Here is a 57,671-nt window from a genome sequence, read left to right as displayed (position 1 = left end):
ACGGCGTTCTCGAAGCACTTGACCGTGCAGTTCAGCTCGCCGTGGTCGTAGAGGCTCTCCTGATGGGGCTTGCCGAATCCTTCGAGTCGGACGTCGTCGACCGCCCGCTCGATCTCCCCGTCGGCGTAGCGGTCGGCGACGTCGTCGCGGAGATACACCACCTGCCAGTCGTCGGCGGTGTAGTGGACGACGCTCCGGAGGTGGTCGCCGACGCGCTCGCGCAGGAACTCGGTCAGCGATTCGGCGGCGGCTACTGACATGGTTCGGGCTGAATTGACGCTAAACGGACATTAATGTTGCCTCGGTCATCACCGAGCACAACGGCCCGGGCTACCCGAGGCGGCGACCGACTCGCTCGGCGAGTTCCTCGCGGTAGCGGTGGCTCTCGGCGGCCTCGGTCACGACTTCGATCACCTGAGTCCCGTCGCGGTCGACCGAGTCGGCGAACGCAGACCGGAACGACCCGAGGTCGGCGACCCGCTCGAACTCCAGCCCGTAGAGGTCGCCGGTCGCCTCGAAGTCGAGCCCGTGAGGGGTCTTGAACTGGTCGGTGAACGGCGGGTCGAACCCCTCGATCGGGAGCATGTGGAAGATGCCCCCGCCGTCGTTGTTGATCTCGACGACGGTGGCGTCGACGCCACACCGCCTGACCGCGAGCAGACCGTTCATGTCGTGGTAGTACGCGAGGTCGCCGGTGACGACGACGAGGGGGTCGTCGGTCGCGCTCCCCGCGCCCAGCCCGGTCGACGCGATGCCGTCGATGCCGCTCGCGCCCCGGTTGCCCAGTACCGTCAGCGCCGCCGCCCGGGGCTCGCCGAAGCGGTCGAGGTCTCGGACCGGCATGCTGTTCGAGACCATCACGGTCGCCGGGTCGGGCGCGTCGGCGGCCACCGCCGAGAGCACCCCGCCCTCGAACAGGCGGTCCTCGCGGGCCGATTCGACGGTCTCCCAGTACTCGCGCTCGGCGTCGACGAACCGCCGGCGCCACGCACGCCCCGATTCGCCGGCCTCGTCGGCGTCGAGCGCCGAGGCGAGTCGCTCGGCGAGCAGGGTCGGATCGGCCGCCAGCAGGTCGGTCGCGGCGAACGTCGCCTCGCGCCACTCGCCCGCCGGGTCGACGAGGAACTGGCGGGCGCCGCTGGCACCGAGATACTGCCGGAGCACCTTCGAAGTGGGCGAGGCGCCGAACCGGACGACCACCTCCGGGTCGGGCCACGAATCGGCGACGGCGTCGAGGTAACCGTCGTAGCCGCCGGCGACCAGCGGGCCGCCGTCGTCGGGCGCCGCGTGCCCGAAGCGGTGGCCCGAGAGAGGGTCTGCGAGCACCGGAAAGCCGGTCGCCACCGCGAGGTCGGCGAGCGCCGCCCGGTCGGGCGTCGGCGCGTCGGCGGGGCCGACCACGACCAGCCCGCGGTCGGCGTCGGCGACTGCGTCCCGGACAACCCGGAGGTCGGTCTCGTCGAGGCCCGGGCGCCCGCCGGCGGTCCGGACGAACGGCCCATCCCGACCGTCGGCCGCGAGCGGGTGGTCGTCGGGGAAGCCCTCGGGCACGTCGCCGGGCACCTCGATCGGTTCGAGGGGCTTGCGGAACGGGACGTTGAGGTGGACCGGCCCCGGTGGCGTGCCGGTCGACTCCGCGACGGCGCGGCCCGCGGTCGTCCGGACCGACCGGAGTTTGCGGTCGTCGGCCTCGGGCTCGGGGAGCTCGGTGTACCACCGGACCGCGTCGCCGTAGAGCTTCTGTTGGTCGACGGTCTGGTTCGCGCCGGAGTCTCTGAGCTCGGGCGGCCGGTCGGCGGTGAGCACGACCATCGGGACCCGGGCCTGATTCGCCTCGATGATCGCGGGGTGGAAGTTGGCGGCCGCGGTGCCCGAGGTACAGACCAGCGGCGTCGGGCGCCCGGTGCGCTTGGCCCGCCCGAGCGCGAAGAAGGCCGCCGACCGCTCGTCGAGGTGCGAGAACACGGTGAGGTCGCTGTCGGCGAACGCCACGGTGAGCGGCGTCGACCGGCTCCCGGGCGCGATACACACCGCCTCGATCCCGGCGGCCTCGAACTCGGCGACGAGGGCCTGGGCCCACAGCGTGTTGCGGTTCGGCGCCGGGGCGTCCGAGCGGTCGGTCATCGCTGGAGTTCGTCGAGGATCGGCCGGTACTTCAGCTGGACCTCCTCGTACTCGGTCTCGGGGTCGCTGTCGGCGACGATGCCGTTGCCGGCGAACAGCGTCACCCGCCGGTCGGTCGCGACCCCCGACCGGAGGCCGACCGCGAATGTGCCGTCGCCGTCGGCGTCGAACCAGCCGACGGGCGCGGCGTACCACCCGCGGTCGAAGCTCTCGACCGCCCGGATGGTCGCCAGCGCCTCCTCGAGCGGGAGCCCGCCGACCGCGGGCGTCGGGTGGAGCGCCTCGGCCACCGAGAGGACGTGGCCGGCGTCGTCGGGGAACTCGGCCTCGACCGGGGTCCAGAGGTGCTGGATGTTCGCGAGCTTCCGGACCTGCCGGTCGCCGACCCTGACCGAGCCGGCGAGGGGGCCGAGCTGGTCGCGGATCGTCTCGACGACCAGCTCGTGCTCGTGGCGCATCTTCTCGCTGTCCCGGAGGTCGGCTTCGAGTCGCTCGTCTTCGGCGTCGGTCTCGCCCCGACCGACCGACCCCGCGAGCGCGTCGGTCTCGACCGTCCGGCCCCGGAGAGTCGCGAGCCGCTCGGGCGTCGCGCCGAAAAAGCCCGCCTCGGCGGTCGGCTCGAAGAGGAACCGGAAGCAGTCGGGGTACGACTCGCCGAGGCGTTCGAGGACGTCCGGAATCGGGACGGGGCCGTCGAGGTCGGCCGAAAGCGCCTGCGCGAGGGTGACCTTCCGGAGGTCGCCGCGCTCGATGCGCTCGACCGCGCCCCGGACCTGCGCGGCCCACTCCTCGCGGGTCGCTGTCGGCTCCGTGGCGACGACCGACGGGAGGCGGCTCTCGGGCGCGTCGTCGACGAGACGCTCGCGGACCGATTCGAGCTCCTCGTCGACGGTCTCGGGCGCGCTTTCGGGCACCGAGACGGTCACCCACGTCTCGCCGTCGGCGCGGGTCAGGAGGGTGCGCGGGAGCACGAAGTGGGCCGGCGGGAACCCCCGCCACGGCGCGAGCGCTTCGTGATCGTCGTGAAACGAGAACCCGCCGAACAGCCGCGGACGGGCGACCCCGGGCCCGTCGTACTCGACCCCGTCGAAGAGGTCGGCCGCGTCCTCGCGGACGGACTCGAAGCGGTTCGGGTCGGTCGCGATGATCCGGGCCGCGCTCCCGCCGCCCGAGAACTCCGGCCCGTACGGGCTGGTCCAGTAGACGCGAGGGGCGTCGCGCCCGGCGAGAAACGACCGGGCGGCGCAGTCGGGTAGCTGGCAGGCCCGGCTCGCGACCGCGGAGCCGGTCGGTTCGGCCGACACCTGTCCGTCGCGGGGCGATGACTCCATTCAGTCGGACTCAGGGTCGGGAACCCTTCAGTCTAACTGTATCGCTGTTCGCGCCACGGGTTCGCGGTGTCGGAGTAGCCCCGCTTCTCCCAGTAGCCCCGCTCGGGTTCGGTTAGGAACTCGACGCCGTCGACCCACTTCGCGCCCTTGTAGGCGTACTTGTGCGGCGTCACTACCCGGAGCGGGCCGCCGTGTTCGCGCGCGAGCGGCTCGCCGTCGTACTCGTAGACGAACAGCACTTCCTCGCGCATGCACTCTTCGAGGGTCAGATCGGTCGTATAGCCGTCGAGGGCGGAGAACATGACGTGGACCGCCTCGTCGTCGACGCCCGCCCGCTCGGCGAGCGTCGCGAACGGGACGCCAGTGAACTCGCAGTCGAACTTGCTCCAGCCGGTCACGCAGTGAAAGTCCTGACGCTGGGTCTCGGTCGGGAGGTCTCTGAACGCCTCCCACGAGAACGCCAGCTCGTCGTCGACGGCGCCCGAGACGGTGAACTCCCACGTCTCGGGGTCCCAGTCGGGGGTCCCGCCCTTCGAGAGGACCGGAAACTTGCTGGTCTCCCGCTGGCCCGGCGGGAGGCGGTCGCCGTCGAACTCCTCGTGGAGGTCGGTCACGTCCGTGAGGCTCATGTCCCGTGGTCGGGCTGGGAGACAAGTAGGTCTATCGACTCGGGGCGATTCGGCTCGCGACCGACCGCGAAAACCGCGTGTTTCGCGGTCGTAACCCGATGTTTCCCGAGAGAAACGCTGGGTACTCGCGGGCATCGACTCAATAACAAAGGACGCGTGGCCAAAGATTCGGGTTGCATGGCGATGCAAAAACAAACCCAAGACAGTGGTAGCGGAGCGGCGATGGAGGCCGCCGAGGACTCGACGACCGACATCGCGGTTCTCGCGTCGGTAGCGTCCGTCGCGCTCTCGTGGTATCAGTTCTTCGTGCGGGGCGACCGCGAGATGGGGCTGTTCGTCGGCCTGTGGGCGCCCACGATCATCGGGTTCGCCAGCTACTTCAATCAGAAGCGGATGGAGCAAAAGCTCGCGTCGCTGGGTCCGAGCCGGATCAAAGACTCGATCGAGCAGATGCTGAGCGGCCGATAACCGCCGTCCGAACCCCTTTATTTGATCGTCCGAGCGCTGTCCGGCGGTCGGTCCCGCGAATTCCGACTGAGTGAGTCTGAGTTACGACTCTCCGAACAGAATTTTCGGTAGCAGATAAAACCTTTAGGAACACTCGAACTCTCCCCGTCAGACTTAAGAACACCCCTCCCGAAGCCACCAATGTTCCAATGCCGAAGGTAGAGATAACTATCCCGGAGCACCTCGAAATGCAGATCGCCCAGATGGTCGAACAGGGCGAGTTCGTCAACCGCGAGGAAGCGATCGAGGACCTCCTCTCGACCGGCCTGAAAGCCTACAAGACGAGCGGCCCCATGGACGACGACGACCGCGAGCCCGGCCTCGAAGACGAAGGCATGATGGGTCACGAAGACGAGTACGTCTTCTAGCTCTCCCTTTCTCTCGTGGGACCCGTTCTCAGAAACCCTTAAACCGAACAGTTCCCTACCCACGTCCATGCACAAAGACGAGCTTCTCGAACTCCACGAGGAGATGGTCCTCATCATGGAGTACTTTCAGGACCGCGAGAGCGTCGCCGACGGGCTGTTCGACCCCTACGAGGAACTGGACGTCGACCCCTCGCACGTCCACAAGTCCAAGAGCGAGCACAAACACGCCGTATTCGTCCTCGGCAACGCGCTCGCGACCGCGATGAGCGACGACGAGTTCAGCGAGGCCGGCCGCATCGGCAAGCGCATGCAGGAACTCGCCGACGACGCCGAGTCTAAGATCTAAAACGACCTTTTGCTGCGCTCGCGCCCCGAGCGGCGCTCGCTTGCAAAAGCTCGATCAAAAACACGGCGTCACCGCCTCAGTCACACCCTCGCTTCGCTCGGGTGTTCCTTCGACGGTTCCTTGGTCCGCTCGCTCCCTTCGGTCGCTCGCGGCGGATTGTGGTGTGGGTCCGTGGAACGTGTCCCCGAGCCACGCACTGTTTTGTGACCTTCGTGACTCCCATCGTCCACGGGAGGCGAGCAATTGTACCGAGAGCGAGGGCGAAGCCCGAGCGAGCGGACCAAGGAACCCCCGAAGGGGGTGACGCAGGATTTTGATCGAGCTTTTGCAAGGGCGCGCCGCTCGGGGCGCGCCCGCAGCAAAAGGTCGCGGGCCGCAAGATATTTAGAAGGGCTTTGGCTTGACCGTAACATGGAAACGCGCACGGTCGAGCAGGTCGAAGGCTGGAACTCCCGTCCGTTCTCGGGCGGGTACGCCGGCCTGCGCGAACTCTCCGACGGGGAGTTCTCGGGGGCGGTACGAACGGGTGGGGCGTGGCTGTTCATGCTCAACGGGCGGGCAATCGGCGTCCACGAGGGCGATCTGGACGACTTCGAGGACGCCGACGGAACCGCGTACGCCGCGCCACACCCCTCGCTCCCGCTGCTCTTCAGCATGCAAGAGACCGGCGGCGACACGCGAGCCAAGTACTACACCAACGACACGCCGCTGACGGAGGTCGATTCGACGCTCAGCGACGGCGGGTTCACTGGTTTCATCGAACTCAGCGAGAACGTCCTGAGCGGGGACTACTACGTCGCCTACTACGGCGGGCGCTCGATGAGCGTGGCGTTCGTCGGCGCGAGCGAACAGGTCGTCTCCGGCGATGAGGCGTTCGAACGGGCGGCCGACGAGGTGGGCATCTACAAAGTCACCGACGTCGACATCGACGTGATCGACCTCCCCGAACCCGAGGAGCCCGACGACCCCGCCCCGGATGCTCCGAGCGCCGGCGGCGCTGACGGCGGGACGGCCCCGGACTCGACGCCCGCCACCGGACGCGACCAGCGCCGAGGGCCGTCCGAGGGGGCCGACGCCTCGCCGGCGACCGACGCGACCGAGACCGACCCCTCCCGAGGCGGCGATCCGTCCGGAGCCCGAGACGCGTCCGGGACGGAGACCGAGAGACGAACCGCGTCCGGGACGGGCAGTCGGTCCGAGCGCGCGGACGCGCGAGATAACGCCGCGCAAAGTGCTCGGGAGCGTGGCGACCAGTCGGCGCTCGGTGGCGGACCGACCGCCGAGGCGTCGACCGACGCCGGCGACGCCCCGGCCGAACGCTCTCCCGATACCTCATCGGCCGAGTCCGCCCCGACCGAGGCGACCACCGGAGCCGAGGTCGCCGATACCGACTCCGCGGAGCCGGCCGGTGGCGCCGCGAGCGCCGAGGTGCAATCCGAGCCGACGCCGAGCGCGGCGGCGGACGAATCGCCGGCCGACGCCGGCGAAGACGAGCCGACCACGCCGACCGGTTCGGGCGAATCGTCGGACGAACGTCAGAGCGACGACGGCGAGATGTTCGAAGGCGAGGCCGAGTGGCGCGAGACCACCACGATTCCCTCGCTCGACCCCGACCGGACAGCCGACGACGCGGGTCCCGAGCGGACCGGCGAGCGCGCCGCGGCGGGGTCGACCCCCTCGCCGTCCTCGTCGGGGTCGGCGACCGAGAGTCGCGGCGGTTCCGAGCCCTCGAGCGGGTCGGCGGGCCGACGCTCCGGAGCGGCGGACCGTTCGCGGACCGACGACCCGCGGGCGAGCGGCGAGTCGAGCCGAGCGTCGAAGGCCCGCGAGCCGTCTTCGGGCGAGCCGACGGGCGACGCCGACGAGCGCGTCGCGGAGGTCCGGTCGGAGCTCCGCCAGCGCACCAAGGAGATCGAGAAACTCAAGCGTCGGCTCTCGTCGATCAAGTCCGAGCGCGACGAGTTGGCGCGCGAGCGCGACGCGCTCCGCCAGGAGGTCGACCGCCTCGAATCCGAACTCGACGCGGCCGAATCGGGCGGCTCGGTCGACGCGAGTTCGCGCCTCGGCGCGGGCGAGGCCTTCGAGGGGACGAACCTCTTCGTTCGCTACCGCTCGAAGGGCGACGCGACCCTCGAACAGGCGGCCGCGGGGGACGCAGAGCCCGACGAGGTGAACGCGAACCTCCAGCTCGAACACCACACCCAGTTCGAGGCGGCCGACGTCGCGGTCGACGGCGCGCCGTTCGAGGAGTTTCTCACCGACTCCTTCGAGTACCGGTTCGCCTCGTGGGTCGTCGAACAGCTCCTCTACGAGATCCGAGAGACGGGCTACGAGAGCCGCCTCCGGGGGCTCTACGATGCGATCTCTAAGATCGACCGGGTCGACTTCCACGGGTCGGTCGGCGCGGGCACCGACGGCGACGACACCCGCCAGGAGACGTTCGACGTCATCATGCGCGACCGGATGGGAAACCCCCTGATCGTCGCGGACCTAAACGATTCGCGTGACCCCACGACAGGGGAGATGATGGGATCGCTCGTCGACGCCGCGACCGGCGTCGCGCAGGCTCACGGAGAACTCGTCGGCGCGTTCCAGGTGACCGAGAGCTTCTTCGAGCCCGCGGCCCTGGAGACGACGGAAACGGCGACCAGCGGCGGCCTTCTGAGCCGCGAGAAGAGAGCGAGTTTCGTCAAGCTCTCGCGGAAACGCGGGTTCCACCTCTGTTTAGTCGAGTCCCGAAGCGGCGGCTTCCACCTGAACGTCCCGGAGCTTTAGTTCTCGGCTTCGGGCGTCTCGCTGATCTTCATCTCCTCGAGTTTCGCGGTCGTCTCGTCGATCTTACCGTCGAGTTCGGAGACGAACTCCTCGGTGCGCTCGGTCGTGATCGCACCCTGGCTCGAGGGTTCGATAAGGTTCTCCTCTTCGAGAACCCGGAGGGAGTACCGAACCTTGTGGTGGGGGTAGCCGGTCTCGTTCGACATCTTCACGATGCCGATCGGTTCGCTCTCGATGACCATCTTCAGCACCTGAAGATGTCGTTCCAGCATATCGACTTCCTTCTCCAGTCTATCTATCATGGCATGTGTTAACTTGTCTTAGAGGGTTTTAAAAGTTATTGTCCCGGACCGCGGTGTTCCGGATCAGATCGATGCTTGTCGGTGCGAACAGTTAACGGTTCTGGTCAGGCCGTCCGGTGTCGGCGATCCGGTGTATCCTCGATAGTGCGCTTTTCTCACACCGGTCGCGAAGTAGTATCCACGGACGTGCATTTTCGGGGCGTAACGATCGAAATCGGTTTAGGGAATCGGCGAGAATCACTCCGCGTAATGACCGTAACTATCGTCGGATCGCAACTCGGAGACGAGGGCAAGGGCGGGGTCGTCGACCTCTTCGGCGACGCCGCCGACGTCGTCGCTCGCTATCAGGGCGGGGACAACGCGGGCCACACCGTCGTCGAGGGCGGGACGGAGTACAAACTCTCGCTCGTCCCAAGCGGCGCGGTGCGGGACAAGGTCGGCGTGCTCGGCAACGGCTGTGTGGTCAACCCCGCGACGCTGTTCGAGGAGATCGACGACCTCCGCGACCGGGGGCTGGCTCCCGACGTGCGGGTCGCCGAGCGCGCGCACGTCATCCTCCCGTATCACCGCGTGCTCGACGGCATCGAAGAGGAGGCCAAAAGCGACTCGGACATGAAAGTCGGCACGACGGGCCGCGGGATCGGGCCGACCTACGAGGACAAGGTCGGCCGGCGCGGGCTCCGGATCGCCGACCTGCTCGACCCGGAGGGCCTCCGCGAGAAACTCGAGTACGTGGTGGCCCAGAAGCGCGCGCTCGCCGAGGACGTGTTCGGCGTGGACGTCGACGGCCCCGACGCCGACGAGGAGATCGGATCGGCGTTCGACGTCGACGCGATCCACGAGGAGTACAGCGAGTACGGACGCCGGCTTCGCGAGGAGGACATGACCGTCAACGCCGGGGCCTTCCTCGCCGATCGCATCGAGCGCGGCGAGGAGGTCATGTTCGAGGGTGCACAAGGCACCTCGATCGACATCGACCACGGCAACTACCCCTACGTCACCTCCTCGAACCCCACCGCGGGCTACGCCGCGACCGGGACGGGCGTCGGCCCGACGACGGTCGGGCGGGGCGAGGTCGTCGGGATCGTGAAGGCGTACCTCTCGCGGGTCGGCTCGGGCCCACTCCCGACCGAACTGAAAGGCGACGACGAAAGCGAGGAGCTCGCCGAGTACATCCGCGAGGAGGGCGGCGAGTACGGCACCGTCACGGGCCGGCCCCGCCGGGTTGGGTGGCTCGACATCCCGATGTTGCGCCACGCCGCGCGCGCGAACGGCTTTACGGGCCTCGCGATTAACCACATCGACGTGCTGGCGGGTCTCGACGAGGTGAAGGTGGGCCACAGCTACGACCTCGACGGCGAGGAAGTGTTCACCCTGCCGGCCACCACCGAGCAGTGGGCCGACTGCGAGCCGAACCTCCGGCGGTTCGACGGCTGGTCGGACGTCGACTGGGCGGCGGTCGCCGAGGAGGGGTACGACGCGGTCCCGGAGAACGCCCGAGCGTACCTCGAGTACGTCAGCGACGAACTCGACACCGACATCTACGCGGTCGGCGTCGGCCCCGGTCGCGAGGAGACGGTCGTGCTCGAAGACCCCTTCGAGTGACCCCGAGGTGAGCGGACGGCCCGGAATTCGGCCGGACGACCTATATAGGGCGGCGACGATTTAAGGAGACGCGGACTCTCTAGTTCTGCGCGGCGCGTCGGGGCGGCGCCGTCGACGCCACGACCACTGGACGGTGGACCGACCGCCGCGCGAGGAGAATGCAAAAAGTCGAGCTCATCTACGTGCACGCGCTGCTCGCGGCTGTTCACGAGTACCTCGCGGACCGTCACGATCTGCCCGAGTCGTTCCCGAAGTACGACGCCGAGGTAGGACCCTATCAGATCCAACACCGGAAGGCCGACCACGAGGCGGCGGCCCGCACGCTGGCCGCCCACATCGCCGACGAGCTCTCGACCGACGAGCCCGAGCCGGAACTGTCGGAGCCGTGACGGTCACCTCGGAGCCGGCCGTCGAACCGAACCGAGCGACGCCATCGAGCGGGGGTTCGCCCACCCGAAACCCGTCACGCTTTTGGCCCGTCCCCACACAGTCCAACCCATGAAGGAGTCGCTGATGGACATCATCTGTTGTCCGCTGGACAAGCAGGAGCTCGAACTCGACGCGACCGAGACCGACGACGAGGAGGTCCTCGCGGGCACGCTGACCTGCACCGAGTGCGGTGAGACCTACCCGATCGAAGACGGCATCCCGAACCTGCTACCTCCCGACATGCGGGACGTCGAGGCCTGAACTTTTTTCTACCCGGGCGCGAAGGTGTGAACCGAGTGTCAGAGAACCTCACCGTCCACCTGAACGACGACCGGCTCCACGACATCCGGACAGCGACCGCGTTCGAGGCGACCGGCTCGTTCGCCGTCGTGCTGAACAACGGCGACGCGCCGGTCCACGTCCACCTCCGGCTCGACGACGAGCTCTCGTCGGTGGCGTCGATCCGGGCGAACAACCACTTCGTGGGCGCCGACACCGCCCGGCAGGTGAACGTCGAGGTCGAGGACGGCCCCCGACCGGTCGACGGCCAGCTCAAGATCGTCACCGGTCACGGCGCCGAGACCGACTACGTCAGCGTCTCGATCGTCGACCCCGAGGAGAGCGAGGAGACCGTCGCGGTCGACGAGGCGCTCGCCGCACCCGCCCCGGACCGCGACCGCGACGACGACGCCGACGGTGGACTCGGCGGCGTCGACCCGGACCTCGGCGCGAACGCGCCGCTTGCGGCGCTCGGGCTGTTCGCGGTCGCGGTCGCCGCGAGCACCGCACTGCTGGCCGACAGCGCGGTCGTCCTCGTCGGCGTCGGGGCCGTGATCGCCAGCCTCGCGGCCGCCGGCTACCTTCTCGTCCGGTGACGCCCCGGTTCGTTCGGTCCGACAGCACCCAACCGTTTTACCCGTCGGCTCCGAGCCCACACCCATGTCACTCGCCGAAGACGCGCGCGCCGCGGTCCGTGATCGCCCCGTCCTGCTGGCCGCCCTGCGCGCGGGCGTCGTCAACTACACCGCCGCGGCGCGAGCGCTGGCCGACGACGTCGACGGCGACACCGAGTCGGTCGCGACCGCGCTCCGGAGGTTCGCCGAGACGCTCTCGGAACGTACGGTCGATTCGCGCGACGTCCGGGTCACCATGACCAGCGGCGTCGGGATCGCGAGCGAGGGGGCCGACGACCCGGTGCTCGCGGTCGGCGGGATCGCGCTCGCGCCCGGCGCGGGGTCGCTCACCGCCGTCCTCGCGACCGGCGAGGTCGACGCCGCGGCGCTGGCACACGTTCTGGGACGACTGGACGCCGAGGGCGCGGACGTCCGGGCCGCGGGCCTCGCGGGCGAGGCGCTCGCGGTCGCGGTCGAGCGCCGCGACGGCCCCGACGCGCTCCGGATCGCCGAGGACGCGCTGGCGTCGGTCCCGACTCGCGACGGGACGGACGCCGACGGGTAGCGCCCCGACGGGCCCGTCGGCGCGTACTGTCCCTTTCGAATGTTTCAAACGGGCCGTGGGGCTACTAGTCGCCAATGACGCTCCAAGTGACGAACACGCTCTCGGGCGACCGGGAACCGTTCGAGCCCCAGGACCCGGACTCGGTGTTGCTCTACTACTGCGGGCTGACGGTCTCGGATTTCGCCCACCTCGGCCACGCCCGGTCGTGGGTCCACGTCGACGTGATGCACCGGTGGCTCGAACACGTCGGATACGACGTGCGCCACGTCGAGAACTTCACCGACGTGAACGAGAAGATCGTCGCGCGGACGGGCGAAGACGACCTCGGCGACACCGAGAGCGAGGTCGCCCGGACGTTCATCGGGGAGGTCATCGAGGACATGCGCTCGCTCAACCTCAAGCGCGCGGAGGTGTACCCGCGGGTGAGCGAGCACGTCCCCGAGATCGTCGACCTCGTCGAGACGCTGATCGAGAAGGGCTACGCCTACGAGTCGAACGGCTCGGTGTACTTCGACGTGACCGAGTTCGAGGAGTACGGCAAGCTCTCGAACCAGCGGGTCGAGGAGATGGAAGCCCAGGGCGAAGAGAGCGAGCGCGCCGAGAAACGAAACCCCGCGGACTTCGCGCTCTGGAAGGCCGGCGAGGCCCACCCGGACAACGCGGGGCCGGGCGGCCAGACGTGGGACTCCCCGTGGGGCGAGGGCCGGCCCGGCTGGCACATCGAATGCTCGGCGATGAGCATGACTCACCTCGGCGAGACGCTCGACGTCCACGTCGGCGGGCAGGACCTCGTGTTCCCCCATCACGAGAACGAGATCGCCCAGAGCGAGGCCGCGACCGGCGAGCAGTTCGCGAAGTACTGGCTCCACGTCAGCCTGCTTGAGACCGGCGGCGAGAAGATGTCCTCGTCGCTGGAGAACTACTTCACGGTCCGGAACGCGGTCTCGGAGTTCGGGTCGAACGCGGTCCGGATGTTCCTGCTGTCGACGGCGTACAACAGTCGCCAGACCTACAGCGAGGAGACCCTGAGCGAGGCGGTCGAGCGCTGGGAGCGCCTCGAACGGGGCTACGACCGGGCGGTCGAGGCGGTCGACGGCGTCGACGCCCGGACGAAAGTCGAGGACGGCGACCTCCGGGCGGCGGTCGCCGACGCCCGCGAGTCGTTCGCCGGTGCGATGAACGACGACTTCAACACTCGCGAGGCCATCGCGGCGCTACTCGAACTCGTCTCGGCGGTCAACAGGCACGTCGACGACCGCGAGACCTACGACTACCGGGCGCTCCGGGACGCCGTCGAGGCGTTCGAGGAACTGGGCGGTGAGGTGCTCGGGTTCGCGCTCGCCGACGACGCCGAGGGCGACGTCCGACTGCTCGACGAGCTGGTCGAGCTCGTGCTCGACGTCCGCGAGCGCGAGCGCGAGTCGGGCAACTACGAGCGAGCCGACGACCTGCGCGACGAGCTCGCGGCGCTCGGCGTCGAGGTTCAGGACACCGACGACGGCGCCACGTTCCGGATCGAGTAGCCCGTCGGCTCCCGAGCGGCGAGACCGGCGGTCCCTCGTCGATCCTTTCGGTCGGCCTCGGTGGCCGTCGCCGGCCACGAGATTGATAAGGGCCCTCTGATTACCGGGCGAGTAGCATGAGGAAACCCGTAGCTACTGGCACGCTACTCGCCCTGCTGGTCGTCACCAGCGGGTGCGTCGGCGTTCTCTCTGGACCGGTCACGTTCGCCGCCACGGAGGCGACGGTGAGCGAGGCCGCGCTCGAATCGACCGGATACGAACACAACCGCACCGAGGAGATGGTGGTCAACCGCACCTTCTCGGCGGCGGGCCAGAGCAAGGACGTGGAGGTGACAAACTGGATCTCCGAGTACCACCAGAGCGTCGGCATCGAGGGGCTGGCCGAACAGCGCGTCGCGGTGTTCGCGACCTTCGCGAGCCCGACGGTCGAGGTGGTGGGCCAGTCGTTCAACCCGCTCGACGACTACGACAACCGCGAGCTCGCCGAGCAGTTCACCGCCCAGCTCGCGAGCGTCGGCGACGTCCGCAGGGTCGGCAGTCGGACGATCACGATGCTCGGTAGCGACGCGAACGTCACGAAGTTCGAGGCGACCGTGACCACCAGTACCGGACTCGAGTTCGACGCCTACCTCCACGTCACGAAGGTCGAACACGGCGACGACTTCGTGGGGGCGATCGCAGTGTATCCCAAACAGCTCCCCGACCAGCAGGCCGCGATCAACGAACTGATCCGCGGCGTCGAACACGAGGCGTAGCGCCAAACCCTTTTCTCGTTCGCGCGCGAGCCGCGAGTATGAACGGTGCGTTCGCCGCCGGAGCCGGGCTCACACTGCTCGGCCTCGTCGGCTATCTCGCGGGGCTCGTTGCCGCCTATCCCGGCCGGGCGTTCTCGGTGTCGGGCGTGATGGTCGGCATCACACTGCTCGCGATCGGTGCCGACACGACCGGCGCCGCGGGGGCCGACTCGTGACCGTCCGCTCGGTGGTGTACTCCGCCGACGGGACGACCGACTACACCGATCTGGCCGAGGCCCGAGGCGCCGATGGGACGACGTGGGTTCGGGTGTCGGACGGCACGCCGGCCGAACTGGACCGGGTGGCCGAGACGTTCGGTATTCACCCGCTGTCGGTCGAGGACGTGCGAAACGACGTGCGCCCGAAGACCGAGGAGTTCGACGACCACACCTTCGTCCTGCTGAAGACCGCCTCACTGCGCCGGGGCGAGACGACGTTCGACGAGGAGATCCGAACCCGAAACGTCGGGCTGTTCGTGGGCGACGACTGGATCGTGTCCCTATCGACCCACGACCTCTCGGCGGTCGAGCGCGTCTGGGGGATGGTCGAGTCCGAGGAGGGCCGGCTCCTCCGACAGGGCGCGGACTTCGCGGTCTATCGGATCGTCGACGCGGTCGTCGACGACTACTTCGAGGTGCTCGACCAGATCGAAGACCAGATCGAGGCCGTCGAGGACGACGTGACCACGGCGGCCGACATCGACACGCTGGAGGTCATCAACAACGTCCGCCGGGAACTGCTCTCGTTTCGGAAACTGCTGTGGCCGACTCGCGAGGCCGCCGGCTCGCTCGCCCGCGGCGACCCCGACCAGATTCAGGAGTCGACCGAGAAGTACTTCCGGGACGTGTACGACCACCTCGTCCAGTTGGTCGATCTGACCGAGACCTATCGGGACCTCGCGAGCGGCGCGCGCGACATCTACCTCAACTCGCTGTCGCTGTCGACCAACGAGGTGATGAAGCGACTGACCGTCGTCGCGACCGTGGTCCTCCCGCTGACGTTCGTCGTCGGAGTCTACGGGATGAACTTCGAGGGGAGCCCGTACAACATGCCCGAGCTCGGCTGGACGTACGGCTATCCCGCCGTGATGGTCGGGATGCTCGGCGTGACGGTGGTGCTGGTGGCGTACTTCAGGCGGTCGGGGTACGTCTGAGCAGGCGAGCCGTCCGAAACCGGTTCGACTAAACCGCCGCCGTCCGACACCGTCAACGATGAGCACGCTCTCGCGGCTCGAAGCGCGGACCCCACCGATGGCGGGGCTCGCGGTCGCGATCGTCGCGGTCAGCACCAGCGCCATCCTGATCCGATACAGCGAGGCCCCGAGCATCGTCAAGGCGCTCTACCGCGTGGTGTTTACCACGCTCATGCTCGCGCCGGTGGCGGTCACGCGCTACCGGGAGGACCTCCGGCGGCTCTCGGGGCGGGACGCGGCGATCGCGATCGTCACCGGGGTCGCGCTCGCGGCTCACTTTGCGACGTGGTTCGAGAGTCTGGAGTGGACGACCGTCGCGGCGAGCGTCACGCTGGTCCAGTCCCAGCCGCTGTTCGTCGCGGTCGGCGCGGCCCTCCTGCTCGAGGAGACCGTCACCCGCCGGATGGCGGCCGGAATCCTGATCGCGGTCGCCGGGGTCGCGGTGATGTCGCTCGGGGGGCTGTTGTCGGGGGCGGCGCTCGCCGGCGCCCGACCATTGTTCGGCAACGGGCTGGCGCTGGTCGGCGCCGTGATGGCGGCCGGCTACGTCCTCGCGGGGCGGTCGCTCCGCCAACGAGTCGCGCTCGTCCCGTACGTCACGGTGGTGTACGCCGTCTGTGCGCTCGCGCTGTTGGCGGTCGCGGTCGGTCAGGGCGCGACCGTGGCGCTGACCGCCTACGAGCCCACCGAGTGGCTCCTCTTTCTCGGGATGGCGATCGGGCCGGGGATCTTCGGTCACACGGTCATCAACTGGGCGCTGAAGTACGTCGAGTCGAGCGTGGTCAGCGTCACCCTGCTCGGCGAACCGGTGGGGTCGACCCTGCTCGCGCTCGTCCTGCTCGGGGAGGTCCCCGACGCGTTCACCGTCGCCGGCGGCGCGGTCGTGCTCGCTGGCATCTACGTCACCGCGCGAAGCCGTCCGTAGGCGACGCCGAGTTCTCGGTCGGATTTCTGAACGCTCGACAGGCACGGCCTACGGCCGTATAGCCGACGGTTTGTGAACGGTCAGGCGCGTTCTGTTCGGGCGACAGCCGGTGGATAACAAAGGGCGGGTACGCCGGAAGTTGTCGGGTAACGATGTCGTGACGACCGATTCGACGGTTAAGACCGACGAAACGTCTCGAAACGCGCAATTTCCGACGAATCCCGACTCAGAATGCCCGAACGCCATCCCCGCCGCAGACGCCTCGAACGGCCTCGAAAGCGGCGGTACACCCACGCTAGCATCGATAAGCCGACCGAACCCGGACCGCCGACCCGCCAGAGACGTCCCGGAGGTGGGCGGGCGTGAGCCGCCGAGCCCAGGCCCGGGCGGTCCTGCTCGCCGGACTGCTCGTCGTCTCGTCGCTCTCGGTGGCCGGCGTCGGTGGCGCCGCGCCGTCGGGCGCGGCGACCACGTTCCACGTCTCGCAGGGCGAGGAGTGTTACGAGGTGTCGCCGATCGGTTCCGGTGAGCAGACGATCGAAGAGTTCTACGACTACCGCTCGGGACCCGGAACCCTCTACGGCTCCTACGGCGAGGAGTCACAGGCGATCCAGGAGAATCAGGTCAGCCACCTTTTCGTCTACCGTGGCTCGGAGGGGCTCAGCCTCGTGATGCTCCACGACGCTCTCAACGGCTCTGAGGGCGGTGCGGTAACGTTCGACATCGAGGGGCTCCCCGAGAACCGCGAGTGGACCGTCGAGGACGACAGCTACGAGAACCCCGACGACAACTTCGACCACGACGGCACGAAGTCGACCATCGACTGGATGTGGGCCGACGACCGCACCGACGGTGCGGCCGTGCGCGGTCTGAGCGGGGAGTTCGACGCCATCACCATCGACTCGGCTTTCGGCGAGAATTCGTGGGCGTACCAAGAGCGTAGCGATCAGTGGGGTCCCGCAACTGACGACATCACCGACTGGGAGGTCGAATCCGGCGACGGAAACAGCTACTCGCTGACGAAAGGCGAGACGGTGACGATCAAGAAGGGGAGTTGCCCCGACACCACCGACCCCGAGGCCTCGCTGACGGCCACGCCGAACCCCGTCGCGAACGATCAGGCGGTCACGCTCGACGCCAGCGGCTCCTCGGGCACCGGTAGCGACGTCGCCGAGTACCGCTGGGACTTCGAAAACGACGGCGAGATCGACCGGACGACCTCCGAACCGACGGTCTCCCGGACGTACGACACCCCCGGGACCTACACCGCGGCGGTGACGGTCGTCGACGGGGGCGACAACACCGCCACTACGACGACGGAGATCGAGGTCACAGCGTCCGATAGCGGGGACGGGACCGGCCTCGTAGCCGCCTTCTCCGCCGATCCGAACCCCGCCGGAAACGACGAGGCGATCACGTTCGACGCCGGCGATTCGTCCGGCGACGTCACCAGCTACGAGTGGGACTTCGGCGACGGGTCGAGCGCCACCGGCGAAACCGCCACGCACAGCTACGACGGCTACGGCGAGTACGAGGTCTCGCTCACGGTGACCGACGGCGAGGGCGACACCGCCACCGCGAGCGAGACCGTCACCGTCGAGGAGCGTGACCCCATCGAGTACCTCAACGAGAGCGCGGTCCGGATCAACGGCGACTTCGAGACGGTGTACGTCCACGCGCCGTTCTACGCCACCGACGGGGCCGGAGCCGACGACCTCGACCTCGGCCCGGTCAGCGGTACTACCGTGCTCGAAGCCCCCGACAGCGGTCAGTGGGGGCCCGTGATCCGTGAGGTCTCCGTCTACGACGGCGATCGGACCGGCGACGCCGTCGCGACCAGACAGAACCCCGACTACGAGTCCCAACTCGCGGCGGTCCGCCCCGAGCGTCCGAGCACCTTCGTCGAGAGCGCGACCCGGGTCGGCGACGGCACCTACGAGGTGACGTTCGGCTACGAGAACCCGAACGACGCCGAGATGTCGCCCGCGGTCAACGAGTTCGGAGCCGGCAACGTCGACGCGGAACCGCCGTCGGTCTTCGAGCCCGGGCGCAACACCTTCACGGTGACGTGGACGCCCGAGACCGACGACTCGAACCTCGTCTGGCAGACCGACTTCGGGAACTTCGACCTCGGCGCGGCCACCGCGACGAGCCCGACGGCCGCCCAGATCGAGGCCGACGCCGAACCACCGAGCGCGCACATCGACGCGCCCGAGACGGCCACCGTCGGCGAGACGATCAGCCTCGATGGCTCCGGATCGACCGACGACGCCGGCGTCGTGGGCTACCACTGGCAGTTTGGCGACGGGACGACCGCGATGGGCGAGACGGTGACTCGCACCTACGACGAGCCCGGCGAGTACGAGGTCTCGCTCACGGTGAACGACGCCGCGGGCAACACCGACACCGCGACCCACCTGCTCACGGTCGAGAAACCCGACTCGGCGCCGCCCAAAGACGACGATCCGAAAGACGACGACGGTCCGACCGCGAAGCTCACCCTCTCGACCGACACCGCAGACTTCGGTGAGAAGGTCGGCTTCGACGCGAGCGACTCGAAAAGCGACGCCGACATCGAGGAGTACCGGTGGAACTTCGACGGCGACGACGAGATCGACCGCCGGACCAACACGAAAGACAACAGCACCGTCTACCACCGAGTCCACAAGATCTACGACGAGCCCGGGACCTACACCGCCTCGGTGACCGTCGTGGACGCGAACGGCGACAAAGACATCGCCGGCGCCCAGATCACCATCGAGCGGAACGACCACACGAAACCCGGCGCGACGCTCCACGTTCCTGAGACCGCCGAGGTCGGCCAGAAAGTCCACCTGAAGGCGACCGACCTCACCGGCGTCGAGTCCGGGGTCTCACACATCTGTTGGGTCGTCGTCGACGGCGACGAGCACAACCACGACAAGCCCGAGGGCGAGACCGCGACCCACGTCTTCGACTCGCCCGGCGACAAGACGGTGAAGCTCCACATCGTGGACAAAGCCGGCAACAAGAACATGATCGAGCGGACGATCACCGTCGAGGAGGCCGACGGTGGGAGCGATTCCGGCGACGCGAACGACGGTGACGACGGCGACAAAGAGCCCGTCGTCGACGATCCCGACGACGGGGCCACCGGCGGCGGGATCGGAACCGCCAGCCCGAACCGCGGATCGAGCTCGAACGACGATTCGAACGAGCGCAACGACCGCACGATCGCCTCGCTCGGCGACGACGCCGGCGAAGTCGTCGTCGAGTCGAGCGGCGCGAGCCTGACGGTCAACGAGACCGCGCCCGCGGACGTGCGGGCGCCGACCGCCGCGGCCGACGGCTTCGAGGCCCTGTCGTACGTCACCGTCGCGGACGCCGACGGCGCGAACGCGACGTTCACCGTCTCGAACGACCGGCTGGCGGCGGCCGACGCCGCCCCCGAGCACGTCTCGCTGTTCCGATACGAGAACGACTCGTGGACCCCGGTCGACGTCGAGCGCCTGAACGAGACCGACGACGCCCAGCGGTTCGGCGCGAACGCCACCGACGGCGCCTACGCGGTCGGCGTCGAACGGCCCGCGACCGCGATCGCCGGCCTGTCGGTGCCGGGCGACCGCGTCGCGCCCGGCGACCGGGCGACCGTCACCGCGACGGTTGCCAACGACGGCCTCGCGGAGGGCACCCACGAGGTCGAACTCACCGTCGACGGCGAGGTGGTGGCGACCGAGTCGGTCACCGTCCCGGCCGACTCGACCCGCGAGGTCGAGTTCGCTCGGCAGTTCGACGACCCCGGCGTCTATCAGGTGAGCGTCGACGACGAGCGCGCCGAGATCGTCGTCGAGGGCATCGAGACCGCCGAGGCGACGACCGAGGCGGGTCCCGCGACGTCCGAGTCGACCGAGACGACGGCCGAGAGCACCACCGACGGCGGCGTGCCCGGCTTCGGCGTCGGCGCGGCGCTGGTCGCGGTGCTCGCGGCCGCGCTCATCGCCCGTCGGCGGTCCTGACGGCGCGATCGCATTCGCGGTTCTTTTTAAGCCGGCGCTGTCGGCGGTTAGGCTTCGAGGACGCCGCGACGCCGACTCGGCCTAGGTTCGGACAGCCGACGTATAACAAAGACCGACTCGCCGCAAAGCCGGGGTGACTCGGCGCCCAGAGCCGCGACTCGACCGCGCGGACGGGTCGACCGCCCGGCTCTGTGCGGCGCTGGCCCCCACAATGACTCAGATACGCTCTTACGCCGCGGTCGTGGTCGTCGCGCTCCTCGTCGTCGCGCCGGTGGCGCCCCACGCGGTCGACACCGCGAGCGCCGCCGAGAACGCGTTCGTCGTCGAGCAGGGCGACCGGTGTTTCGAGGTGTCGCCGCTGGAGGGCGGCGAGGATGTCGTCGACTTCTACGATTACCGCAGTCCGATCGACGACGAGGAGTACACGTACAGCACCTACATGCCGTCGACCCTCCCCCGAGAGGACACCAGCCGGTTGTTCCTCTACGACGGGCCCGAGGGCGTGAGCCTCGTGATCGTCCACAACGAGCGCGGCGCGAGCGGCGGCGGGAGCGCCGCGACGTTCCGGTTCTCGGGACTGCCCGGCGACGGCGAGTGGGCGCTCGTCGACGACAACTACGACGACCGGGACGACCGGATCTCCCGGGACCGGATCGACTGGACGTGGTACGGCGACCGCACCGACGGCGGGATCTTCCGAGGCATCGACGCCGCCGACACCCGGATCACGATCGACCCCGCGTTCGACGAGCGGGCGGCCCTCTACGACGACCTCGATCGGACCGGCGAGGTCCGGGCGTGGCAGTTCCTCTCGGGGAGCGTCGACGATCCCGCGACGACCGACCTCCGGATGAGCCGACCGATCACGATCCGAGCCGGGAGCTGTACCGACTCGTCGGCGCCCGACGCCGCGCTCGTCGCGGGCGACGGCGTGGCCGGAGTTCCGGTCTCGCTCGACGCGAGCGGCGCGAGCGACGACCGGGGCGTCGCCGAGTACCGGTGGGACGTCGACGGCGACGGCGAGGTCGAGCGGACCACGTCGACGCCGTCGATCGATCACGTCTACGACGACCCCGGCGAGTACCGGGCTCGGGTGACCGTCGCCGACGCCGCGGGCAACACCGACGCCGCGGCCGCGAACGTCACCGTCGAGGCGGACGCGCCCCCGGAGGCGGCCGTCACTGTCGCGACCGACGCGCCGACCGAGGGGTTCCGGACCGTCCTCGACGCGACCGCCACCGTCGACGACGTGGGGGTCGCGAGCTACCGGTGGGACCTCGACGGCGACGGCGAGATCGAGCGAACGACCGACGGGCCCCGGACGGGGTACGTCTACAACGAGAGCGGGACCTACGAGGCGAGCGTGACCGCCGTCGACCGCGGCGGCTCCGAGGACACCGCGACCGTTTCGGTGTCGGTCGGGGCCGACGAGCCGCCCGCGCCGACGATCGAGGTGGCGGCGCCGGCCGACCCCGTCCGGGGCGAGCAGTTCGTCTTCGACGCCGGAAACACCACCGACGACACCGGGATCGACACCTATCGGTGGGCGTTCGGCGACAACGCGACCGCGACCGGCGAGACGGTGACCCACCGGTTCGACGCCGCGGGGAGCTACGAGGTCGCGCTCGAAGCGACCGACGAGGGGGGCAACGCGGCGACCGCGACGGTCGACGTCGAGGTGCTGGCGCCCGACGAGACCCCGCCGACGGCCGCGGCCAGCGTCGACCCATCGACCGTCGAAGCCGGCGCGAGCGTCACCCTCGACGCCGCCGACGCGACCGACGACCGCCGGATCGCGAGCTATCGGTGGGCGTTCGGCGACGGGTCGACCGGCTCGGGCGAGACCGCGAGCCACATCTACGACGAGCCGGGGACCTACACCGCGACCGTGACCGTCACCGACGCCGCCGGCAACGCCGCCACCGCCAACGCGACCGTCGAGGTCGTCCGCGCTCGGCCGCCGAACGTGAGCGCCACGGTCCCCGACGCGGTCGGAGTCGACGCGACGCTCGACGTCGAGGGATCGGCCGCCGATCGGAGCCGGATCGCGGGCTACCGGTGGGCGTTCGGTGACGGGGCGACCGCCCGGGGGCCGACCGCGAACCACAGCTACGACGACCCGGGCAACTACACGGTGACCCTGACCGCGACCGACCGGGCGGGCAACGCCAACCGGACCGCCGCCAGAGTGCGGGTGTTGGGACCGGACCGAACGACGCCGACCGCCGCCCTCTCGGTCGAGGACGAGCAGGCGAGCGTCGGCGACGACGTGACCTTCGACGCGACGAACAGCAGCGACGACCGTGGCGTCGCCGAGTACCGGTGGACGTTCGGCGACGGGGAGACCCGAACCACGGACGCGGCGCGCGTCGACCACGCCTACGGCGAACCGGGGTCGTACAACGCGACGGTCACCGTCGTCGACGGCGCGGGCAACGACGACACCGCGGCGGCCGTCGGCGTCCGAGTCACCGAGGAGCAGGCGATAGGAGACAGTGGCGGCGGCGGAAGCGGCGGTGGTGGCGGAAGCGGCGGCGATAGCGGTGGAAGCGCCGACGGAAGTGGCGGCGGGGGCGGCGGAGGCGGAAGCGCCGGAGGCGGCGGCTCTGTGTCCGTCCTCACCGAGACCGAGGCTCGCGGCCCGAACGCGACCGCCGTCGACGTGCGCAACGCGCGGGGCGACGAGACCGTCACGGCTGACCTGCCCGCGACCGACGCCGCCGACCAGACCGCCCTTCGGTTCCGGGCGGTCGAGATCGACCTCGCGACCGACGACCCGCACTTCGTGGTCGAGACCGCCCGCGGCGCCGACGGTGGGGCCGAACTGCCGGCCGACGAAGCGTTCGGGAGCCTCGCCGTCGGCGCGAAGTACCTCGACGCCGCGTCGGTCGAGCGCGTCGTCTACGTCGCGACGGTCGCGCGCGACCGCCTCGACGCCGCCGGGGTGGGCCCCGACGACCTCGCGGCGTACCAGCGCCGCGACGGCGAGTGGTCGGCCCTCGACGCGACCGTCACCGACCGGGGCGAGCGCGTCCGGGTCCGAGCCACGGCCGACGCGATCGGTGCCCTCGCTGTCGGGGCCGACAGACCGTACGCCGTGACCGGGGCCACGCTCGCGGCCGAGTCGGTCGCGGCCAGCGATTCGATCGCGGTGAACGCGACGGTCCGCAACGACAGAGCCGATTCCCGGACGTTCGCGGTCGACCTGACCGCGGACGGCGAGCCGGTCGCCACCGAAACGGTCGAGGTGCCGGGCGGGGAGACCGCCGCGGTCGCGTTCGAGCGCTCGCTCGCGCCGGGCATCCACGAGGTCGCCGTGGCCGGCGAGCCCGTCGGGACGGTGTCGGTCGCCGACCCGGTCGCGGACATCGCGGTCGCCGACCTGTCGGCGAACGCCTCCCGGATCGACGCCGGCGACCGGGTCGCGATCACCGCGAGCGTCGAGAACCGCGGCGCGAAAGACGGCCAGCGCGAACTCGCGCTCGGACTGTTCGGCGAGGCGGTCGCGACCGAGACCGTCGCCGTGCCCGCCGGCGAGCGCCGGTCGGTCACGTTCGTCCGGGAGATCGGCGCGGCGGGCGACTACACCGCGAGCGCGGGCGGGGAGACCGTCGAGATCGCGGTCGTCGAAACCGCCCCCGACGCAACCGACTCGTCGGCGCCCGACGCGTCGATCCTGGGCTTGGGCGCGAGCGGGGCGCTGATCGCTCTCGTCGGGGCACTGCTGGTCGCGGCGCGCCGGGGGCGGGCGGGCGACCGCTAGTCGGCGTACTCGGGGCGCCGTTCGTACTCGATCGGGTCCCGGACGCCGACGTTCTGGAAGGCCTTGAGCCGGAACGCGCAGGCGTCGCAGGTGCCACACGCCGGCGACTCGGCCCGGTAACAGCTCCAGGTGTCCTCGTAGGGGACCCCGAGTTCGACGCCGCGCTCGGCGATGTCGGTCTTCGACAGCTCGGCGAACGGCGCCCGGATCTCGACGTGGGTGTCGTCTCTCGTTCCGGCGTCGACGACCCCCTGAAACGCGTCGAAGAACGCCGGCCGGCAGTCCGGATACCCCGAGAAGTCCTCGGTGTGGGCGCCGATGAAGACGGCCTCGCAGTCGTTGGCCTCGGCGTACGACACCGCCATCGCGAGCAGGTTCGCGTTCCGGAACGGGACGTAAGACGTCGGGACCGACTCGGAGTCGAGGTCGGCGTCCGCGATGTCCATCTCGTCGTCGGTCAGGCTCGACCCGCCGATCGCCGCGAGGTGGTCGGTCTCGATCCGGAGGAAGTCCGCGGCGTCGACTTCCTCGGCCAGTCGCTCGGCGCACTCGTACTCTTTGTCCTCGGTTTCCTGTCCGTAGGAGGTGTGCAACAGGTAGAGGTCGTAGCCCTCGGCCTGGGCCTCGTAGGCGGCGGTGGCGCTGTCCATCCCGCCGGAGACCAGGACGACGGCCCGCTTCGATGTGCTCTCGGTCATACTCGACCACTCGCACGCGAATACTATCAACGATGCGGTCGCGCGGCCGAAACCGACAGCGATAATACACGAACGGCTGACGTGTCCGTATGGGTGCAATTTCGTCGCTCTCCACGACGGGCCGGACGCTCGCGCGAAATAGCAGTCTGTTCGGCGCGGCGTTCGTCGTCACGCTGGTCTCTTTCCTCCCGACGGGACTGTCGGTCCTCCTCCCGCCGCCGACCGCCGGGGTGGTGATGGTTCCGCTGTCGGGGCTCTCGCTGTTGGTCGTACCGTTCCTGACGGGCGGACTGCTCTCGATGGCCCGAGAGGGACTCGACGGGACCGCCAGCTTCGAGACGTTCCTCGCGGGCGGCCGGAAACACTATCTGCGACTGCTGGCCGCGATCGTCCTGTTCGTGGTGCTGTTCGGCGCCATCGGCGCCGTGCTGGGGATCGCGGCGATCGCCGCGTTCGCGGTGGGCGTCGGCGCCGGGTCGGCGGCGATCACAGAGGCCAGTCTGGTCGCGCTGGCGATTCTGGGCGTGCTCGGGGTCCTCGCGGTGGGGCTACCCGTGTTCTTCCTGCAGTTTTACGCCGCGGCGGTGGTCGTCTCGGACCTCGGGGTCGCGGCGTCGTTCAAGCGGAGCGCCGGCCTCGTCCGCCGGAACCTCGTCTCCGCGCTCGGGTACTCCGCCGTCTCGCTCGCGATCGGCGCGGTCGGCGGGCTCTTGGGCGTTTTCTTCACGCTGTTCGGCGGCGCCGGCGTCGAGTCCCCGGCCCCGGGCGCTGGCGCCGGCGCCGGCCCGGGTGTGGGCACGGGAGTGCCGGAGGTGGCTCCGGGCGTCCTCGTCGCGGTCGGCGCGGCGATGGTCGTCCTCACGGCCCTGCTCTCGGCGTTCGGGGTGACCTATCAGGTCGCGTTCTACGACGACTGTCTCGACTCGCTCGCCTAGGTCTCGGGCGCGTCGTTCCAGAGGTTGACGTGGAGCCGCGGGGTGTACCGGAAGCCGTACTCACGGGCGAGTTCGGCGGCGACGGGTCGGGTCTCCTCGATCCGATCGCGGGTCGCGCCCTCCGGCATCAAAAGCACGTCGGCGTCCCGAATCCGAACGTCGACCGCCTCGCGGAGCCGCGCCACCAGATCGGTGATCTCGTCCATCTCCCCGCGGTCGCTCACCACGAACTTGAGTTGGACGTCGTAGGCCTCGACCAGCGCCCCGAGTGCGTCGCGGTCGATGCGGCGGGCGTCGTGGCGCTCGGCCCACTCGCCGTCGCCCTTCGGATCGCGTTCTGGCGTGGGGGTGCTCGACGCCAGCTTCGGGCTGACGCTGGCGAGGTCGATGGGAGCGTCCCGGAAGACGGTGCCGTTGGTCTCGACTGTGGTGTGGTACCCCCGATCGTCGAGGGCGTCGAGGAGGTCGACCGCCGAGTCGTGGATCAGCGGCTCGCCGCCCGTGAGCACGACGTGGTCGGCGTCGTACGACGCCACCTCCGCGAGGATCTCGTCGACGCTCATCGTCGCGTGGGTCGGCTCCCACGAGGTGTGATACGAGTCGCAGAACCAACACCGGAGGTTACAGCCGGAGGTCCGGACGAACACGCTCGGGACGCCCGCGAGCCGCCCCTCTCCCTGAAGCGATTCGAACAGTTCGTTGATCGGGAGGCCGTCGGCGTCCGACTCCCCGGGCGCCTCGTCGAGGTCGCTGGAGACCGGCACGGTCAGAACTCCGCGCCGCCACAGAGCTCGGCGGTCTCGCTGACCTGCACGCTGACCGCCGAGACGGTCTCGGGGAGCGTCGCTTCGAGCCGGCGTTCGAGCACCGCGCTCATCACTTCGGCGGTCGGCGGGTCGTCGAGGACGACGACGGCGTCGCCGTCGCCGCTCGCCTCGAACGCCTCGACGAGGGGATCGTCGGCCTCAAGGAGGAAGCGGTGGTCCCACTCGGAGACGACAGCGGTGACCGACCCCTTGTCGACGACCCACCCTTCCTCGCGGAGTTCGCCGACGATCTTCACCGCGATCTCGTAGTTGTGGCCGTGCGGGCGACTGCATTTGCCGTCGTGGTGGCGGATGCGGTGGCCGGCGCTGATCCGAATCGGTCGGTCGCGGCCGACGTAGAGGGTCCGTTCGTCGGCGCCGGGCGAGGCCGGCTCTGATACTCTTCGAGTCATATTCGGAGATCACTCGGCGCACACTTAAGCGTGCGTAAACGGACCGAGTCGTGGAGCGATTCACGACCCGCGGGCGGCCCGACTCTGGTCCGGACGCCGTCGACTCAGGCGTCCTCGTCCGACTCGTCGGGCGGGCGCTCGGCGAGTCGGTCGAATCGGTCTTGGGCCTCGGCGAGCCGGCGCTCGGACGCCTCGGGGTCGGGTCGCGCCGAGACGAGGTGGCCGTTCCGGACCGTTACCCGGAAGACGGCGTTCTGGCGGCTGTCGGCCGGTAGCCGACGCGTCCGGACGGCGAACTCGTCGAGGACCGTCCCGCCGTCCTCGACGAGCAAGACCGCCCGCTCGCCCTCGAATCGGTCGAGCACCGCGGCGTAGCGCCCGTCAGGAAGCATACGCCTCCTCCGTCACGAGTTCGCCTTCGGGCGTCCGGACGAAAACGGTGTCGCCGCCGTTGTTCCAGACGGCGGTGTCGGCGCCCCAGTAGTAGTGACCGTCGGCGTCCGTCCCGGAGCCGGTGTGGAGCGTGAGCGTCTCGCCCGGCCCGAGTTCGGTGTCGGCCGGGAACGCGTATGCGTGGTCGGCCTCGTCGCCGACCGTCCACCCCGAGAGGTCGAGGGTGCGGTCGCCGGCGTTCCGGAAGACGACGTACTCGTCGTCGAGGTTTTCGTGATCGTTGCCCCGCGCGTCGGCGTGGATCTCCGCGACTTCGAGCGCGCCGGCGGTCTCGCCCCCGTCGGCGACCACCGTCGCGTCGGGCGTCCTCGTCGGACCGGACGTGCTCGCGGGCGCTTCGCCGCGAGCCCGGAACGTGGCCCGGAGATCGAGTCGGCCCTCCGAACCCGGGCTCACCCCGGGCGCCGTCCGGAGTTCGCGCGGGTCGGTCGGGGCCCCGCGTCGAGTCAGGACCGCGACGCGCTCCCCGTCGGTCTCGAACGCCACGGTGCCGTGGACGCCGGTCCAGTAGGTCGGGACCCCGCGGTCGGCCAGACGCCCCAGCACCTCCCGATGAGGGTGGCCGTACGGCGAGTCGTAGGCGCTCTGGACGACCGCCACCCGGGGCGCGCTCGCGGCGAGCAGGCCCGGCCCGGTGCTGGAGTTGCTTCCGTGATGGCCGGCCGCGAGGATCGTCGCGTTCAGCCCGTCGGCGTAGCGCTCCCGGAGGTAGCGTTCGGCGGTCGACCCGCCGTCGCCGGTCAGCAGGAGGCTGACGTTCCCCCGGGCGACCCGGAGCGCGAGGCTGTTCTCGTTGCGGTCCTCGCCCGCGAAGCCCTCCGCGGGCGGGGCGAGCACCCGAGCGCTCGCGCCCGAGAGCGCGATTGCGTCGCCGGCCGCGGCCCGGTAGAGGGTCACGTCGTGGGCCTCGACCGCGTCGAGGTACCGCTCGTAGGTCCGGGTCGCGGCCGCCACGCCGGGGTCGTAGACCGCCCCGACGCCGTCGGCCTCGGTCTCGAAGTACTCGATGACCGCGGCGTGGCCCCCGATGTGGTCGGCGTCGGCGTGGGAGGTCACGAGGTAGTCGATCCGGGTCACGTTGCGCGCCCGGAGATAGTCGAGGACGTGCTCGCCGTCGTCCTCCCAGTCGCCCGTGTCGTACAACAGCGTCTCTCCGGTCGGCCCGACCACGAGGACGCTCGCGCCCTGTCCGACGTGAATAAAGTGGATCGAGAGATTGCCGGCGGAGTCGTCGCCGACCGCGTCGGCGCCGGTCGGCGACGCGGGGGAGGCGGTCCCGGAGCCCCCGTCTCCGAAGCCGCCCGAGCCGCCGAGACAGCCCGCGAGACCCGCGACGACGAGAAGCGCGACCGCCGCGAGGGCGAGCGACCGAGCGCGACGACGCGGGAGTTCCATTACGCTCACCCACGGTCGGGCGAGTCAACACTCCTTCCCAAAATATCGCGCAGAAATGCCCGCAAAGAACAGCATCGGGTTCGGCGACGCGCAAACCGAGACGAGTGAGCCTCGTCGAAGACGCGATCGCTTCCGAAAGACCGGTGGGCGTCGGATCGCCGGGCCGGATCAGTCGTCGGCGTCGGCGCGGCTCGCGGCCCGGCTCCGGAGCGACTCGGGCATCGCGGGAACGTCGGTCGGTTCGACCTCGCCGTCGATCTCCGAGAGCGGTTTGGGGTAGGTCCGGAGGTCCTTGTGGATCGCGAGCCCCGCCTTCGCGCCCTGGCCCATCGCGACCGGGATCTGGTTGTGGCCGGGCGTGAGGTCGCCGACCGCGTACACGCCGTCGCGGCTCGTCCGACCGTGGTCGTCGACCACGACCGCCCCGTCGTCGTCGATCTCGACGCCGAGGCTCGCGGCGAGGTCGTTGTTGTAGTCGGCGCCGTACATCGCGAACCCGCCGGCGTACTCGCGCTCGGTGCCGTCGGCGAACGCGAGGCTCTCTAACCACCCGTCCTCGCCGTTGGTGACCCCGACCACGTCCGACTCGACGATATCGACCGGATGGGCCCGGAGCTGGCGGTCGGTCTCCCCGCTCCACTCGGGATCGTCACCCCGCAACAGCAGGTCGACGTCGTCGGTGAAGTTGAGCATGATCATCGCGACGCGGGCGGCCGACTCGCCGGCCCCCATGACGTACACCGGCTCGTCGACGAACATGTACGCATCACAGTGCAGACAGTAGTGGAGACCCCGACCCGTGCGGGCAAGCGGCGGGTCGGGCCGTCCGTCGCCGAGCCCGGTCGCGAGCACGATCCGGTCGGCGAACGCCGTCCCGTCGGTCGTTTCGAGCTCGAACCGTCGCGACGAGTCGGCCTCGTCGATCCCGGTGACGAAGGCCCGCTCGTAGCTCGCGCCGTAGCCTTCGAGTTGGTCGATCGCGGTCCGGAGGAACTCGTTGCCCGAGACCGACTCGGGGACGCCGACGACGTTGTGGGTGTCTCGCATCATCGCGGCTCGGCCGCCGCCGCGGTCGAACACCGCTGTCTCGTGGCCGAGTCGCGTCGCGTACAGCGCCGTCGTGAGTCCCGCGGGCCCGCCGCCGACGACGGCGACGTCGTACGCCGCTCGGTCCGCGTCGTCCGAACTCGTGGTCATCTTTTGAGTCACCTTCTGTAACCTACTTACTCACAGTTACTCATAAGTGCTCGCTAACCACACAGTTAGGCGGTTACCGGACGGAAACCGCGCGGTGGCGCCGGTCGTCTCGGCGACTAGACGGCCCCGAAGGCCTATGCGTCGTTGCGGCGTACGGAGGACCAATGTGGCCATGGGGACATCTTGCGACGGGGTATCTGGCGTACTCGCTGCTCGTTCGGGTCTCGGGCGAACGACTCAGGGACTATCCGACGCTCGCGCTGGCCGTCGGCACCCAGTTTCCGGACCTCGTCGACAAACCCCTCGCGTGGACGTTCGGCGTCATCCCGAACGGCCGGTCGCTGGCCCACTCGATCTTCACGGCGGTCGTGCTCGTCCTCGCGATCCGGTTCGTCCTGCGTCGGTACGGCCACGCCCGAGTCTCGACGGCGTTCGGGGTCGGCTATCTGGTTCACCTGTTCGGCGACGCGATCGGTCCGTTTCTCGCGGGCGAGTACTACTACGTCACCTTCCTCGGGTGGCCCGTGTTGCCCGCGATCGACTACGGCGAGAAGAGTTTCGCGGCCCAACTGGCGACGCTCGAACTCTCGGCCTTCACCGCGATCGAGTTCGGGCTCGGCGCGCTCATGATCGGGCTGTGGATCGCCGACGGCCGCCCCGGACTGCGAGCGGTGCTCGAAGCGCCCCGGCTGGCGTATCGCCGGCTGTCGGCCAACTGAGGGCCGCTACCGCGACGGCAGGCCCGCGGACGCGGTGGCGTCGCTCTCGGCGGGCGCGGTGACGTTCAGCCAGAGGTGGGTCTCGTGGGAGGCGGTCTCGATCGAGGCGTTCTCGGGCGGATCGTCGGGATAGAGCAAGAATCGCAAGCGCATGTCAGAGCCCCGCATCTCCGGAGAGACGTTGAGTCGCTCGACGGTGCCGGCGTCGGCCGCCAGCGGGACTCGATCGACGGTGACGGTCTCCTCTTCGAGCACCTCCGGCGTCTCGTTGGCGGTGTACATCCGCTGGAGTTTCACGACGACCGAGTAGGTCGTCGGCTCGCTCCGGTGGTTCTCGACCCCGACGTGGAACTCGTTTGGCCGTTCGGACTGGATTGACGCCGGATACCCCTGGGCGACCAGTTCGCCCGACTCGTTTTCGGCCAGCAGGTAGAACTCGGTGTACTCGTGGGTGCCTTCCGAGACCGCGGCGGTGTAGCCGACGCCGGCGATCCCGGCGATCGCGACCACGAGGACGAGCGCGTTCACCGCGGCGCTGTGTCGGCCGTTTATGTCGAACGCGCTGGCGACCCACGCCGCGACTCTGTCGAGGACCATCTTCTCGGTCTCTGACGAGACACGCCCTAATAAGGCTCCTGCCCGCCGCGTCGGGACGCCGCCGGATCGCGGCCGGAACCGGCGGTCACGCCGACGGTCGCGATCGTTTCACCGGCGTCGTCGTCCCGGCCGACGGTTCGGTCGCTGATAGGTGTCCGACCGCGAGCGGCAGGCCGACTCCACGACCTATTTATTTGGGACCGGACAGGTGTAATTCGGCGTTTCCGCCGACATAATTACACACAGAATAGTACAGTAAACTGGACGTTCGGGTAGCTGGTTCATAACAAAGGCCGTCGGCGGGAAAATTCCTTGCGAGAATTGATGGAAACTGTCAGTGAGTACGAGGAGTCGGCCCTGGATCACCCGGCGATCGGGGTCATCGCGACGGGAGACAACACTGACGCCATCGTCCGGGTCGCCGCCCTCGCCAGAGAACACGGTCACGCCGTGTTCGTCGGGTACGACGGCCGAGACGAGCCCGAATCGGCACGTCTGGCTCGCCAGCTCGGCGCGGAGACGGTCGCGACCGACGACGGATCGGGCGACGAGGACGTCCTCCGGAACGTGGTGGCGACGATGGCTCGCGCGCGCGGATTCCCCGGCCTCCTGTTTCACGACTCGCCCGAAGAGTGCATCAACTACGAGCGGAGCCGCGAGGCGTTCCGGTCGAGCGCCGCGTTCACCGTGCCGGCCCCGACCCGCGACTCGGCGAGCGAGACCGACGCCGACGTTCTGGTCGCCATCCCGGCGTACAACGAGGCGGGCTCGATCGGGGAGGTCGTCCGGTCGGTCCGCCGGAACGCCGACACGGTGCTGGTCGTCGACGACGGGAGCGCCGACGACACCGCGGCCGTCGCCGAGGCCGCCGGCGCCGAGGTCGTCCAGCACGAGACCAACGGGGGGTACGGCGCCGCGCTGAAGACGGCGTTCGTCGAGGCCCACGACCGGGGGGTCGAACACCTCGTGACCATCGACGGCGACGGCCAGCACAACGCCGACGACATCGCTCGACTGATCGAGTGCCAGGACGAGACCGGCGCGGAGGTCCTCATCGGGAGTCGGTTCGTCGGCGACGCCCGGACGGACATCCCGCTGTATCGGCGCTTCGGGCTCTCGGTGGTGAACGTCCTCACGAATCTGAGCCTCGGGGTGGTGAAGGCCGAGTCCCGAGTCAGCGACACCCAGAGCGGGTTCCGGGCGTACGACGAGCGCGCGATCGAGAGCCTCGCTCAGGACCGCACGCTCGGCGACCACATGAGCATCAGCACCGACATCCTCTACCACGCCCAACAGCGGGGCTACCGGATCGAGGAGGTCGGCACGGTCATCGACTACGACGTCGAGGGCGCGAGCAGTCACAACCCGGTGTCCCACGGCTACGTCCTCGTGATGAACCTGCTCAACACGATCGAGCGCACGCGGCCGCTCACCGCCCTCGCGCTCCCGGGGTCGGTACTCACCTTCATCGGTGTCGGGTTCGGCTACTGGGGGTTTCTCCACTACATTCAGGCGAGCTACTTCCCCGTGAGCCGGGCGGTTCTGGCCGCGTTTTTCATCTTCGTCGGACTACTCGTCTGTCTGGTCGGGATCATCCTCCACAGCCTCAACAAGTACTTCGACAAGGTCCCCGCGGTCGAGACCGACCCCGTTCGGTGAGGTCGTCGGCCACTATCGCTCTTTTCGTACCGCGCCCGTCGCGAACGCGCCGCGTCGGTCACGGGACCGCGGTCGTGTTCGAGTCCATGATCCGGGCCGACTCGCTCGCGTACACCACGTTTCGGGGGCCCGAGAGGTTCCCGACGGTGCTCCCCGAGAGCATCGACGGCGGGAGGTCGGCCGACCGCGCGTCGGGGTCGACGCTCCGCTGGCGAACGAAGACGTACCCCTCCTCGACCTCCGCGGGGAACACCGTCGGCCGCCACTGACTCTTTAGATACCGGATTTCGACGTTGGTGTACCCCGGGAGGGCGACCGCTCGGAACAGCTGGTAGCTCCTCGGCTCGGTGTAGATCGGGAGCGTCGCCGCGCCGTCGTCGGCGCCCAGCCGGTCGTAGCGTTCGATGGCGGTGGCGTTGTCGACCAGCCAGTCGGCGGCCTCGCGCTCTGGTCCGTTGAACGTCAGGTCGTTGGTCTCGGCGTTGAACCCGGACGCGTCGGCGGTCCCGACGAGCGCGAACGCCAGTCCCGAGTTGAGCGCGAGCACCGCGGCCAGCACGACCGCCAGCAGGGTCCAGTGGGCGCCTCCGAGCCGTCGCCGGACGCCGCCGTCGCTCGCGGCTCGGCTCGTCCGGCCGAGCGCCGCGCTCGCACGGTCGAGGACGGCGCCGGCGCCGCCGAACACGGTGGCGACCCCGACCGCCGCGTACGGCGCGAGGATCGTCAGCACGAGCTGGTACACCCGGTCGGCCCAGAGGTTGGCGATGACGAAGTACGACGAGCCGAGAAACGCGAACAGCGGGACCGCCAGCGCGGCGTACTCGACGTACCCGGGGTCGGCGCCGGTCCGGATTCGGTCGAGTCGCCCGAGGACGTCCCGGGCCAGCCCGAGCCCGATCAGCCCCGTTAGCAGGAGGTACAGGTACAGCCGGAGCGAGTCGAGGAGCCCGGTCTCGCCCGAGACGTAGCTGGCCCCCGAGCCCGGAACGGCGCCGGTGATCGCGAGCGTCACGAGCTGGTCGACGATCCCGAACGGGAGCGCCCCGAGCCGATCGACCAGATCGGGCGCGCTGTACGCGTAGAAGGCGGTCGCGGCCCCGAGCAGGACGACCGGCTGCCAGATCGAGAGGTCGTGGTCGAAGTCCCCGCCTAGCCGCCGGACGATTCCGAGCCCGGCGACCGCCGCGAGTAGCGACAGACCGATCGCGTAGGTCATCCCGTAGTGAGCCGAGATCAGCGTCGCCGCGAAGATCCCCAGCGCGGCCTTCAGTCCGACGGTGTCGACGCCCTCGTAGACGACCAACAGGAGCATCGCGACGACCACAAGCTCGGACATGAGCTGTTTGCCGGGCGTGAAGTAAAACGAGCCGTGGTAGAAGACGAAAAACAGGCTCCCGAACAGCGCGATCCGGTCGTCGAACACCCGGCTGTTGACGTAGAAGAGCCCGACTGGTACCAGCGAGAACAGGAACACGTAGACGACCTTGTACGTGGTGGCGAGGTCGAGGCCGGTCAGCATCGTGATCGACGCCGGAACCGAGGTGACCACCGAGAGGCTCATCATCGACCCGCCCATGTCGGGCGCCCAGTAGTGGGTGTCCAACAGGAGGTCCGACAGGAAGTACGACGCCTGAATGTCGGCGCCGACGACGTGGTCGGTCAGGAGGTTTCGGTGCAACAGGACCGACAGCGAGACGCTGAACACCGCCAGCGGCGCGAGCGACCCCGGGACCAGCCGCGTCGCCGCCAGTAGCGTGACCGCGATCACCCCGCCGAGGAGCGCGAACATCCCGAGGTTGGTGCCGAACTGGTCGACGCCGATCACGGCCGCGGCCGCGAGTCCGGGGAGCGCGACCAGCCCGAGAACGACCGCCGGCGAGCCGCGGAGTCGAATCGGAGGGATCGACATCGAGGTCCCGGTGACGTGGATGGCCGCCAACAGCGCCGCGAGGACGGCCGACAGCACGCCCGCAAGCGGCAGGAACGAGAGGGGCTCGGCGACGCCCAGCGGCGCCAACACGAAGCTGACGAAGAGGTTCAGCAGGGTCAGGACGCCGAAACTGAGGGTGATCGCGAACAGCGCGAACACGCCGAATCGGTCGGGCCGGATGCCGACCAGTCGCGCCAGCAACGCCCCGGGAGCGAACAGTATCAGGAAGAGCCCCGCGAACGCCCGGACGGCCGGGACGAGCGCCCCGACATCCTGTAACGCAGGGGTCGCCCAAAACACCGCCAGTAGTCCGAGCACGACCCCACCGAACGCGACGACGCCGCTGTCCACCGAACGTGCCATCCTCTCGACAGTAGCTCTCATGTATCAGGTTCCTCACTCGAAGATATCCGCGACCGCCCGATCGGGTCCGGCCGACCGAGAGAAAGTGTATCGATCAAACGGTAGGGGTGAATATATATGTTGTTGCCACGAGGGTCGGGCGCACCGGGTCGGCTCAGAATCGCCGGCCCTCCCCGTCGGCCCCGACCCCGAGCTGGGCGCCGAGCACCCGGAGCCCCGGCCGAAGGATGCGTCGGCGCACGTCCGGGATCGCGAGCGAGACCGCGAGATAGATCACGACGCCGAGCCCGACCTCCGCCACGAGCGTGATCACGCCGGTGACGGGCACGAGGTGTCTAATCCCGAGCAACAGCCCGCCCATCACACACGAGGCGAGGCCGTACCAGCCGACCAGCCGGAACGGAACGTCGACCGAGATGAACCGCGTGAGATACCGGTAATGTAACGCGGTGTTGAGGAGGCCGGTGACGGCGGTCGCGATCGCGGCGCCCACCAGCCCGACCCACAGGATCAGGACCGGGTTCAGGACGAGGTTGAGCCCGACCGAGATCACGGTCGCCTTCGCGGCGAGCTCCGGCCGGTCGATCGCCCGGACCGACGCCTCGACGATGTCGTTGAACGACTGGATGAGCTTCTCGACCATCAGGACGACAAGCACCGTCGTGGCGAACGCGTACTCCGGGCCGAACGCCACCCGGAGGAGCTCGGCGCCGTAGATCTGGACGCCGACGATGGCGGGCACCGAGACGAACAGGACGACCCCGATCGCCTTCGAGACGGTGGTCTCGATGTGGTCGGTCGCCGACTCGGCGTCCCACTGGCTTATCTGAGGGAAGATCGACAGCGAGATCGACTTGCTCAGCATGAGCACGAGCAGGGTGATCTGCCACGCGAACTCGTAGGCGCTGACGTCGAGCTGGGTCAGCAGGAAGCCGATGATGGCGATGTCGACCCACTGGTAGAACCGGCCGCCGACCGAGGTGACGGTGTTGTACTTCGAGAACGCCACCAGCGACCGGACGTGGTCGAGCGACGGGCGGCCGATCCCGACGTCGAGGCGCCGGTACGCCCAGACGAGCCCGACCGCCAGCCCCGCGATCAGCCCGATGATCGGTCCCTCCGGGCCGAAGCCCGCGGTGACCAACACCGCGCCCCCGACCATCCAGACGAACCGCACGGTGAGTTTGATGACGGCGGTCTCGGCGACCCGAAGCCGGCCCCGGAGCGCCGAGAGATACGCGAACGAAAACTCCCGGAAGAACAGCGCCGCGACCAGCAGTTCCGCCAGCGGCGCGCCGATGTAGTGGTTTATGTGGCCCCGGACGGCGAGAACGATCGTCGCGACGGCCGCGAGCGTGACCGCCTTGAACGCCAGCGCGGAGCCGAGCGTCTTCTCGGGGTCGGTCCCCTCGCTCAGCCGCTTTTCGAGTGCGCCCTTGATCCCGAAGTCCGCGGGGATCGAGGAGATCCCGAGCACCGCGAGAAAGAGGACGAACGCCCCCATCTCGTCGGGCGTCAGGTGGCGCGAGAAGTACGCGAGCCCCAGAAAGTAGAGGATCGCGTTCCCGCCCTTCGAGAGGAACAGCCGGAAGGTCGAGTGGCCGAGATCCATCGGTCAGGAGCCGCCCCCCGGCGCGGCCGGCGAGCGGGCCGCTCGCGCCGCGCGGTCGCGCGTCGATGCGATCGTCTCACCGGAAGCTACTCTCGACGTTGTGTGACTCATATCCACCCACCAACTGCCGTTGGCAGACGCACGACGCCCGGGTATTAGCGTCTTTTCCCCGATTCGATCGGCCGGCCGACGCTCACATCGGGATCGTACTGCGGACGCCCCGGATGAACGGGCCGGGGTCGTCGAGCCGGAGGTAGTCGAAGTTGGGCTGGTCGTAACACGAGGCGGCGATCTCCCACACCGTCTGGCCGACCGGGGGTCGTTCGACGTTCGGGTACTCGTCGCGGAGCACGCTCCGGAGGTAGGTCAGCTCGCCGTGGAGGTAGTGGCCGCCGACGCCGACCTCGTAGCCGTCGCCAAAGCGGTCGGCCTCGCCGTTCGCGAGCTGCCAGTAGTAGTACGGGAAGTCGGCGCCGGCCGCCACCGCGAACGCCAGCGACCGCCACATCCGGGGGTTGATCTCGGTGAGCACGAACTCCCCGGTCTCTGCGTCCTCCATGTACTCGATGCAGGCCAGCCCGTGCCAGTCGAGTTCGTCGAGCAACGCCCGGCCGACCTCCTCGAGCGCCGGGATGTCGACCGACTCGCGGTAGGACCCGCCGCCGCCGGCGTAGGTCTCCCCGCGGATCTGGCGGTGCTGGAACGTCGCGGCCGGCTCGCCCCGGTCGTACAGCGCGCCGAACAGGTACTCGCCGCGCTTGGGCACGCACTCCTGGACGATCGGGACGTGGTTCATCTCCGCGAGGATGGCCTCCCGATCGGGTCGCTCGCCGGGCGGGAGGTACTTCAGCGTCTTGTTGAGTTCGGCGTCTCGCTCCGACAGCGAGTCGAGGTACTCGCCGGCGAGGAGGTTGTACCGCGACTTGATGACCAGTTCGCGGTCCCAGTCGTCGACGTCGTCGAACGACTGAGTCTCCGGAAACGGCACCCCCGCGGCCTCGGCGGCCTCGGCCAACAGCAGTCGGTCGTGGACCCGCCGGAGCCGGTCGAGGTCGGGCCACACTCCGGTGACGTGGGCCTCGAACTCGTCGCTGTACTTCGCCAGCAGATACGCGTCGACCTCGCCGGTCGGAACGAACGTCTTCACCTCGGGCCGCGCCGCGATCGACAACAGTGCGTCGCGGTACGCGAGCAGGTCCTCGTCGGGCGACGGGACCGTCAGCGCCTCGTCGCAGTACCGGGACGCGAACGCCGGCACGCTCCCTTTCGCCGAGACGACGACGGTGCGGATGCCGCGCTTGGCGAGCGACCGCAGACACGCGTAACACGACGGCGAATACTTCGCGGGCAGCAGTACCGCATCCCCCATTCTCTCTCCCATGTAGGTGAGCATCGTCGCAGAGAGCAAAGAACGTATACCATCGTCTCGCGCCGATCGGGGTAAGAACAACGGGACGCGCCGCGAAGACGAACCGGTCTCCGGGTCCGGTCTCCCGGTTTCGCCCGTCGTCGAGCGCGTCGGTCTCCGAGCGCCCGGACTCGGGCGCCACGACCGTCAGAGCCGAACGGCGTCGCGCACGCCCCGGACGAACGGGCCGGGGTCGTCGAGCCGGAGGTAGTCGAAGTTGGGCTGGCTGTAACACGAGGCGGCGATCTCCCAGAGTCGCCGGTCGAACGCCGGTCGCTCGACGTCGGGGTAGTCGTCCCGGAGCACGCTCGAGAGGTGCTGGAGTTCGCCGAACAGCGAGTGGTTCCCCGTCCCGACCGCGTACTCGTCGTCGATCCCGTCGGCCTCGCCGGTCGCGAGCCGCCAGTAGTAGTACGGGAAATCGGCACCGGCCTCGATCGCGCACGCGACCGACGCCCACATCCGGGGGTTGACCTCCATCAGCTCGAACTCGCCCGTCTCGGGGTCTCTGAGGAACTCCACCTCCGCGAGACCGTGCCAGTCGAGCTCGTCGAGCAACGCCCGGCCGGCCCGTTCGAGCGCCGGGACCGCCACCGACTCCCGGTAGACGCTGGTCCCGCCGGCGTAGGTCTTGGCCCGGATCTGGTGTTTCTGGTACGTCGCGACCGGCTCGCCCCGGTCGTACAGCGCGATGAACGCGTACTCGTCGGCGCCCCCGGTGACGGTCTCCTGAGCGATCGGGACGTGGTTTAGCGCCGCGTAGACGGTCTCGGGGTCGGGCTCTTCGCCGGGCGCGAGGTACTTCAGCGTCTTGTTGAGTTCGGCGTCTCGCTCCGAGAACGAGTCGACGTACTCGCCGGCGAGGAGGTTGTACCGCGACTTGAGGATGCGCTCGCGGTCCCAGTCGTCGACGTCGTCGAACGACTGGGTCGCCGGGACGGCCACGCCCGCGTCGGCGGCGACCTCCGCCAGTCGGAGTCGGTCCTGAACGGACCGGAGCGTCTCGAAGTCGGGCCACGCGCCGCCGACCCGGGCGCCGAACGCCTCGCCGTACTTTCCGAGCAGGTAGGCGTCTTCCTCCCAGATGGGGACGAAGGCGGCCACCTCGGGGCGGTCGGCGACCGACAGCAACGCGTCTCTGTACGCCAGCAGGTCGTCGTTCGGCGACGGCACCACGATCGACTCCTCGCAGTACCTGGACGCGAACGCCGGGACGCCCTCGTGGGGCGAGACGACGACGGTGCGGACGCCGCGCTCGGCGAGCGACCGCAGACACGCATAACACGACGGCGAGTACTTCGCCGAGAGCAACACCGACTCCGTCGTCGATCGGGTCATGTACTACGTACGGTCGTTGAGGCGGATCAACGTGTGGGCCCCGAACCGGGCGAGGTAGACGACTGCGTTGCTCGCCGGCCGGCGTCGAGCGGCCCTGCTACTTGTCGAACGGGCTCACGTCGAGCAGGCCGCGGACGAACGGCTCGGGATCGTCGAGCCGGAAGTACTCGAAGTTCGGCTGGGCGAGACACGACGCGACCACGTCCCTGATCGCCGACCCGGCCGAAGGTCTGGGGACGTGCGAGGAGTCGCCGGCGATCACGCTCCGGAGATACTTGAGCTCGCCGAACAGCGAGTGGGTCCCGATCCCCTCGGCGTAGTCGTCCTCGAACGGGCCGGCGACCCCGTTCGACACCTGCCAGAAGTAGTACGGGAAGTCGACGCCGGCCTCGATCGCACACGACAGCGACGCCCACATCCGGGGGTTGACCTCCATCAGCTTGAACTCGCCCGTCTCGGGGTCTCTGAGGAACTCCGCCTCGCCGATCCCGTGCCACCCGAGGTGGTCGAACAGCGCCCGGCCGGCTCGGTCGAGCGCCGGGATGTCGACCGACTCGCGGTAGACGCTCGCGCCGCCGGCGTAGGTCTCCCCGCGGAGCTGGCGGTGCTGGAACGTCGCGGCCGGCTCGCCCCGATCGTACAGCGCGAAGAAGGCGTACTCCTCGCCGCCGCCCCGGACGAACTCCTGTGCGATCGGGACGTGGTTCATCTCCGCGACGATGGCCTCGCGGTTCGGCCGCTCGCCCGACCGGAGATACTGGGTCCGATTCCGCGGGTCGCACTCGGTGGGGGCGTAGGTGCTCTCGTAGTCCGCGATGAGGATCGGATACCGGGGTTTGACGAACAGCTCCGACTCGGCCGCGCCGACGTCGTCGAGGAGCAGGGTCTCGGGGACGGCAACCCCGGCTTCCTCGGCGGCCGCCGCGAGTCGGACCCTGTCGTGGGCCGTCCGGAGCGTCTCGAACTCCGGCCAGAGCGGCGAGACGTGGGTCGCAAACTCCTCGCGGTACTTCGCCAGCACGTACACGTCTTCCTCGCGGTTCGGTATCACCGCGCGCACGTCCGACCGCGCCGCCAGCGACAGGAGCGCGTCCTTGTACGCCAGCACGTCCTCGTGGGGCGAGGGGACCGCGACCGACTCGTCGCAGTACTTCGAGGCGCTGGTGAGGTCGGCGTCGCTCTCGGCGGCCACGACCGTGCGGACGCCGCGGCGACTGAGCGACCGCACGCAGGCCAGACCGTGGGGGCCGAACGGTGCCGGGACGACCGCAGACTCGCCGGCTCGGTGGTTCATACGACCCATCCGACCACACTGGCGGTGATTAATGTGACGGCTGAAAGATAGGGTAGCTAAGGCGAAACGGGGATTTCCGGGTGAGACGCCGCCCGCACACCGGCCGCTACTGGAGGTAGCCGAGATCCCGAAGCTGGGACTCCTGATCGCCGCTGAGCGACGCGTCGGCGAACTCGTGGGCGGCCTCCTCGAACTCGTCGGGGACTGCACGCCTCGCCTCTGCCTCCGAGAACTCCGGGGTCCGGTAGGTCAGGCTCTCGGCGACCATGAGATTGAACAGGGCGACCGCCTTCCCGAGCGTGGCATTGTGGCGCCACGCCGGCCCGTAGCCCCGGAAGACGTTGTCGTAGAACGTGGCGGCGAGTCGCTCGGCGGTCGAGTGGCGGTGGAACACGTAGCCGCCGGTGTCGTCCCACGCCGAGGTCGCGGCGTACACCGACACGTCGGTCGCGTAGCCGCGCGCGCCGACTTCGAGGTGTTGCCACACGTCCGAGCGGACTTTCCGGTCGGGAGTCGGGACGCCCTCCCAGAGGTCGAGCCCGTCGGCGTCGTCTGGGACCCGCCGGCCCTGCGCCGACAGCGCGGTCGGGACGACGTCGGTCCCGCTCACGAGCCCGGGGTAGGTCTCGCCCTCCGGGAGGCCCGCGCCCATGAACACGACCGGAATCTCGACGTTCTCGGGACACAGGGGGTGGCCGTGACCGAACCGCCCGCCGTTCGACCACTCGCCCAGCGACTGACCGTGGTCGCTGGTGAAGACGACGAGCGTGTCTTCGAGGAGCCCCCGGTCGACGAGTTGGTCGTACATCGCCCGGAACCGCTCTGCGGAGTTCCGACAGTCCTGGCGATAGAGTTCGACCAGCGCGGGGCGGTCGCGCTCGTAGCTCCGGAAGTACTCCTTGGTCGAATCGAACACGTCGTTCTCGAAGCCGTACGGCGCGTGCGGGCCGATGTCGTGGACGACGTGGACGAACGGCGACGCCACGTCCGCGAGCTTCGATTCGGTCTTGACGTGGTGGATCTTCAGGGGCGGTTTCTCCGCTGACGGGAGCTTGATCCACACGCCCTCGGCGTCGAACCCGACGTCGACGCCGTCTTCTCGGAGCAACGGGGGTCGCTCGCGGAGCTGGTCGTCGAACATCCAGACTTTGTGGGTCGCGGGGTACTGTCCGGTCAACAGCGAGGGGAGTCCCGACGCGGTGAACGTGCTCGGTGCGATCGCCTTCGCGGTCACCCCCAGTTCGCGGACGGACTCGGGGAGGAAGTCGAACCGGAGCGCGTCGGAGACGAACACCACGACGTTGTCGACCGAATCGGCCGTCGCGAGGGTCGACAGCGGGCTTCGTTGGTTCATGGCACTCTCCGCAACACCGCGGCGCTAAACGCTTGCGGCCGCCCGATGCGTAGCTTTATGTTCGGATCAGTCGACATCTTCGACCCGACACATGACGAGTTTCAATGGCACTTCTAAAACTAATGTGCTAAGCTTCGATCTCGAACACTGGCACTCCGCGACCCTGCTCAGTTCCGCCCTCGAGGACCCAGTCGACCGGATCGAGGAGTCGGTCGACATCGTGTTGAATCTGCTGAGAAAACACGGCGTGACCGCCACGTTCTTCGTGGTCGGCGAGGTCGCCGAGGAGTACCCGGACCTGATCGACCGGGTGCGCTCGGAGGGCCACGAGATCGGCTCGCACGGCCACACCCACACGCCGCTGTTCGAGCTTTCGCCCGCCGCGTTCGAGACCGAACTCGAACGGTCCTCGGGCGCGATCGAACGCGCGACCGGCGTCGAGCCCGAGGGGTTTCGCGCGCCCAACTTCTCGGTGACCCGAGAGACCGAGTGGGCGTTCGACGTTCTGGAGTCGGCGGGGTTCCGGTACGATTCGAGCGTGTTCCCGGTCAAGACGCCGATGTACGGCGTGCCCGACGCGCCGCGACGGCCGTACACCGTCCCGGTCGACGACCCGTTCCGGATCGGATCGAACCGCGAGGCGCTCCGGTCGCTGGTCGAGTCGCCGCTGGCGGCGATCGGGTCGGTCCTCCGGCTCCCGATCGCCGGGGGCTTCTACGGCCGGGTGCTTCCCGAGCGCCTCCTGAAGTGGGGGATCAGGCGGCTCAATCGTCGGGGGATCCCCGCCAACCTCTACTTTCACCCGTGGGAGTTCAACCCCGCCATCGAGGTCGAGTCGCTTCGGCCCCACAAGCGGTTCGTGAGCTTCCACGGGGTCGAGGGCCTCGAATCCAAGCTCGACGGACTGCTGTCGGCCTTCAGCTTTAATACGGCTCGGAGCGTCCTCGAACAGGAAGCTCTGCTCGATTCGGGCGGTTCTGACGTCGAACGAGCAGTCGGGGCCAACGATTTGGAGTGAAACTATGACAGTTCAATCGCAAGCGAAAGCGCAGTTAACCGCCGAACGGTGCGCCGATCCCGAGGCGTGGGACGCGTTCGTCGCCCGAAACGACGGGTCGCCGTTCGCGCTCTGGGGATGGGGAGACGCCGTCGAGACGTACGGACACGACCGGTGGTACGTGGTCGCGAAAGACGGCGACCGGATCGTCGGCGGGGTGCCGCTGTTCTACGTCCGGAGCCGGCTGTTCGGGTCGAAGCTGGTGTCGCCCCCGTTCGGCGAGCGCGGGTCGATCCTGCTCGCCGACGGGACCGACGACGACGTGGCGTCGTTTCTCCTCGAACGGACGAAGGAACTGGCCGAGGCGCTCGACGTCGACTTCGTGAGCCTCCGTGGCGGGGACACCGACGCCCGTCGGGGGTTCGAGGAACGGACTCGATTCGTCACGTTCCGGGCGCCGGTCGCGAGCGCCGACGACGCGTGGGAGAGAATCAAAGAGAGCCGACGGCGCCAGATCACGCAGGCGGCCGACTCCGAGATGGTCCACGACGTCGGCGACTCGCTCGCGGACCTCCGAGAGTACTACCGGCTCTACCTGCGGTCGGTGCGCGGACACGGAAGCCCGCCCCACTCGTTCGCGTTCTTCCGGACGCTGTGGGAGACCCTCGGCGAGTCCGGGAATCTCCGGATGGAGATGCTTCGGAAGGACGGCGTGCTCGTGAACGCCGTGATCAACCTCGCGCTCGGGTCGACGGTCACCCAGTGGGGCGTCGTCAACGACTACGAGTACCGCGACCTGAACGGCGGCAGTCTCCTCGTCTGGAAGTCGATGGAGTGGGCCGCCGAGAGCGACTACGACGCCTACGAGTTCGGCCGGACCCGCGAGGGGTCGGGCGTCTACATGTTCAAGAAGAGCTTCGGCGGCGAGAAGACGTGGTACAGCGACCTCCACTACTTCCCGAACCCCTCCGCGGAGCTTCCCCACCCCGAAAAGGACGCCTACGAGCCGGTCAAAGACGTCTGGAAGAAGCTCCCGATCCCGGTGACGCGGCTGGTCGGCCCGCACCTCCGGCAGTCCATCAGCCTCTGAGCTCATGAAGGTGCTCTACGTCATCGGACAGAACGCCGGGGGACTGCCCCACTACACCGCCGAACTCGCCAACGCCATGACCGAACACGCCGAGGTCACGGTGATGAAACCGGCCGAGACGACCGCCGACGACCTGTTCGTCGACGAGATCGAGCTCGTGGAGGCGTTCGGCTCGATCAGCGTCTCGATGCCGAACCTCTACAACCTGAACGTCGACCCCGTCGAGTTCGTCCGGGGACTGCTCTCGTACAACAACCTGAAGCGCGTCGCGGAGATCGAGACCGACGTCACCCACATCACCACCGGTCTCTTTCCGCAGGTCAAACTGTTCTCGTGGCTCCACCGGATCGACGAACTGGGGCCGCTGGTCGTGACCCACCACGAGGTGCCAAGCGATCCCTTCTCGCTGTCGCGACCGCCGGTGTTCGTCGAGGAACTCATAAACAGCGCCCTGCCCGACCTCGACGTCGACGGCGTGGTGGTCCACACCGAAAACCAGAAGCGAGCGCTCCGGCGCCAGAACAGAGGGGGCGACCGGATCGAGGTCATCCCTCACGGCGCCTACTCGGTGTTCGGGGACAGCGAGGACACCGACGTCGAGACCCGGCCCAACACGGTGCTTTTTTTCGGCAACGTCGTCCCGCCGAAGGGCCTCGACACGCTGATCGAGGCGATCCCGCTGGTGAAACGCGAGCTCCCGGACGTCGAACTCCTCGTCGCCGGCGACGGCCGCATCACCGCGGGGTCGCGGGCGATCATCGACGACCACCCCGAGAGCTTCGAGATACACAACTACTTCGTGCCCAACGAGGAGGTAAAGCGCTTTTTCGCTCGGTCGGAGGTCGTCGCGCTCCCGTACCGCGAGCAGGACGGGACGAAGGGCCACAGCGGCGCGCTAGCGACCGCCTTCTCGTTCGGCAAGCCGGTCGTCTCGACGTCGGCGGGCGACTTCCCCGAACTCGTCGAGCGATCGGGCGCCGGGGTCGTGGTCCCGCCCGAGGACCCCGAGCGACTCGCCGAGGCGCTCGTGTCGGTTCTGACCGACCCCGAAGCGAGCGACCGGATGGCGAGAAACAGCCGCCGGATGGCAGAAGAGCTCTCGTGGGAGTCCATCGCGCGCCGGCACCTCGATCTGTACCGTGAGGTCTCGCGAGTCGACGTCGACGCGTCGCCGGTCGTCCAGTGACCGACCGGTCAGGCCTCCCACTTCAGCCGGTCGAGGTTCCCGTTCGGCGGCAGGATTCGGCCCGGGTGGGGTCCGTACCACCAGAAGTAAAGCATCGTCTTCCGGGACTTGATCCGGGCGATCGTCCGATCGTCGACGACGCGTCGCTCGGCCAGTAGCTCCCGGCGGTCCTCGTAGACGCCCCGGAGGACAGCCGCCAGCGCCGCCGGGCTCCGGGTGAGCGCGAGCGCGTACACCGACCACCCCAGCGCGGTGAACGCGACGTAGCGCCACGGGAGATTCCGGACCGCGAGCTTGATCCGGCTCTCGACCAGTCGCACCTGCGTCTCGGTCGTCTCGCGGCGCGCGCCCGGGGACTTCTTGTGGGCGACCGCGATCGACGGGGTGTAGAGGATGTCGTAGCCCGTGTCGTGGACGCGCAGCGAGAGATCCATCTCCTCGAACCCGTAGGTGAAGTTGTCCGGGTAGAGCCCGCCGGCCGCCTCGATCGCCGCCCGGCGGAACGCACAGCCGACCCCGACGAAGTTGGTCGCTCGGTAGGGCTCGGTCGGGGTCATGTGGAACTCCGGCGGGTCGGGTGTCTCGTCGAGTTTCACCTCGTCGGTGTCGGCGTTCCGGCTCTGGAACGCGAGGATGCCGACGTCCTCGTGGTCCTCGAACAGCGAGACCACCGTCTCGGTCGCGTCGTCGTCGACGAGCGTGGCGTCGTCGTCGATCTGGACGACGATGTCGCCGGTCGCGTGCTCGTAAGCGATGTTCTTGGCGTAGCCCGGGCCGCGTCGCTCGGTGTTTCGGTGGTAGTGGATCCACTCCTCGTCGAAGCGGCCCCCCGACTCGAAGAGCCGGCGGACCTCGTCGCTGGTGTCGCCCACCACGACGATCTCGAGAGGCCGATACGTCTGGTCGACGATCGAGTCGACGGCGTCTCTGAGCTCGTCGGGCCGACCGTAGGTCGCCAGAATGTAGGACACGAGCGGACCGTCTGCGTCGTCGGACACGTTTTCCTCCACGGTTAGGAGCCAACGGGGTCGCTCAAAACAGTTTGGGCGGGCGGAGTCGAAACGGGGACTCGGACGACGGGAGGGCGTCGTCGTGGGATCGGGGACCGGTCCCCCGAGCCGGACCCTCAGTTCGAGTCGGCGCTGTCCTGCACCGAGACGAACGCCGCGCCGTCGGTCTCGAACCGGGTGATCTCGCCGGCAAAGCGGTAGGCGTCCTTGCCGCCGACGACTCGCCCGGAGACCGTGCCGTCGGAAATGTCGTCGAAGGCGTTGATCGATCCGTGCTCGGGGTCCTTGGCGACGTCGCCGTCCACCTCGAACGTGTATGAGGTGACTCGGTTGGGTGCGTTCGAGCCGTCGACGACGACCAGATTGGGGAGCGAGGAGTCGGCGTCCCCGGCGGTGGCGTCGTCGGTGGTCTGAGTCGAGGTGCTCCCGAGCGACGACGCCGAGACCCGGTCGCCGTTCCGGTAGATCGTCGCGCTCCCGTCGACGCTGAACGACGAGATCCGGCCCGCGTAGTCGTAGCTGTCGGTTCCCCCGGCGACGATACCTTCGACGTCACCGCTGTCGATCGTGTCCTCGGGGGAGATGCTCCCGTCTCGCGCCGTGCTCTTCTCGATCGTGTCGGTGACGCTGAAACTGTAGGAGACCGACTCGGAGCCGTCGCCGCTGACGCTCAGCGTGTTCGGGAGATCGGTCGTCTCCTCGGTGTCGGTCGACGAGGTGTCCGTGCTCGAACCGTCGTTCGAGGACTGCTCCCAGACCCGGACCCAGTCGACGTCCATCTGGTCGCCCCACGACTCGCTGTAGTCGGGGGTGCCCGTCCGGCCGACGTGGATGTTGAGCATCATGTAGAACGGCGCGCCCGTCCGCAGCGACTCCATCGCGGTCGGGTCGTCGTGGGTGCCCACGAGCTGGCCGTCGACGTACATCTCGACTCGGTCGTCGTACCACGCACAGCCGTAGACGTGGAAGTCGGTCGTCGAGCCGAGGTCGGGATTGTGCATCTTGAGCTCCGAGTGGTTGCCGCCCATCCCGCCCGTGCTGTCGTAGTGGACGTTGTGGTGCGAGGAGGTGGGGTCGTTGCCGAGCATCTCGAAGAAGTCGATCTCCGGGGGCCACTGCTCGGTGTTGGACTTCGCCCAGAACGCCGGGAGGAGGCCGTGGCGGTCGGGGGTACGCAGTCGGGCTTCCCAGTAGGTGCCCGGGCCGTACGTGACCTTGTTCTTGGTGTTGACGGCGCCCGCGTACACCGACCCCGAGCCGCCGTCGTGGGTCACCTTGAGGTGGAGGCGCTCGTTTTCGACCCAGACGTTGCGGTCGACGATGCGCTCGGGGGAGTTCGTGGTGCGACCCCAGCCGAAGCCGACGCTCCACTTGTCGGTGTCGAGCGAGCCGGCGTCGAACTGGTCCTCGAAGGCCAGTTCCCAGTCGTCGGAGTTCTCGGGGCCGCCCTCGTCGGCCGTGGCCGAGGAGGCACCGAGACCGAGCGCGGCGACGCTCGCGCCTGCCAGCCGCATGTACTCGCGGCGGCCGAGGAGCTTCGAGTCGTTCTCGCGGTTGTCGGGGGCGGTCGTTTCGGGGGAGCGTTCGCGTGCAGTATCGTCGCGTGCCATGCAATTTTCAATGGTTAACCGGCCATTGATATAGCTTCCGGAAATCTTCAATGACAGGTCTAGGATTTAAGTGTAAGCTACCGGGGCCGCGCGGTATCGGAAACGGAACGTTGACCGTTCCGTCCCGGCACAACGGTCCGGTAAGCTCACATTACCGGCCGGAGACCGCCGGTACCGGTCGTTCGTCGAACCCGGCCTCCCGCGTTACTCCGAGTCTAGGTGCTCGTCAACGTATTGCAAGGAACTCGGCCGCGCTTCGCCGCCTGCCGTCAGGAAACGGGACGTTACCGATCAGCCGGGACCGCGCGGGCTCGTCCGACGATCGCAACGCGCGGTTGAAATCCGGAAATGCAGGGTTTGGGAATCGCAGTTGCGGCCTACTAATTCAATGTCCCGAAATCAATTTAACTAAGACCGTGGTTAGTCGAGTCGTATGCGTCGGTCAGAGAACCTACCTAACGCGACACAGCAGCGCGGCGACGACCAGCCCCCGTCCGAACAGCGCCCCCCGAGCGACGCCGAGGCCGACCGCGGTTCGAGCCGACGGCGATTCCTCCGACTGTCCGGAGGAAGTCTCGCCGCGATCGGTCTCGGGTCGACGGCGGCCCTCGGCGCCCAAGACACCGACGGCGGCCCGCCGAATCCCGACTCGTGGTCGCCGGCCTTCGAAGACACGTTCGACGCGGAATCGCTCGACGAATCGGCCTGGAGCGTCGGCTGGGGATGGGGCGACGAGTCGACCGCCAGCGACGCCACGATCGTTCCCGAAAACGTGAGCGTCGACGGCACCGGCCTCCGCCTCCGGGGCACCCACGACGGCGATTCGGTGTTGAGCGGCGGGGTCCACACCAGAGGCAACGTCGAGTTCGGTCCCGGCAGTTACGTCGAAGCCAAGCTCCGATTTCCCGATCGGGTCGGTTTCCACCCCGCGTTCTGGGGCCAGCCCGCGACCAACGACTGGCCGCCCGAACTCGACGTCGTCGAGTTGGCCCAAGACGGGAGCGGTCGCGACGACACCCACACGTCCCGACACTTCATGCACTACTCGGTCTCGACGACCCCCGGCGACGACTCGACCAGCCAGCGGGTCAGCCACTTCCACGAGCCCGGCGACGACCTCACCCAGAACTTCCACGTCTACGCCGCCGAGTGGCAAAACGACCGGATCACCTACTACGTCGACGGCCAAGAGATCAAAACCTGGACCGACAGCACGATACTCGAGTCGTTCCGGAAGGGCGCGCCCTTCTACCTCAAGCTGAACCTCGACATCAACGTCGGCGGGGACCTCAGCGGCTCGCTCGGTCGGGCCGACCGCTCCGAGCAGTGGGGCGAGACGTTCGACGCCGAGTGGGTGCGCGTCTGGCAGCAGTAGGCCCGTTCGGTCAGAACACCCGCTCTATTTCTGTTTGGCCGCGAGCCGATCACTCCCAGACTCGCGTCCAGTCGACGACGAACTGTTCGTCCCACTCCTCGTCGGTCGGCGCGGTTCCGATCTTGTTGACTTCGAGCGTACACATCAGGTAGAACGGCGCGCCCTTCGCCATCGCGTCCAGCACCGTCGGATCGGTCGTCACCATCGCCGGCTCGCCGTCGACGTAGTGGACGATCCGGTCGCGCCGCCAGTCGACCCCGTAGACGTGGAAGTTCTGGGTGAGGTCGTCGCCGGGCGTGTAGGACTTGCCCATCCCCTCGTAGGTCGACCTATCGCCGGGGTTCGTCGAAGTCGAGTAGTGGAGGTGGTGGTGAGAGTAGTGGGTGTCGGGGCGCCCGCCGCCCTTCTGGAACAGTTCGACGACGTCGATCTCGGGCGGCCAGGTCTCGTCGTTCGGTTTGGCCCAGAACGCCGGCAGAAATCCGTCCCGGTCGGGGAACTTGATCTTCGCCTCGAAGTACGAGCCGGGCTCGACGGTCACCTTGTTCTTGGTGTTCACCGACCCTGAGAGGATCTTGCCGCCCTCGTGGCTCGCTTCGAGCCTGAGCTGGCCGTCGGTCACCGTCACGTTCTCGGGCACCATCCGGGTCGGGCTCGTCCGGGTTCGGGTCCCCCACCCCCAGCCGGTCTCCCAGGTGTCGCTGTCGAGCGACCCGTCCTCGAAGCGGTCTTCGAGCGCGATCACCCTGTCGGCGCGGTTCGGCGGGCCGCCCTCCTGAACCGCTGTGGCGGTGTTTCGGCCGGCGCTCAGTCCGGTCACGGCGACGGCGCCGCCGAGCAGTTTCACGTACGACCGACGGCTGGTGGTGCGGACGTCGTCGGAATCGGAACAGTCGCGTTCGGTGGAACGATCGGTCTCCTCGTGCGAATCGCTCGACCCCTCGACAGATGGCGAACCCCCTCCCTCCCGGTTTGTCTCCTCGTCAGGAAGCATCAGTGACCGCGTGTAGTCGCCGCTAGAACTTCAAAGCATCCTCCGAATTCATATATTACACACGATTTACTATATGTCTGCGTGACGGATATCTTGTACGTCGGTCGCGATCGCGACACGTTTTAGCTCGCCTGTCACTCGAGATACCCCATGTCCGAGAGTCGCCGTTCGACATCGCGGTCGACCGCCTCGGCGGCGGGGCCGCCCTCGAAGTCGGAGTAGCGTTCCGTGCCGACCGGCTCGACGAACGGCAACGGGCGCCCGTCCATGCGCTCGCTCGCGGGAACGCCGAGGGTCGCGAGCACCGTGGGCGCGACGTCGAAGAGGTGGGCGTCGCCGACGCCGGCCGAGGCGTCGACGCCGGCGCCGGCGGCCGCGACGATTCCGTACCGCTTGTGGTTGTGCGACTGCCACGGCTCGCCGAACTCGTCGCCGAGCAACAGCGACGAGAGGTAGTGGTCGTAGTCGGCGGGCACGAGCACGACGTCGGCCGCGTCCTCGACGTACGGGCCGTCGAACACCGCCTCGCGGGGCAAGACGGCGTCGAACACCGCCTCGCCGTCGGGCGTCCGGACCTCGCGGAGCGCCTCGATCAGCGACTCCCTGACCGCGTCGTACTCCTCGGGCGCGACGACGCCCTCGGGCTCGCGGCCCGCCACGTTGAGCCGGATTCCGCACTCGATGCGCGAGCGCATGTATGCCGCCGACTCCGGGAACGACACCCGCTCGGTCCCGGCGCGAATCGCGTCGTCGGGCACGTATTCGAGCGCGAGGTCGTCGAGGCCGACCGCTTCGAGGGCGGCGCCGAGGCGCTGGCTCGTGAGTCCGACCCGAGCGGCGAGGTCGAGCGCGCGTTCGAGCGGGGACGGCGTTCGGTCGGCGTCGGCCTCGCCCCGCATGAGGTTGTTGCGCACCACCGACGACCACGAGGGGAGCGAGCCGCCGCCCCGGGTGGTCTCGGCGTACCCCCGGTTTCTGAGAAACTCGTTGACGCGGAACTCGTAGCCGTCGTACTCGCCGATGCCGTGGTCGCTGGCGACCACGACGGTGTCCGGATCGCACTCCTCGAGGATCGCGTCGATCTGTTCGTCGACCGCGGCGTACGCCGCCCGGATCGCCCCGTCGTCTTCGGGGAGTTCGTGAAACACGGTGTCGGTGTACTGGAACTCCACGAACCCGAACTCGGGGTCGAACCGGTCGGCGAGATACCGGAACGCTTCCCCCCGCATCCGGGCGGCCTCCCGGTAGCCGTCGATCGTCTCCCCGCGGTCGCGGTCCGAGAGCTCCCCGGGCGCGTAGACGCTGTACCCGCCGATCGCCGCCCGCACGTCTTCGAGGAGCCCCGCCGGGTGGCACTCGGGGTCCTCCGGGGCGGTGTAGCCCGGCACGAGCGCGCCGTCGAACTCGCGGGGCGGGTAGGTCACCGGGACGTTCACGACGACGCTCGACAGCCCCCGTCGATCGAGCACCTCCCAGAGGGCGTGTTCGCGGACGTGGCTGTGGTTGACGACGTCCCAGTCGTAGCCGTCGAACGTCAGGAAGTCGAACACGCCGTGCTTGCCGGGGTTGACCCCGGTGTACAGCGACGGCCACGCGCTCGGGGTCCACGGCGGAATCTGGGATTCGAGTCGGCCGGCGACGCCGTCCGCGAACAGTCGGTCGAGCGTCGGTGTCGCCCCGGCCTCGAACAGCGGATCGAGCACCGGGAAACACGCGGCGTCGATCCCGACGAGTAGCGTCCGCATCGACGTGGTCGCGGTCACGCGACGGCCTCCGTCGGCCGGCGATCGCGTCCGGCAGACCCGCACGCGCCCGCCGGGGTGGCCGAACTCACTCGACTCGGGACGGGCGGCACCGACCGGGCGGCGCCGCTCGAAACTGCGTCCATCACGACACGACCACTACCCGAATAGAATAAAAGATACCGGCTGTCTGTGAACTCAGGGCGGCGTCGAGCGCCGGGCCGCCGAGAGTCCGACCGAGCCCGGTCGCCGCTCGACCGATCAGTAGGTCACGAACTCGTAGAGCTTCTTTGCGACCCACAGCAGTTTGCTCGATCGGACCTCGTAGTACGGGACCAGCTCGGGGTTGAACTTGCTCTTGTACCGGCCGAGGCGCTCGACCGCGGCGCGACCGAGGTCGTAGCGCTCGATCGAGTCCAGCTCCGGGTCCGTGAGTATGTCCTCGACGATCCGCCAGTGGAGGAGGCTGTTGACGCTCAGCCCGTCGTAGTCGGCGCGCATCCCGCCCTGCCAGAAGTAGGCGGTCTCTCCGGAGTAAAGCACCGAGACGCCGCCCAGAAACGACCCGTCGGGGCTCGCGGCGGTGTAGACGCGGGCGCGGTCGCCGAGCGCGGCCACGATCTCGCGAGTGTAGGCCCGCGGCGTGGGGAACTCCGCGCCCTGCTCGGCGAACCGTTCGCAGTAGTCGTCGTACACCCGAACCGCGTCGGCGGCGCCGCCGACAGCGACGTCGAGGTCGGTGTCTTCGAGCTTGCGTATCTCCGACCGGAGGTCGCGGGTGAACCCCTTGAGAACCGACTCGGCGTCGGTCTCGCGCAGGTCCAGCGCGTAGGTAAATCGCGGGACGACGTCGAACCCGTCGCGCAGGTACGGCCGGGGGTCGACGTACTCGGTGCTGAAGACCATCGCCACCAGCGTGAGCAGGCTCCCCTCGCGAAGCGTTTCGAGCAGTTGCTCGGTGAACGTCCGGTTGACGCGCTCGCGCTTTCGCTGTTTGGGGCTGTTCGACGCGACGATCGGCCCCATCCGGGAGAGACTGAACCCCGGGATCGGCGAGAGCACCGCCCGCACGCCGGCCAGTTCCCTGACGAACGCGGGGAGAAATCCGACCGGCTGTTCGCCGCGGTAGCCGACGTACAGCCGTAGCTCCCCCGTCGCGTACTCGTCTACGACCCGAAGCACCTCCGGTGAGTGAAACACTTCAGTTCCGGTCGCCGGCAGACTATTCTCCCACTCCCCGAGTGTGACTCTTCTCACGTTCATCGACACAGTAGCCGTCAGGCGTACCACTATCGTCAGTCTCTTAAACATTTGGCCGGCCTCGCCGGAGCGAGACCATCCCGTCGCCCGATTCGCCGACGCGCCGAACGTACCGCCAGCGCTACCGATACCGGAAGCGAGACGGCAGTTCGTCCGGACGAGACGGGGCCGGTCAGAGGACTCGGCTCAGAACCCGAACACCGGGAGAAATCGGAAGGTGAGATACGCGCCGACGGTGGCGATCGCCGGGACGATGTTCTGCATCAACACGACCCGCGCGGTGGTCGCGGGCTTGAACAGGTCCCCGCCGCTCGGGGCGCTCTCGGTGGGCTCCTCGCCGATCGGCGGTAGCTCCTCGCCCGGCTCGTCGCCGGCCAGCGCGTCGACGGTCACCGGCGGGGTCTGCTGGTCGCCGACGACCTCCGAGACCGTGACCGGACGGGTCGCCCGGCCCCAGCCGAGTCCCACGATCGACATCGTCGCGATGACGACGAAGCTCGCCGGGATCCCCAGCGCCGAGAGGAACACCACGAGCGTGGAGCTGACCCCGGCGACGACGATCGCGGCGGTCAGGGGCAGTTCGGTGATGTCGCTTCCCATCGTCTCCAGCGTCCGGCGGGCGATCGTGAACGCGCCGATCGCGACCGCGACCCCGCCGAAGATGATCGCGGGGTTCATCGCCAACTCGCCGCTACCGACCAGCGGCGCGACAGCGTTGGCGATGTTCGAGGTGCCGGAGCTGAACGCCATCAGACAGCCGATCGCGACGACCGTGATCGTCCCGATCAGCTCCCGGCGGTTCGTGGTCGGGTGGACCCGCGGAATCGGGACGACGCCCGACCGGTCGACTTCGAGGAGCGGCCCGGTGCTTCGCTCCATCGCGACCGCACGGTTGAGCCGCGCGTAGAAGTACCGGCCGATGATCAGCGACACCCAGAAGCCGATGATCGGCGAGACGATCCACCAGACGAGGATCTCGCCCATGACCGCCAGATCGAGGACGCCGCCCGCCAGCCCCAGCCCCGCGATCGCGCCGACCGCGGTCATCGACGTCGAGGCCGGCACCCCGAAGACGTTGCCCACGAGGAGCGCGATCCCGATGAAAAACAGCACCGTGATCGACGCTTCGAGCGTGAACACGGCCGGATCGACCACCAGTTCGGTCCCGAGTTTCGTCACGACGTTGCGGCCGATAGTCCACGCGCCGATGAAGAAAAACACGCCCATCAGCGCGGCCGCCCCGCTCTTCGAGATCGCGTCCGCGCCGACCGCCGGGCCGAACGCCGGTCCCGTCGTCGACCCGCCGATGTTGTACGCCACGAACATCGAGACGAGGACGCCGACGACGAGCAGGAGTTCGACCATCAGCGGTCTCCGTCCGTGGCGTCGTCTTCGGCGTTCTCGGCGTCGTCTCCGTCGCCCAGTTGCTCTTCGAGGGTCTTCTCGACGGTCTCCTCGACGGTTTCGTCGACCGTTTCGGTGACCGTCTCCTCGACCGTTTCTTCGACAGTCTCCTCGACCGTCTCGCCGACAGTCTCTTCGACGGTTTCGCCGACCTGCTTTTCGACCGCGTCGCCGACTTTCTGCTCGACGGTTTCACCCACTTTCTGCTCGACGGTCTCGCCGACAGTCTCTTCGACGGTCTCCTCGACCGTCTCGCCCACCGTCGCTTCCACGGTCTCGCCGACGGTCTCCTCGACCGTCTCGCCGACCTGTTCTTCGACCGCGTCGCCGACCGTCTCGTCGACGGTCTTCTCCACCGTCTCGCCGACCTTCTCTTCGACCGTCTCGTCGACCGTCTCCTCGACGGTCTCTTTGACCGCGGTGGTCATCCAGTCGGGGTCGAATCGGGCCATCTTCCAGACGACGTGGATGACGTACGACAGGAGGACGCCGAACCCGAACGCGAGTCCCACGGCGTTGCCGGCCACGACGATCAGCCCGACCGAGATCGCGATCAACAGCCCGTAGGTGAGGTCGACGATCGAGTCGACCCGGCTCGGGTTCATCGCTCACCCGAACCTTCTGGGGACCGTTCGATCGCGTGAGCGAGCCGCTTCCTACCAAATATGCGAGAATACACGGATACTATTACAGAGTGGCTCTCGGTTCAAATACCTTGGCAAACGCGGCGGGTCTCGGCGCGTCGGCCCCTATGGCTCGCGGATTCGCGGTGTCGACGCTACGACTCGGACCAGACGGTGAGCGTGGCGATCGCGAGCGACCCCGCGAGCCACGCGAGCAGGCCGACGACGCCGGCGGCCGACGAGACGGGGGCGCTCGACTCGACCCCGCCGACGACCGTCGAGAGTACGAGCCCGCGGAACGCGCTGTTCGGGCTGAGTGAGAGCGCCGCGCCGAGCGCCTCGTCGGGAACGACGCCTCCGGCGAGCCCCGCGACGATCCCGGCGTCGAGGCCGATCACCAGCGCCAGTCCGAGCGCGACCGCCAGCACGAGCCCGGTCCGGGTCGTGGTCGCGGCCGCCGAGATGGCGGTCGCCGCCGCCGCGAGCACCAGCGCGAACGCCGCCGAGAGGACGACGAACCGGAGATACAGCACGGGCGAGTCCGCCGCGCCGTGGGACGCGATCACGGTCGTCCCGACGCCGCCGAACAGGGGCACGAGCGCGGCGACCGCGACCAGCGGGACCGCCACCGCGACGACCAGCGCCGACGCCCGGCCCAGATACACCCCGAGGACGTAGGTCGGCCGCGAGACGGGATACGTTCGGAGCACGTCGAGTTCGCCCCGCTCGCGGTCGCCGAGGATCGCCCGGTAGCCGACCGCCAGCGCGAGCGCCGGCACCAGCACCTCGACGGGCGTCAGCAGGTCGAGCACCAGCGGGACGTATCCGACCGCCTCGCCGGTCCACCCGAGGACGCCCACGATCGCGCCGAATCCGGCCGCGAGCGCGAGGAACGCCCGGGTCCGAGCCACCGTTGTCAGCTCCCGGCCCGCGACCGCGAACAACTGGTCGATCGACTGGCGGTTCATCGCTGGCCCCCGTCGGCGCTGGCGCTGATCGCGGGCGAGTCCCGGTCGTCGTCGGCGGCGGTGAGCGACAGGAACGCCTCGCGAAACGACTCCGCCCCGGTCCGGGCCGCGAAGTCGTCGGGCGAGCCGTCCGCGACCACGTCGCCGCGGTCGAGCAGGAGTACGGTGTCGGCGGTCTCGGCGCCGGCGAGGTTGTGGGTCGCCACCACCACCGCCATTCCGTCGTCGGCGAGGTCGCGCGCCACCTCGAAGATGTACTCGGTCATCCGGGGGTCGAGGTCGCCGGTCGGCTCGTCTAAGACGACGACCGACGGCTCGCCGAGGATCGCCTGCCCGATGCCGAGGAGTCGGCGCATCCCCCCCGAGAGGGCGTCGACTCGGCGGTCGGACGCCTCGCCGAGACCGACGCGATCGACGATCGCCGACACGTCGACCTCGCGGTCCAACAGGTCGGCGTAGAACTGCAGGGTCTCCTCGACCGTGAACGCCGACCGGAAGTCGGGGTTCTGCGGGAGGTAGCCCACGTCGCGACCGGATCGGTCGCCGGCGGTCAGCCTGACTCGACCGTCGTCGGGCGGCGTCAGGCCCAGAACCGCCCGGAGCAGGGTCGTCTTTCCGGACCCGTTCGGGCCGACGAGCGCCGTCACGCTCCCGGACGCGACCGAGAACGACAGGTCCGAGAACACGTCGACCTCGCCGAACGAGTGGCTCAGCCCCTCGACGTCGAGGACGGTCGCTCGGTCGCTCGACTCCTCGCTCTCTCGCTGGGTGGATGTGGCGTCTGTCATCGGTTTTCTCCAGTCTGGTTCGACCCGCGGGCCGCGGCGAGGCGGTCGGGAGCGACCGGTTGGGCCAGCGGCGCTTCGTCGACGACGCCCGTGGGTCTGAGCCCGGGGACGAGCCCCTGAAGGCCTCGAAGCGCCTTCAGCGCGGGCGATTCGGCCAGCGTCGACGCGCCGGCGACGTCGCCGACCCGGCTGTCGACCGGGCCGGTCGGGCGGAACGACCGGTCGAGGACGCCGTCGCCGTCGGCGTCGTCGCCGGGCGCGTTCGCCCAGTAGTTGCCCCGCCCGTCGACGGTCCACACTCGGAGCGGCCCGAGCGACGCCGAGACCGACCGACGGTTGTCCGCGAAGTCGTTCGCCGCGACCCGGTTGGTCGGGATCAGCGAGGCG

General features: G+C 68.9%; 51 protein-coding genes (2 of these 51 running past the window's edge). 23 read left to right on the top strand and 28 right to left on the bottom strand.

Annotated elements, in window-relative coordinates; translation table 11 throughout:
- From EPY72_RS02280 to EPY72_RS02265, 4 genes are all read right to left on the bottom strand, one after another.
- Positions 1-260, bottom strand: partial view of a DUF7522 family protein gene (locus tag EPY72_RS02280; protein WP_135805435.1) — the 5' portion only. The gene continues 115 nt to the left of window position 1, outside the view; the window shows 260 of its 375 coding nt (coding positions 1-260); the start codon lies at positions 258-260; its stop codon lies off the left edge, out of view.
- Positions 261-330: 70 nt separating this feature from the next.
- Positions 331-2,124 (bottom strand): 2-succinyl-5-enolpyruvyl-6-hydroxy-3-cyclohexene-1-carboxylic-acid synthase, encoded by a 1,794-nt coding sequence (gene menD, locus EPY72_RS02275; protein ID WP_135805434.1) that lies wholly within the window; start codon positions 2,122-2,124, stop codon positions 331-333.
- Entirely contained in the window at positions 2,121-3,455 is a 1,335-nt protein-coding gene (locus tag EPY72_RS02270; protein WP_135805433.1) for an isochorismate synthase, read from the bottom strand. Before EPY72_RS02270 ends, menD begins: the two co-directional genes overlap by 4 nt.
- Positions 3,456-3,487: 32 nt before the next feature.
- Positions 3,488-4,084, bottom strand: a complete 597-nt coding sequence (locus EPY72_RS02265) for a sulfite oxidase-like oxidoreductase (RefSeq protein WP_135805432.1) — start codon at positions 4,082-4,084, stop codon at positions 3,488-3,490.
- A 222-nt stretch (positions 4,085-4,306) separates the two neighbouring features.
- On the opposite strand from EPY72_RS02265, the gene EPY72_RS02260 reads away from it, so the two are divergent.
- The 4 genes from EPY72_RS02260 (at position 4,307) to EPY72_RS02245 (ending at position 8,080) form a co-directional block, all read left to right on the top strand.
- On the top strand, positions 4,307-4,552 hold the full coding sequence (locus EPY72_RS02260) for a hypothetical protein (protein ID WP_135805636.1): 246 nt from the start codon (positions 4,307-4,309) through the stop codon (positions 4,550-4,552).
- A 188-nt stretch (positions 4,553-4,740) separates the two neighbouring features.
- Positions 4,741-4,959 (top strand): ribbon-helix-helix domain-containing protein, encoded by a 219-nt coding sequence (locus EPY72_RS02255; RefSeq protein ID WP_115865556.1) that lies wholly within the window; start codon positions 4,741-4,743, stop codon positions 4,957-4,959.
- A gap of 67 nt (positions 4,960-5,026) precedes the next feature.
- On the top strand, positions 5,027-5,305 hold the full coding sequence (locus EPY72_RS02250; protein WP_134670903.1) for a UPF0058 family protein: 279 nt from the start codon (positions 5,027-5,029) through the stop codon (positions 5,303-5,305).
- A gap of 411 nt (positions 5,306-5,716) precedes the next feature.
- Positions 5,717-8,080 carry a DUF7527 domain-containing protein gene (locus tag EPY72_RS02245; protein WP_135805431.1) on the top strand — a complete coding sequence of 788 codons (2,364 nt, stop codon included), beginning with the start codon at positions 5,717-5,719 and terminating at the stop codon, positions 8,078-8,080.
- Here the strand turns inward: EPY72_RS02245 and EPY72_RS02240 are convergent.
- Positions 8,077-8,382 (bottom strand): hypothetical protein, encoded by a 306-nt coding sequence (locus tag EPY72_RS02240; protein ID WP_134670901.1) that lies wholly within the window; start codon positions 8,380-8,382, stop codon positions 8,077-8,079. The two genes, EPY72_RS02245 and EPY72_RS02240, sit on opposite strands and share 4 nt — an antisense overlap.
- A 249-nt stretch (positions 8,383-8,631) precedes the next feature.
- On the opposite strand from EPY72_RS02240, the gene EPY72_RS02235 reads away from it, so the two are divergent.
- The 12 genes from EPY72_RS02235 to EPY72_RS02185 all read left to right on the top strand — a co-directional run bounded on the left by EPY72_RS02235 (position 8,632) and on the right by EPY72_RS02185 (position 24,066).
- A complete protein-coding gene (locus EPY72_RS02235; RefSeq protein WP_134670900.1) occupies positions 8,632-9,987 on the top strand; it encodes an adenylosuccinate synthase in 1,356 nt (451 codons plus the stop codon).
- Positions 9,988-10,145: 158 nt separating this feature from the next.
- Positions 10,146-10,376, top strand: coding sequence for a UPF0058 family protein (locus EPY72_RS02230; RefSeq protein ID WP_134670899.1), 231 nt, complete (start codon positions 10,146-10,148; stop codon positions 10,374-10,376).
- A 109-nt stretch (positions 10,377-10,485) separates the two neighbouring features.
- Positions 10,486-10,677, top strand: a complete 192-nt coding sequence (locus EPY72_RS02225; RefSeq protein ID WP_134670898.1) for a methytransferase partner Trm112 — start codon at positions 10,486-10,488, stop codon at positions 10,675-10,677.
- Positions 10,678-10,712: 35 nt separating this feature from the next.
- On the top strand, positions 10,713-11,291 hold the full coding sequence (locus EPY72_RS02220) for a DUF7524 family protein (RefSeq protein WP_135805430.1): 579 nt from the start codon (positions 10,713-10,715) through the stop codon (positions 11,289-11,291).
- A gap of 64 nt (positions 11,292-11,355) precedes the next feature.
- Positions 11,356-11,874, top strand: a complete 519-nt coding sequence (locus EPY72_RS02215; protein WP_135805429.1) for a DUF7523 family protein — start codon at positions 11,356-11,358, stop codon at positions 11,872-11,874.
- Positions 11,875-11,948: 74 nt separating this feature from the next.
- Positions 11,949-13,397 (top strand): cysteine--tRNA ligase, encoded by a 1,449-nt coding sequence (gene cysS, locus EPY72_RS02210; protein WP_135805428.1) that lies wholly within the window; start codon positions 11,949-11,951, stop codon positions 13,395-13,397.
- A 116-nt stretch (positions 13,398-13,513) separates the two neighbouring features.
- The gene (locus EPY72_RS02205; protein ID WP_135805427.1) at positions 13,514-14,152 is read left to right on the top strand and encodes a DUF6517 family protein; all 639 of its coding nucleotides are present in this window, start codon (positions 13,514-13,516) and stop codon (positions 14,150-14,152) included.
- A gap of 38 nt (positions 14,153-14,190) precedes the next feature.
- Complete coding sequence (locus EPY72_RS19175) at positions 14,191-14,367, top strand: hypothetical protein (RefSeq protein ID WP_167599444.1); 177 nt, start codon at positions 14,191-14,193, stop codon at positions 14,365-14,367.
- Complete coding sequence (gene corA / locus EPY72_RS02200) at positions 14,364-15,344, top strand: magnesium/cobalt transporter CorA (RefSeq protein ID WP_135805426.1); 981 nt, start codon at positions 14,364-14,366, stop codon at positions 15,342-15,344. Before EPY72_RS19175 ends, corA begins: the two co-directional genes overlap by 4 nt.
- 58 nt (positions 15,345-15,402) lie before the next feature.
- Positions 15,403-16,308 (top strand): DMT family transporter, encoded by a 906-nt coding sequence (locus EPY72_RS02195; protein WP_135805425.1) that lies wholly within the window; start codon positions 15,403-15,405, stop codon positions 16,306-16,308.
- A gap of 362 nt (positions 16,309-16,670) precedes the next feature.
- Positions 16,671-20,303, top strand: coding sequence for a PKD domain-containing protein (locus EPY72_RS19770; protein WP_135805424.1), 3,633 nt, complete (start codon positions 16,671-16,673; stop codon positions 20,301-20,303).
- A 211-nt stretch (positions 20,304-20,514) separates the two neighbouring features.
- On the top strand, positions 20,515-24,066 hold the full coding sequence (locus EPY72_RS02185) for a PKD domain-containing protein (protein WP_135805423.1): 3,552 nt from the start codon (positions 20,515-20,517) through the stop codon (positions 24,064-24,066).
- On the opposite strand, the gene queC is transcribed toward EPY72_RS02185, so the two are convergent.
- Positions 24,063-24,764 (bottom strand): 7-cyano-7-deazaguanine synthase QueC, encoded by a 702-nt coding sequence (gene queC / locus EPY72_RS02180; protein WP_135805422.1) that lies wholly within the window; start codon positions 24,762-24,764, stop codon positions 24,063-24,065. The two genes, EPY72_RS02185 and queC, sit on opposite strands and share 4 nt — an antisense overlap.
- Before the next feature lie 89 nt (positions 24,765-24,853).
- Between queC and EPY72_RS02175 the strand changes: the two genes are divergently transcribed.
- Positions 24,854-25,699 (top strand): DUF7847 domain-containing protein, encoded by an 846-nt coding sequence (locus tag EPY72_RS02175; protein WP_135805421.1) that lies wholly within the window; start codon positions 24,854-24,856, stop codon positions 25,697-25,699.
- Here the strand turns inward: EPY72_RS02175 and EPY72_RS02170 are convergent.
- From EPY72_RS02170 to EPY72_RS02150, 5 genes are all read right to left on the bottom strand, one after another.
- Entirely contained in the window at positions 25,696-26,463 is a 768-nt protein-coding gene (locus EPY72_RS02170) for a 7-carboxy-7-deazaguanine synthase QueE (protein WP_134670887.1), read from the bottom strand. The genes EPY72_RS02175 and EPY72_RS02170 overlap by 4 nt on opposite strands.
- A gap of 2 nt (positions 26,464-26,465) precedes the next feature.
- Positions 26,466-26,918 (bottom strand): 6-pyruvoyl trahydropterin synthase family protein, encoded by a 453-nt coding sequence (locus tag EPY72_RS02165; RefSeq protein ID WP_134670886.1) that lies wholly within the window; start codon positions 26,916-26,918, stop codon positions 26,466-26,468.
- 104 nt (positions 26,919-27,022) lie between these two features.
- Positions 27,023-27,310 (bottom strand): DUF3006 domain-containing protein, encoded by a 288-nt coding sequence (locus tag EPY72_RS02160; RefSeq protein ID WP_135805420.1) that lies wholly within the window; start codon positions 27,308-27,310, stop codon positions 27,023-27,025.
- Complete coding sequence (locus tag EPY72_RS02155; RefSeq protein WP_135805419.1) at positions 27,300-28,766, bottom strand: lamin tail domain-containing protein; 1,467 nt, start codon at positions 28,764-28,766, stop codon at positions 27,300-27,302. Before EPY72_RS02155 ends, EPY72_RS02160 begins: the two co-directional genes overlap by 11 nt.
- A gap of 168 nt (positions 28,767-28,934) precedes the next feature.
- Positions 28,935-29,963: an NAD(P)/FAD-dependent oxidoreductase gene (locus EPY72_RS02150; RefSeq protein ID WP_135805418.1), complete on the bottom strand. Its 1,029-nt coding sequence runs from the start codon at positions 29,961-29,963 to the stop codon at positions 28,935-28,937.
- A gap of 164 nt (positions 29,964-30,127) precedes the next feature.
- Between EPY72_RS02150 and EPY72_RS02145 the strand changes: the two genes are divergently transcribed.
- Positions 30,128-30,682, top strand: coding sequence for a metal-dependent hydrolase (locus tag EPY72_RS02145; protein WP_135805417.1), 555 nt, complete (start codon positions 30,128-30,130; stop codon positions 30,680-30,682).
- Positions 30,683-30,688: 6 nt separating this feature from the next.
- Here EPY72_RS02145 and EPY72_RS02140 read toward each other — a convergent pair whose 3' ends face one another.
- On the bottom strand, positions 30,689-31,279 hold the full coding sequence (locus EPY72_RS02140; protein ID WP_135805416.1) for a DUF1616 domain-containing protein: 591 nt from the start codon (positions 31,277-31,279) through the stop codon (positions 30,689-30,691).
- Between the two features lie 324 nt (positions 31,280-31,603).
- On the opposite strand from EPY72_RS02140, the gene EPY72_RS02135 reads away from it, so the two are divergent.
- On the top strand, positions 31,604-32,938 hold the full coding sequence (locus tag EPY72_RS02135; protein WP_134670880.1) for a glycosyltransferase family 2 protein: 1,335 nt from the start codon (positions 31,604-31,606) through the stop codon (positions 32,936-32,938).
- Between the two features lie 58 nt (positions 32,939-32,996).
- Here EPY72_RS02135 and EPY72_RS02130 read toward each other — a convergent pair whose 3' ends face one another.
- The 6 genes from EPY72_RS02130 to EPY72_RS02105 all read right to left on the bottom strand — a co-directional run bounded on the left by EPY72_RS02130 (position 32,997) and on the right by EPY72_RS02105 (position 42,237).
- Entirely contained in the window at positions 32,997-35,231 is a 2,235-nt protein-coding gene (locus EPY72_RS02130; protein ID WP_168215989.1) for a DUF2206 domain-containing protein, read from the bottom strand.
- Between the two features lie 154 nt (positions 35,232-35,385).
- A complete protein-coding gene (locus EPY72_RS02125; protein ID WP_134670878.1) occupies positions 35,386-36,843 on the bottom strand; it encodes a flippase in 1,458 nt (485 codons plus the stop codon).
- Positions 36,844-37,036: 193 nt separating this feature from the next.
- Complete coding sequence (locus EPY72_RS02120) at positions 37,037-38,224, bottom strand: carboxylate--amine ligase (protein ID WP_134670877.1); 1,188 nt, start codon at positions 38,222-38,224, stop codon at positions 37,037-37,039.
- A gap of 174 nt (positions 38,225-38,398) precedes the next feature.
- Positions 38,399-39,589: a carboxylate--amine ligase gene (locus EPY72_RS02115; protein ID WP_135805414.1), complete on the bottom strand. Its 1,191-nt coding sequence runs from the start codon at positions 39,587-39,589 to the stop codon at positions 38,399-38,401.
- 97 nt (positions 39,590-39,686) lie between these two features.
- On the bottom strand, positions 39,687-40,883 hold the full coding sequence (locus tag EPY72_RS02110) for a carboxylate--amine ligase (protein WP_134670875.1): 1,197 nt from the start codon (positions 40,881-40,883) through the stop codon (positions 39,687-39,689).
- A gap of 106 nt (positions 40,884-40,989) precedes the next feature.
- The gene (locus EPY72_RS02105) at positions 40,990-42,237 is read right to left on the bottom strand and encodes a sulfatase-like hydrolase/transferase (RefSeq protein WP_135805413.1); all 1,248 of its coding nucleotides are present in this window, start codon (positions 42,235-42,237) and stop codon (positions 40,990-40,992) included.
- 124 nt (positions 42,238-42,361) lie between these two features.
- Between EPY72_RS02105 and EPY72_RS02100 the strand changes: the two genes are divergently transcribed.
- Genes EPY72_RS02100 through EPY72_RS02090 form a run of 3 tightly spaced genes read left to right on the top strand, consistent with a single transcriptional unit; the run spans position 42,362 to position 45,510 of the window.
- Entirely contained in the window at positions 42,362-43,255 is an 894-nt protein-coding gene (locus tag EPY72_RS02100; RefSeq protein ID WP_244605506.1) for a polysaccharide deacetylase family protein, read from the top strand.
- Positions 43,256-43,259: 4 nt separating this feature from the next.
- On the top strand, positions 43,260-44,324 hold the full coding sequence (locus EPY72_RS02095) for a GNAT family N-acetyltransferase (RefSeq protein ID WP_135805412.1): 1,065 nt from the start codon (positions 43,260-43,262) through the stop codon (positions 44,322-44,324).
- Between the two features lie 4 nt (positions 44,325-44,328).
- Positions 44,329-45,510, top strand: a complete 1,182-nt coding sequence (locus tag EPY72_RS02090) for a glycosyltransferase family 4 protein (protein WP_135805411.1) — start codon at positions 44,329-44,331, stop codon at positions 45,508-45,510.
- Positions 45,511-45,518: 8 nt separating this feature from the next.
- Here the strand turns inward: EPY72_RS02090 and EPY72_RS02085 are convergent, their stop codons facing one another.
- Positions 45,519-46,508 carry a glycosyltransferase family 2 protein gene (locus tag EPY72_RS02085; protein WP_135805410.1) on the bottom strand — a complete coding sequence of 330 codons (990 nt, stop codon included), beginning with the start codon at positions 46,506-46,508 and terminating at the stop codon, positions 45,519-45,521.
- Between the two features lie 128 nt (positions 46,509-46,636).
- Positions 46,637-48,130, bottom strand: a complete 1,494-nt coding sequence (locus EPY72_RS02080; RefSeq protein ID WP_135805409.1) for a glycoside hydrolase family 16 protein — start codon at positions 48,128-48,130, stop codon at positions 46,637-46,639.
- Positions 48,131-48,563: 433 nt separating this feature from the next.
- On the opposite strand from EPY72_RS02080, the gene EPY72_RS02075 reads away from it, so the two are divergent.
- The gene (locus tag EPY72_RS02075; RefSeq protein ID WP_135805408.1) at positions 48,564-49,505 is read left to right on the top strand and encodes a glycoside hydrolase family 16 protein; all 942 of its coding nucleotides are present in this window, start codon (positions 48,564-48,566) and stop codon (positions 49,503-49,505) included.
- 49 nt (positions 49,506-49,554) lie between these two features.
- Here EPY72_RS02075 and EPY72_RS02070 read toward each other — a convergent pair whose 3' ends face one another.
- From EPY72_RS02070 to EPY72_RS02035, 8 genes are all read right to left on the bottom strand, one after another.
- Positions 49,555-50,499: a glycoside hydrolase family 16 protein gene (locus EPY72_RS02070; protein ID WP_134672581.1), complete on the bottom strand. Its 945-nt coding sequence runs from the start codon at positions 50,497-50,499 to the stop codon at positions 49,555-49,557.
- A gap of 134 nt (positions 50,500-50,633) precedes the next feature.
- Positions 50,634-52,244, bottom strand: coding sequence for an alkaline phosphatase family protein (locus tag EPY72_RS02065; RefSeq protein WP_135805635.1), 1,611 nt, complete (start codon positions 52,242-52,244; stop codon positions 50,634-50,636).
- Between the two features lie 258 nt (positions 52,245-52,502).
- Entirely contained in the window at positions 52,503-53,504 is a 1,002-nt protein-coding gene (locus EPY72_RS02060) for a GNAT family N-acetyltransferase (protein WP_394346140.1), read from the bottom strand.
- 183 nt (positions 53,505-53,687) lie between these two features.
- A complete protein-coding gene (locus EPY72_RS02055; RefSeq protein WP_135805406.1) occupies positions 53,688-54,866 on the bottom strand; it encodes an inorganic phosphate transporter in 1,179 nt (392 codons plus the stop codon).
- Positions 54,866-55,510, bottom strand: a complete 645-nt coding sequence (locus EPY72_RS02050) for a hypothetical protein (protein WP_134672578.1) — start codon at positions 55,508-55,510, stop codon at positions 54,866-54,868. The genes EPY72_RS02055 and EPY72_RS02050 overlap by 1 nt, the downstream gene beginning before the upstream one ends.
- A gap of 173 nt (positions 55,511-55,683) precedes the next feature.
- The gene (locus EPY72_RS02045) at positions 55,684-56,496 is read right to left on the bottom strand and encodes an ABC transporter permease (RefSeq protein ID WP_135805405.1); all 813 of its coding nucleotides are present in this window, start codon (positions 56,494-56,496) and stop codon (positions 55,684-55,686) included.
- Complete coding sequence (locus EPY72_RS02040) at positions 56,493-57,284, bottom strand: ABC transporter ATP-binding protein (protein WP_135805404.1); 792 nt, start codon at positions 57,282-57,284, stop codon at positions 56,493-56,495. The genes EPY72_RS02045 and EPY72_RS02040 overlap by 4 nt, the downstream gene beginning before the upstream one ends.
- On the bottom strand, positions 57,281-57,671 hold the 3' end of the coding sequence (locus EPY72_RS02035; RefSeq protein WP_135805403.1) for a NosD domain-containing protein. Its footprint extends 1,538 nt past the window's final position; the window shows 391 of its 1,929 coding nt (coding positions 1,539-1,929); the start codon falls outside the window, past its right edge — the gene reads right to left on this strand; its stop codon occupies positions 57,281-57,283. The genes EPY72_RS02040 and EPY72_RS02035 overlap by 4 nt, the downstream gene beginning before the upstream one ends.

It is taken from the genome of Halorussus marinus (assembly GCF_004765795.1).
GTDB classification, from domain to species: Archaea; Halobacteriota; Halobacteria; order Halobacteriales; family Haladaptataceae; genus Halorussus; species Halorussus marinus.
The sequence above is the reverse complement of the archived record's forward strand: the minus strand, read 5'-3'. Positions and strand labels throughout refer to the sequence as shown.

Coding starts and splice junctions, on each gene's coding strand:
- menD (WP_135805434.1), bottom strand. CDS start 2,124: ATGACCGACCGCTCGGACGCCCCGGCGCCGAACCGCAACACGCTGTGG.
- EPY72_RS02270 (WP_135805433.1), bottom strand. CDS start 3,455: ATGGAGTCATCGCCCCGCGACGGACAGGTGTCGGCCGAACCGACCGGC.
- EPY72_RS02265 (WP_135805432.1), bottom strand. CDS start 4,084: ATGAGCCTCACGGACGTGACCGACCTCCACGAGGAGTTCGACGGCGAC.
- EPY72_RS02260 (WP_135805636.1), top strand. CDS start 4,307: ATGGAGGCCGCCGAGGACTCGACGACCGACATCGCGGTTCTCGCGTCG.
- EPY72_RS02255 (WP_115865556.1), top strand. CDS start 4,741: ATGCCGAAGGTAGAGATAACTATCCCGGAGCACCTCGAAATGCAGATC.
- EPY72_RS02250 (WP_134670903.1), top strand. CDS start 5,027: ATGCACAAAGACGAGCTTCTCGAACTCCACGAGGAGATGGTCCTCATC.
- EPY72_RS02245 (WP_135805431.1), top strand. CDS start 5,717: ATGGAAACGCGCACGGTCGAGCAGGTCGAAGGCTGGAACTCCCGTCCG.
- EPY72_RS02240 (WP_134670901.1), bottom strand. CDS start 8,382: ATGATAGATAGACTGGAGAAGGAAGTCGATATGCTGGAACGACATCTT.
- EPY72_RS02235 (WP_134670900.1), top strand. CDS start 8,632: ATGACCGTAACTATCGTCGGATCGCAACTCGGAGACGAGGGCAAGGGC.
- EPY72_RS02230 (WP_134670899.1), top strand. CDS start 10,146: ATGCAAAAAGTCGAGCTCATCTACGTGCACGCGCTGCTCGCGGCTGTT.
- EPY72_RS02225 (WP_134670898.1), top strand. CDS start 10,486: ATGAAGGAGTCGCTGATGGACATCATCTGTTGTCCGCTGGACAAGCAG.
- EPY72_RS02215 (WP_135805429.1), top strand. CDS start 11,356: ATGTCACTCGCCGAAGACGCGCGCGCCGCGGTCCGTGATCGCCCCGTC.
- cysS (WP_135805428.1), top strand. CDS start 11,949: ATGACGCTCCAAGTGACGAACACGCTCTCGGGCGACCGGGAACCGTTC.
- EPY72_RS02205 (WP_135805427.1), top strand. CDS start 13,514: ATGAGGAAACCCGTAGCTACTGGCACGCTACTCGCCCTGCTGGTCGTC.
- EPY72_RS19175 (WP_167599444.1), top strand. CDS start 14,191: ATGAACGGTGCGTTCGCCGCCGGAGCCGGGCTCACACTGCTCGGCCTC.
- EPY72_RS02195 (WP_135805425.1), top strand. CDS start 15,403: ATGAGCACGCTCTCGCGGCTCGAAGCGCGGACCCCACCGATGGCGGGG.
- EPY72_RS02185 (WP_135805423.1), top strand. CDS start 20,515: ATGACTCAGATACGCTCTTACGCCGCGGTCGTGGTCGTCGCGCTCCTC.
- queC (WP_135805422.1), bottom strand. CDS start 24,764: ATGACCGAGAGCACATCGAAGCGGGCCGTCGTCCTGGTCTCCGGCGGG.
- EPY72_RS02175 (WP_135805421.1), top strand. CDS start 24,854: ATGGGTGCAATTTCGTCGCTCTCCACGACGGGCCGGACGCTCGCGCGA.
- EPY72_RS02165 (WP_134670886.1), bottom strand. CDS start 26,918: ATGACTCGAAGAGTATCAGAGCCGGCCTCGCCCGGCGCCGACGAACGG.
- EPY72_RS02160 (WP_135805420.1), bottom strand. CDS start 27,310: ATGCTTCCTGACGGGCGCTACGCCGCGGTGCTCGACCGATTCGAGGGC.
- EPY72_RS02155 (WP_135805419.1), bottom strand. CDS start 28,766: ATGGAACTCCCGCGTCGTCGCGCTCGGTCGCTCGCCCTCGCGGCGGTC.
- EPY72_RS02150 (WP_135805418.1), bottom strand. CDS start 29,963: ATGACCACGAGTTCGGACGACGCGGACCGAGCGGCGTACGACGTCGCC.
- EPY72_RS02145 (WP_135805417.1), top strand. CDS start 30,128: ATGTGGCCATGGGGACATCTTGCGACGGGGTATCTGGCGTACTCGCTG.
- EPY72_RS02140 (WP_135805416.1), bottom strand. CDS start 31,279: ATGGTCCTCGACAGAGTCGCGGCGTGGGTCGCCAGCGCGTTCGACATA.
- EPY72_RS02135 (WP_134670880.1), top strand. CDS start 31,604: ATGGAAACTGTCAGTGAGTACGAGGAGTCGGCCCTGGATCACCCGGCG.
- EPY72_RS02130 (WP_168215989.1), bottom strand. CDS start 35,231: ATGGCACGTTCGGTGGACAGCGGCGTCGTCGCGTTCGGTGGGGTCGTG.
- EPY72_RS02125 (WP_134670878.1), bottom strand. CDS start 36,843: ATGGATCTCGGCCACTCGACCTTCCGGCTGTTCCTCTCGAAGGGCGGG.
- EPY72_RS02120 (WP_134670877.1), bottom strand. CDS start 38,224: ATGGGAGAGAGAATGGGGGATGCGGTACTGCTGCCCGCGAAGTATTCG.
- EPY72_RS02115 (WP_135805414.1), bottom strand. CDS start 39,589: ATGACCCGATCGACGACGGAGTCGGTGTTGCTCTCGGCGAAGTACTCG.
- EPY72_RS02110 (WP_134670875.1), bottom strand. CDS start 40,883: ATGAACCACCGAGCCGGCGAGTCTGCGGTCGTCCCGGCACCGTTCGGC.
- EPY72_RS02105 (WP_135805413.1), bottom strand. CDS start 42,237: ATGAACCAACGAAGCCCGCTGTCGACCCTCGCGACGGCCGATTCGGTC.
- EPY72_RS02095 (WP_135805412.1), top strand. CDS start 43,260: ATGACAGTTCAATCGCAAGCGAAAGCGCAGTTAACCGCCGAACGGTGC.
- EPY72_RS02090 (WP_135805411.1), top strand. CDS start 44,329: ATGAAGGTGCTCTACGTCATCGGACAGAACGCCGGGGGACTGCCCCAC.
- EPY72_RS02080 (WP_135805409.1), bottom strand. CDS start 48,130: ATGGCACGCGACGATACTGCACGCGAACGCTCCCCCGAAACGACCGCC.
- EPY72_RS02075 (WP_135805408.1), top strand. CDS start 48,564: ATGCGTCGGTCAGAGAACCTACCTAACGCGACACAGCAGCGCGGCGAC.
- EPY72_RS02070 (WP_134672581.1), bottom strand. CDS start 50,499: ATGCTTCCTGACGAGGAGACAAACCGGGAGGGAGGGGGTTCGCCATCT.
- EPY72_RS02065 (WP_135805635.1), bottom strand. CDS start 52,244: ATGCGGACGCTACTCGTCGGGATCGACGCCGCGTGTTTCCCGGTGCTC.
- EPY72_RS02060 (WP_394346140.1), bottom strand. CDS start 53,504: ATGAACGTGAGAAGAGTCACACTCGGGGAGTGGGAGAATAGTCTGCCG.
- EPY72_RS02055 (WP_135805406.1), bottom strand. CDS start 54,866: ATGGTCGAACTCCTGCTCGTCGTCGGCGTCCTCGTCTCGATGTTCGTG.
- EPY72_RS02050 (WP_134672578.1), bottom strand. CDS start 55,510: ATGAACCCGAGCCGGGTCGACTCGATCGTCGACCTCACCTACGGGCTG.
- EPY72_RS02045 (WP_135805405.1), bottom strand. CDS start 56,496: ATGAACCGCCAGTCGATCGACCAGTTGTTCGCGGTCGCGGGCCGGGAG.
- EPY72_RS02040 (WP_135805404.1), bottom strand. CDS start 57,284: ATGACAGACGCCACATCCACCCAGCGAGAGAGCGAGGAGTCGAGCGAC.